The 57,671-nt window shown below is 40.2% G+C and carries 52 protein-coding genes and 2 pseudogenes (1 of these 54 running past the window's edge); 27 read left to right on the top strand and 27 right to left on the bottom strand.

Annotated elements, in window-relative coordinates; translation table 11 throughout:
* The 3 genes from alaS to KSO91_RS04645 all read right to left on the bottom strand — a co-directional run.
* On the bottom strand, nucleotides 1-1,432 hold the 5' portion of the coding sequence (gene alaS, locus KSO91_RS04655) for an alanine--tRNA ligase (RefSeq protein ID WP_238741785.1). Its footprint begins 1,178 nt before the window's first position; 1,432 of the gene's 2,610 nt are visible here — the first part of the coding sequence; it begins with the start codon at nucleotides 1,430-1,432; its stop codon lies off the left edge, out of view.
* Nucleotides 1,433-1,764: 332 nt separating this feature from the next.
* The gene (recA, locus tag KSO91_RS04650) at nucleotides 1,765-2,823 is read right to left on the bottom strand and encodes a recombinase RecA (protein WP_238741783.1); all 1,059 of its coding nucleotides are present in this window, start codon (nucleotides 2,821-2,823) and stop codon (nucleotides 1,765-1,767) included.
* An 83-nt stretch (nucleotides 2,824-2,906) separates the two neighbouring features.
* Nucleotides 2,907-3,395 (bottom strand): CinA family protein, encoded by a 489-nt coding sequence (locus tag KSO91_RS04645; protein WP_238741781.1) that lies wholly within the window; start codon nucleotides 3,393-3,395, stop codon nucleotides 2,907-2,909.
* Nucleotides 3,396-3,434: 39 nt separating this feature from the next.
* Between KSO91_RS04645 and mutS the strand changes: the two genes are divergently transcribed.
* Nucleotides 3,435-6,011 carry a DNA mismatch repair protein MutS gene (gene mutS, locus KSO91_RS04640; protein WP_238741779.1) on the top strand — a complete coding sequence of 859 codons (2,577 nt, stop codon included), beginning with the start codon at nucleotides 3,435-3,437 and terminating at the stop codon, nucleotides 6,009-6,011.
* A gap of 191 nt (nucleotides 6,012-6,202) precedes the next feature.
* Nucleotides 6,203-7,663 carry a hypothetical protein gene (locus KSO91_RS04635; protein ID WP_238741777.1) on the top strand — a complete coding sequence of 487 codons (1,461 nt, stop codon included), beginning with the start codon at nucleotides 6,203-6,205 and terminating at the stop codon, nucleotides 7,661-7,663.
* Nucleotides 7,664-7,677: 14 nt separating this feature from the next.
* Here KSO91_RS04635 and KSO91_RS04630 read toward each other — a convergent pair whose 3' ends face one another.
* Nucleotides 7,678-8,520: a 23S rRNA (adenine(2030)-N(6))-methyltransferase RlmJ gene (locus tag KSO91_RS04630; RefSeq protein ID WP_238741775.1), complete on the bottom strand. Its 843-nt coding sequence runs from the start codon at nucleotides 8,518-8,520 to the stop codon at nucleotides 7,678-7,680.
* Nucleotides 8,521-8,579: 59 nt separating this feature from the next.
* Here KSO91_RS04630 and KSO91_RS04625 point away from each other — a divergent pair, with 59 nt between their 5' ends.
* The 12 genes from KSO91_RS04625 (at nucleotide 8,580) to KSO91_RS04570 (ending at nucleotide 22,654) form a co-directional block, all read left to right on the top strand.
* A complete protein-coding gene (locus KSO91_RS04625) occupies nucleotides 8,580-8,738 on the top strand; it encodes a hypothetical protein (protein ID WP_238741773.1) in 159 nt (52 codons plus the stop codon).
* A 281-nt stretch (nucleotides 8,739-9,019) separates the two neighbouring features.
* Nucleotides 9,020-9,616: a single-stranded DNA-binding protein gene (gene ssb, locus KSO91_RS04620; protein WP_238741772.1), complete on the top strand. Its 597-nt coding sequence runs from the start codon at nucleotides 9,020-9,022 to the stop codon at nucleotides 9,614-9,616.
* Between the two features lie 141 nt (nucleotides 9,617-9,757).
* The gene (locus tag KSO91_RS04615; RefSeq protein WP_238741770.1) at nucleotides 9,758-11,053 is read left to right on the top strand and encodes a site-specific integrase; all 1,296 of its coding nucleotides are present in this window, start codon (nucleotides 9,758-9,760) and stop codon (nucleotides 11,051-11,053) included.
* A 1-nt stretch (nucleotide 11,054) separates the two neighbouring features.
* Nucleotides 11,055-12,593 (top strand): site-specific integrase, encoded by a 1,539-nt coding sequence (locus tag KSO91_RS04610; protein WP_238741768.1) that lies wholly within the window; start codon nucleotides 11,055-11,057, stop codon nucleotides 12,591-12,593.
* The gene (locus KSO91_RS04605) at nucleotides 12,586-14,676 is read left to right on the top strand and encodes a hypothetical protein (protein ID WP_238741766.1); all 2,091 of its coding nucleotides are present in this window, start codon (nucleotides 12,586-12,588) and stop codon (nucleotides 14,674-14,676) included. Before KSO91_RS04610 ends, KSO91_RS04605 begins: the two co-directional genes overlap by 8 nt.
* The gene (locus KSO91_RS04600) at nucleotides 14,669-15,085 is read left to right on the top strand and encodes a hypothetical protein (protein ID WP_238741764.1); all 417 of its coding nucleotides are present in this window, start codon (nucleotides 14,669-14,671) and stop codon (nucleotides 15,083-15,085) included. The genes KSO91_RS04605 and KSO91_RS04600 overlap by 8 nt, the downstream gene beginning before the upstream one ends.
* Entirely contained in the window at nucleotides 15,082-15,510 is a 429-nt protein-coding gene (locus tag KSO91_RS04595) for a hypothetical protein (protein ID WP_238741763.1), read from the top strand. Before KSO91_RS04600 ends, KSO91_RS04595 begins: the two co-directional genes overlap by 4 nt.
* Complete coding sequence (locus tag KSO91_RS04590; protein ID WP_238741762.1) at nucleotides 15,507-17,744, top strand: AAA family ATPase; 2,238 nt, start codon at nucleotides 15,507-15,509, stop codon at nucleotides 17,742-17,744. The genes KSO91_RS04595 and KSO91_RS04590 overlap by 4 nt, the downstream gene beginning before the upstream one ends.
* 143 nt (nucleotides 17,745-17,887) lie before the next feature.
* Nucleotides 17,888-19,441, top strand: a complete 1,554-nt coding sequence (locus KSO91_RS17740) for a S1C family serine protease (protein WP_238741761.1) — start codon at nucleotides 17,888-17,890, stop codon at nucleotides 19,439-19,441.
* A gap of 13 nt (nucleotides 19,442-19,454) precedes the next feature.
* Nucleotides 19,455-20,366, top strand: coding sequence for a hypothetical protein (locus tag KSO91_RS04580; RefSeq protein WP_238741760.1), 912 nt, complete (start codon nucleotides 19,455-19,457; stop codon nucleotides 20,364-20,366).
* Nucleotides 20,367-20,825: 459 nt separating this feature from the next.
* Entirely contained in the window at nucleotides 20,826-22,052 is a 1,227-nt protein-coding gene (locus KSO91_RS04575) for a sugar ABC transporter substrate-binding protein (RefSeq protein ID WP_238741759.1), read from the top strand.
* A 257-nt stretch (nucleotides 22,053-22,309) separates the two neighbouring features.
* The gene (locus KSO91_RS04570; RefSeq protein ID WP_238741758.1) at nucleotides 22,310-22,654 is read left to right on the top strand and encodes a hypothetical protein; all 345 of its coding nucleotides are present in this window, start codon (nucleotides 22,310-22,312) and stop codon (nucleotides 22,652-22,654) included.
* A 34-nt stretch (nucleotides 22,655-22,688) separates the two neighbouring features.
* Here KSO91_RS04570 and KSO91_RS04565 read toward each other — a convergent pair whose 3' ends face one another.
* Entirely contained in the window at nucleotides 22,689-23,105 is a 417-nt protein-coding gene (locus tag KSO91_RS04565) for a GNAT family N-acetyltransferase (RefSeq protein WP_238741757.1), read from the bottom strand.
* A gap of 151 nt (nucleotides 23,106-23,256) precedes the next feature.
* Nucleotides 23,257-24,495: an RNA-guided endonuclease InsQ/TnpB family protein gene (locus KSO91_RS04560; protein WP_238741756.1), complete on the bottom strand. Its 1,239-nt coding sequence runs from the start codon at nucleotides 24,493-24,495 to the stop codon at nucleotides 23,257-23,259.
* Nucleotides 24,496-24,528: 33 nt separating this feature from the next.
* Between KSO91_RS04560 and tnpA the strand changes: the two are divergent.
* Nucleotides 24,529-24,962 (top strand): annotated as a pseudogene (gene tnpA / locus KSO91_RS04555) (IS200/IS605 family transposase).
* A 54-nt stretch (nucleotides 24,963-25,016) separates the two neighbouring features.
* Here the strand turns inward: tnpA and KSO91_RS04550 are convergent.
* Both KSO91_RS04550 and KSO91_RS04545 read right to left on the bottom strand, forming a co-directional pair.
* On the bottom strand, nucleotides 25,017-25,160 hold the full coding sequence (locus tag KSO91_RS04550; protein WP_238741754.1) for a hypothetical protein: 144 nt from the start codon (nucleotides 25,158-25,160) through the stop codon (nucleotides 25,017-25,019).
* A gap of 10 nt (nucleotides 25,161-25,170) precedes the next feature.
* Nucleotides 25,171-25,941 (bottom strand): hypothetical protein, encoded by a 771-nt coding sequence (locus KSO91_RS04545; protein ID WP_238741752.1) that lies wholly within the window; start codon nucleotides 25,939-25,941, stop codon nucleotides 25,171-25,173.
* A 119-nt stretch (nucleotides 25,942-26,060) separates the two neighbouring features.
* Here KSO91_RS04545 and KSO91_RS04540 point away from each other — a divergent pair, with 119 nt between their 5' ends.
* Complete coding sequence (locus KSO91_RS04540; RefSeq protein ID WP_238741751.1) at nucleotides 26,061-26,912, top strand: AraC family transcriptional regulator; 852 nt, start codon at nucleotides 26,061-26,063, stop codon at nucleotides 26,910-26,912.
* A gap of 80 nt (nucleotides 26,913-26,992) precedes the next feature.
* Here the strand turns inward: KSO91_RS04540 and ansA are convergent, their stop codons facing one another.
* From ansA to KSO91_RS04525, 3 genes are all read right to left on the bottom strand, one after another.
* Complete coding sequence (ansA, locus tag KSO91_RS04535) at nucleotides 26,993-28,003, bottom strand: asparaginase (RefSeq protein WP_238741749.1); 1,011 nt, start codon at nucleotides 28,001-28,003, stop codon at nucleotides 26,993-26,995.
* A 155-nt stretch (nucleotides 28,004-28,158) separates the two neighbouring features.
* Complete coding sequence (locus tag KSO91_RS04530) at nucleotides 28,159-28,734, bottom strand: TetR/AcrR family transcriptional regulator (protein WP_238741747.1); 576 nt, start codon at nucleotides 28,732-28,734, stop codon at nucleotides 28,159-28,161.
* Between the two features lie 265 nt (nucleotides 28,735-28,999).
* The gene (locus tag KSO91_RS04525) at nucleotides 29,000-30,916 is read right to left on the bottom strand and encodes a RecQ family ATP-dependent DNA helicase (protein WP_238741745.1); all 1,917 of its coding nucleotides are present in this window, start codon (nucleotides 30,914-30,916) and stop codon (nucleotides 29,000-29,002) included.
* A 281-nt stretch (nucleotides 30,917-31,197) separates the two neighbouring features.
* On the opposite strand from KSO91_RS04525, the gene KSO91_RS04520 reads away from it, so the two are divergent.
* The 3 genes from KSO91_RS04520 (at nucleotide 31,198) to KSO91_RS04510 (ending at nucleotide 33,044) form a co-directional block, all read left to right on the top strand.
* The gene (locus KSO91_RS04520) at nucleotides 31,198-31,920 is read left to right on the top strand and encodes a tRNA-uridine aminocarboxypropyltransferase (protein WP_238741743.1); all 723 of its coding nucleotides are present in this window, start codon (nucleotides 31,198-31,200) and stop codon (nucleotides 31,918-31,920) included.
* Between the two features lie 92 nt (nucleotides 31,921-32,012).
* Nucleotides 32,013-32,240: a hypothetical protein gene (locus KSO91_RS04515; protein WP_238741742.1), complete on the top strand. Its 228-nt coding sequence runs from the start codon at nucleotides 32,013-32,015 to the stop codon at nucleotides 32,238-32,240.
* A gap of 156 nt (nucleotides 32,241-32,396) precedes the next feature.
* Complete coding sequence (locus KSO91_RS04510) at nucleotides 32,397-33,044, top strand: LysE family translocator (RefSeq protein WP_238741740.1); 648 nt, start codon at nucleotides 32,397-32,399, stop codon at nucleotides 33,042-33,044.
* 52 nt (nucleotides 33,045-33,096) lie between these two features.
* Here the strand turns inward: KSO91_RS04510 and KSO91_RS04505 are convergent, their stop codons facing one another.
* Complete coding sequence (locus tag KSO91_RS04505) at nucleotides 33,097-34,005, bottom strand: aldo/keto reductase (protein WP_238741738.1); 909 nt, start codon at nucleotides 34,003-34,005, stop codon at nucleotides 33,097-33,099.
* 485 nt (nucleotides 34,006-34,490) lie between these two features.
* Between KSO91_RS04505 and KSO91_RS04500 the strand changes: the two genes are divergently transcribed.
* Nucleotides 34,491-35,426 (top strand): porin, encoded by a 936-nt coding sequence (locus tag KSO91_RS04500; protein ID WP_238741737.1) that lies wholly within the window; start codon nucleotides 34,491-34,493, stop codon nucleotides 35,424-35,426.
* Nucleotides 35,427-35,579: 153 nt separating this feature from the next.
* Here the strand turns inward: KSO91_RS04500 and KSO91_RS04495 are convergent, their stop codons facing one another.
* The 7 genes from KSO91_RS04495 to KSO91_RS04465 all read right to left on the bottom strand — a co-directional run bounded on the left by KSO91_RS04495 (nucleotide 35,580) and on the right by KSO91_RS04465 (nucleotide 40,482).
* On the bottom strand, nucleotides 35,580-35,861 hold the full coding sequence (locus KSO91_RS04495; RefSeq protein ID WP_238741736.1) for a hypothetical protein: 282 nt from the start codon (nucleotides 35,859-35,861) through the stop codon (nucleotides 35,580-35,582).
* Nucleotides 35,862-35,989: 128 nt separating this feature from the next.
* Nucleotides 35,990-36,868, bottom strand: coding sequence for an aldo/keto reductase (locus tag KSO91_RS04490; RefSeq protein WP_238741734.1), 879 nt, complete (start codon nucleotides 36,866-36,868; stop codon nucleotides 35,990-35,992).
* 266 nt (nucleotides 36,869-37,134) lie between these two features.
* On the bottom strand, nucleotides 37,135-37,473 hold the full coding sequence (locus KSO91_RS04485; RefSeq protein ID WP_238741732.1) for a NifB/NifX family molybdenum-iron cluster-binding protein: 339 nt from the start codon (nucleotides 37,471-37,473) through the stop codon (nucleotides 37,135-37,137).
* A 12-nt stretch (nucleotides 37,474-37,485) separates the two neighbouring features.
* Nucleotides 37,486-38,391, bottom strand: coding sequence for a damage-control phosphatase ARMT1 family protein (locus KSO91_RS04480; protein WP_238741731.1), 906 nt, complete (start codon nucleotides 38,389-38,391; stop codon nucleotides 37,486-37,488).
* 2 nt (nucleotides 38,392-38,393) lie between these two features.
* A complete protein-coding gene (locus KSO91_RS04475) occupies nucleotides 38,394-39,275 on the bottom strand; it encodes an ATP-binding protein (protein ID WP_238741729.1) in 882 nt (293 codons plus the stop codon).
* Nucleotides 39,272-40,126: a nucleotide-binding protein gene (locus tag KSO91_RS04470; protein WP_238741727.1), complete on the bottom strand. Its 855-nt coding sequence runs from the start codon at nucleotides 40,124-40,126 to the stop codon at nucleotides 39,272-39,274. The genes KSO91_RS04475 and KSO91_RS04470 overlap by 4 nt, the downstream gene beginning before the upstream one ends.
* A complete protein-coding gene (locus KSO91_RS04465) occupies nucleotides 40,126-40,482 on the bottom strand; it encodes a NifB/NifX family molybdenum-iron cluster-binding protein (protein WP_238741725.1) in 357 nt (118 codons plus the stop codon). Before KSO91_RS04465 ends, KSO91_RS04470 begins: the two co-directional genes overlap by 1 nt.
* A 373-nt stretch (nucleotides 40,483-40,855) precedes the next feature.
* Between KSO91_RS04465 and KSO91_RS04460 the strand changes: the two genes are divergently transcribed.
* The 5 genes from KSO91_RS04460 to KSO91_RS04440 are packed head-to-tail and all read left to right on the top strand — an operon-like array spanning nucleotide 40,856 to nucleotide 46,340.
* The gene (locus KSO91_RS04460; protein WP_238741724.1) at nucleotides 40,856-41,605 is read left to right on the top strand and encodes a sugar nucleotide-binding protein; all 750 of its coding nucleotides are present in this window, start codon (nucleotides 40,856-40,858) and stop codon (nucleotides 41,603-41,605) included.
* A gap of 43 nt (nucleotides 41,606-41,648) precedes the next feature.
* Nucleotides 41,649-43,058, top strand: coding sequence for a TolC family protein (locus KSO91_RS04455; RefSeq protein ID WP_238741722.1), 1,410 nt, complete (start codon nucleotides 41,649-41,651; stop codon nucleotides 43,056-43,058).
* On the top strand, nucleotides 43,058-44,032 hold the full coding sequence (locus KSO91_RS04450; RefSeq protein WP_238741800.1) for an HlyD family secretion protein: 975 nt from the start codon (nucleotides 43,058-43,060) through the stop codon (nucleotides 44,030-44,032). Before KSO91_RS04455 ends, KSO91_RS04450 begins: the two co-directional genes overlap by 1 nt.
* A 3-nt stretch (nucleotides 44,033-44,035) precedes the next feature.
* The gene (locus tag KSO91_RS04445) at nucleotides 44,036-45,193 is read left to right on the top strand and encodes an ABC transporter permease (protein ID WP_238741721.1); all 1,158 of its coding nucleotides are present in this window, start codon (nucleotides 44,036-44,038) and stop codon (nucleotides 45,191-45,193) included.
* Nucleotides 45,180-46,340, top strand: a complete 1,161-nt coding sequence (locus tag KSO91_RS04440) for an ABC transporter permease (RefSeq protein WP_238741719.1) — start codon at nucleotides 45,180-45,182, stop codon at nucleotides 46,338-46,340. Before KSO91_RS04445 ends, KSO91_RS04440 begins: the two co-directional genes overlap by 14 nt.
* A gap of 6 nt (nucleotides 46,341-46,346) precedes the next feature.
* Here KSO91_RS04440 and KSO91_RS04435 read toward each other — a convergent pair whose 3' ends face one another.
* Nucleotides 46,347-49,337, bottom strand: a complete 2,991-nt coding sequence (locus tag KSO91_RS04435; protein WP_238741716.1) for a PocR ligand-binding domain-containing protein — start codon at nucleotides 49,335-49,337, stop codon at nucleotides 46,347-46,349.
* Nucleotides 49,338-49,742: 405 nt separating this feature from the next.
* Here KSO91_RS04435 and KSO91_RS04430 point away from each other — a divergent pair, with 405 nt between their 5' ends.
* Complete coding sequence (locus KSO91_RS04430) at nucleotides 49,743-50,720, top strand: hypothetical protein (RefSeq protein ID WP_238741714.1); 978 nt, start codon at nucleotides 49,743-49,745, stop codon at nucleotides 50,718-50,720.
* Between the two features lie 246 nt (nucleotides 50,721-50,966).
* Here the strand turns inward: KSO91_RS04430 and KSO91_RS04425 are convergent, their stop codons facing one another.
* From KSO91_RS04425 to KSO91_RS04400, 6 genes and pseudogenes are all read right to left on the bottom strand, one after another.
* Entirely contained in the window at nucleotides 50,967-51,110 is a 144-nt protein-coding gene (locus KSO91_RS04425; protein ID WP_238741712.1) for a hypothetical protein, read from the bottom strand.
* 132 nt (nucleotides 51,111-51,242) lie between these two features.
* Nucleotides 51,243-52,429 (bottom strand): annotated as a pseudogene (locus KSO91_RS04420) (glycerophosphodiester phosphodiesterase family protein).
* A gap of 117 nt (nucleotides 52,430-52,546) precedes the next feature.
* Nucleotides 52,547-54,142 carry an alkaline phosphatase gene (locus tag KSO91_RS04415; protein WP_238741710.1) on the bottom strand — a complete coding sequence of 532 codons (1,596 nt, stop codon included), beginning with the start codon at nucleotides 54,140-54,142 and terminating at the stop codon, nucleotides 52,547-52,549.
* A 305-nt stretch (nucleotides 54,143-54,447) separates the two neighbouring features.
* Nucleotides 54,448-55,290 (bottom strand): REP-associated tyrosine transposase, encoded by an 843-nt coding sequence (locus tag KSO91_RS04410; protein WP_238741709.1) that lies wholly within the window; start codon nucleotides 55,288-55,290, stop codon nucleotides 54,448-54,450.
* A 223-nt stretch (nucleotides 55,291-55,513) separates the two neighbouring features.
* Nucleotides 55,514-56,044 (bottom strand): ankyrin repeat domain-containing protein, encoded by a 531-nt coding sequence (locus tag KSO91_RS04405; RefSeq protein ID WP_238741707.1) that lies wholly within the window; start codon nucleotides 56,042-56,044, stop codon nucleotides 55,514-55,516.
* Between the two features lie 2 nt (nucleotides 56,045-56,046).
* On the bottom strand, nucleotides 56,047-56,547 hold the full coding sequence (locus KSO91_RS04400) for a hypothetical protein (protein ID WP_238741705.1): 501 nt from the start codon (nucleotides 56,545-56,547) through the stop codon (nucleotides 56,047-56,049).
* Between the two features lie 460 nt (nucleotides 56,548-57,007).
* Here KSO91_RS04400 and KSO91_RS04395 point away from each other — a divergent pair, with 460 nt between their 5' ends.
* A complete protein-coding gene (locus tag KSO91_RS04395) occupies nucleotides 57,008-57,367 on the top strand; it encodes a hypothetical protein (protein ID WP_238741702.1) in 360 nt (119 codons plus the stop codon).
* A gap of 7 nt (nucleotides 57,368-57,374) precedes the next feature.
* On the opposite strand, the gene KSO91_RS04390 is transcribed toward KSO91_RS04395, so the two are convergent.
* A partial coding sequence (locus KSO91_RS04390; protein WP_238741701.1) for a transposase occupies nucleotides 57,375-57,671 on the bottom strand: 297 nt, incomplete at its 5' end.

Here is a 57,671-nt window from a genome sequence, read left to right as displayed (position 1 = left end):
CATTTAAGGAATCAACAAAAGCGCCATCAAGTACTAAGTGAGTAACTGTTGCAGGGCTTTGTAATGTTTCATAACCGATAAATTCAGTTTTTTGCTCGATAACGAGGGTGTTATTATAATCAGTAGTAAAGTTATTTGCTTGTTGCGCACGACTGCGTTGCTCAGCCATCGCGTTATCAAAACCAGCCTCATCTATAGTTAACTCCCGCTCACGCGCTATATCAGCGGTCAAATCAGCAGGGAAGCCATAAGTATCGTAGAGTTTAAAAACCACATCACCTGGAACAACTTTACCTTTAAGATTATCCAATTCACCATCTAAAATCTGTAAACCGCGTTCTAGGGTTTTTGCAAACTGTTCTTCTTCCAAGCGTAATATTTTTTCCACAAATGCGCGTTGCTTTGATAGTTCTGGGTAAGCTTCCCCCATTTGATTAATGAGCTCATCATATATTTTAAAGAAGAAAACATCTTTGGCGCCCAATTTATGTCCGTGGCGCACCGCGCGACGAATAATACGGCGTAATACATAACCGCGACCTTCATTAGAAGGCATAACACCATCGACAATTAAAAAGCCGCATGAACGGATATGATCGGCAACAACACGTAATGATTTATTATCAAGATCTGTTGCACCAGTTACTTCAGCTACTTTTTTAATTAAAGCTTGGAAAAGATCAATATCATAGTTTGAGTGACCATTTTGTATAATGGCAGAAATACGCTCAAGTCCCATTCCCGTATCAACAGAGGGTTTAGGTAAATTTTCCATCGTGCCATCGGCATGGCGATTGTATTGCATAAAGACGACATTCCAGATCTCAATGTAGCGATCGCCATCTTCCTCAGGCGTTCCCGGAGGCCCTCCCCAGATATGTTCACCGTGATCATAAAAAATTTCACTGCATGGACCACATGGGCCTGTATCACCCATTGACCAGAAGTTATCTTTTGCACCGATACGTGATAAACGTGCAGGATCAACACCAATTTCATCAATCCAGATTTTTTCAGCTTCTAGATCTTGATCAAATACAGTTATCCATAATTTATCGACAGGTAACTTCAATTCAACCGTTAAGTATTCCCATGCAAATGTAATTGCATCTCGCTTAAAATAATCACCAAAGCTAAAATTACCTAACATTTCAAAGAAGGTATGATGGCGTGCTGTATAACCGACGTTATCTAAGTCATTATGTTTACCACCTGCGCGTACACAGCGTTGGCTTGACGTCGCACGGGTATAAGCTCTTTTTTCGCTGCCAAGAAATGTATCCTTAAACTGATTCATACCCGCATTTGTAAATAACAGAGTAGGATCGTTATCTGGGACAAGTGAGCTACTGCTCACGGTTTGGTGACCTTTCTTAGCAAAGAAATCCAGAAATCCTTGGCGAATTTCTGAAGTCGACTTAATCGTTGTCATGATTTATTCCAAATAAATGTATCTATTTCGCTATTCTATAATTGCTGAATAAAAGAGCAAAGAGGTTAAAAATTAATGAGTAGGAATATAGCACGGAGCAAGATAGGGGGAAAGTGGGGATCTAATGCGGCTTGGCTTAATTTTATCTATTAGTTGACAATAGATAAAAAATTGTGGGTTATATGGAGTTAAGTGAATAGAAAAATATTAATCATCGCTTTCCATCTCAACAAGCTGATCATTACTTTTCCTGTTGGTTAATGCACTTATTGCTCAGGCTTAAGCCGCTATCGTAAAATGCGACTCAAACCTGAAAGCAATAAATTATCGTTTTACTCGCTAGCACTGACCTCTTCTTGCGCGACTTTTAGTGCTTTATCTACTTCTTCGTCTGTCGGCAATAATGATTCGCGGATTTTAGCTTCTAACTCTTTAGCCAATTCAGGGCGCTCTTTAAGGTACTGACTTGCATTGCTCTTACCTTGACCAATTTTTTCGCCATTATATGAATACCATGAACCTGCTTTCTCGACAAAATCCTGTTTTACACCGAGATCGATTAATTCACCGAAGTGATTAATCCCTTCACCATAAAGGATTTGAAATTCTGCTTGTTTAAAAGGAGGGGCAACTTTATTTTTAACGACTTTTACACGGGTTTCATTACCCACTATTTCATCACCATTTTTGATTGCACCAATACGACGAATATCTAAACGAACCGATGCGTAAAACTTAAGTGCATTACCGCCAGTGGTTGTTTCTGGGTTACCAAACATCACCCCTATTTTCATGCGAATTTGGTTAATAAAGATAACTAAACAGTTGGTTTGTTTAATATTACCAGTCAATTTACGCAACGCTTGTGACATGAGGCGAGCTTGCAGCCCCATATGAGAGTCACCCATCTCGCCTTCGATTTCAGCTTTTGGTGTTAATGCAGCAACCGAGTCAATCACCACAACATTGACAGCACCAGAGCGCACTAACATGTCACAAATTTCCAATGCCTGCTCCCCAGTATCTGGTTGTGAAACAAGCAAATCATCAGTATTAACACCCAGTCTTTTTGCATAAAGCGGATCAAGTGCATGCTCCGCATCAATAAACGCACAGGTTTTACCCTGTTTTTGTGCTTCAGCAATAACTTGCAATGTTAAGGTCGTTTTGCCCGAACTTTCTGGACCGTAAATTTCGACAACACGACCGTATGGCAAGCCACCTATGCCTAACGCAACATCCAAACTCAATGAGCCAGTAGAGACAGAATCAATTTCCAACATGGAAGCTGAAGCATCGCCTAAACGCATAATTGAGCCTTTGCCAAATTGTTTTTCAATTTGTCCGAGCGCTGCCGACAATGCTTTATCTTTGTTTTTATCCTGACTCATGTTCTCTCCAAATAAGTGACTTGCTGTATAGAAAAACAGTATACTGTTGATTCGTACAGTATCAAGGTTTTTTTATCTTTATTTTAAATAATTTCAATTAGGCCAAGTAGCGCTAACCGTATTGCTTGGGTACGTACATCGGAGCGATCCCCAACAAAGAGATAACTCGCCGTTTTACTATGGGAATGCGCGTTATACCAAGAAATACAAACGGTGCCCACTGGTTTATCAATGGTACCACCCTCTGGTCCCGCAATGCCGCTTATTGCGACGGCAATATCAGCATCTGAATTTTTAACCGCGCCAATTGCCATCTGCTCTGCCACTTGCTCAGAAACAGCACCAAACTCTTTAATGATCGATGCAGCTACATCGATCATCTCTATTTTGGCAGCATTACTATAGGTAACAAAACTGCGATCAAACCACAGCGAACTTCCAGAAATTTCAGTAATAGCGTATGCTACACCTCCACCTGTACAAGATTCTGCAGTCGCTACAACTAGCTCTGCCTGTGTAAGTTTTTCACCTAGAACTTGCGCTAATTCTTGAACGGTTTTTTCAGTGAACATAATTTTTTCCACCTTTTATATTGATTAAGTGTATTCGTTATGAAGCCAACAGCGCAAGAGTTAAAACAACATACGCCAATGATGCAGCAATTTTTAAGCATCAAAAGCGAAGTCCCCGACACCCTACTTTTTTATCGTATGGGTGATTTTTATGAGCTGTTTTTTGATGATGCGCGTAAGGCTTCACAGCTACTTGGGATCTCCCTGACACAACGGGGTAAAACCGGTGGCAATGCGATTCCAATGGCGGGAGTGCCATACCATAGTGTAGAAGGTTATTTAGCAAAATTGATTGCGATGGGTGAATCAATTGCAATTTGTGAACAAATTGGCGATCCGGCCACTTCAAAAGGGCCTGTTGAACGTAAAATTGTGCGCATTATCACCCCGGGTACAATAACAGATGAAGCGTTGCTCGATGATCGCCATGATAATTTACTGTGTGCAGTTTACCAATTGCAAAACAGTTTTGGCATTGCCTCCTTAGATATCGGTAGTGGCCGTTTTGTGATCAACCAATTTGAGCATAGTGAAACGCTGCAAGCCGAGTTACAGCGTCTTAATCCGGCAGAGCTGCTTTACCCAGACAACTTTGAACGGCTTGATTTGATTGAGCATCTTCCTACTATCCGTCGTCGTCCCGAGTGGGAGTTTGAATTATTCACCAGCAAAAAAACCTTAAACCAACAATTTGGTACCAATGATCTAATCGGTTTCGGGGTTGAGCAAGCAGAATTTGCCCTTTGTGCTGCCGGTGCTTTACTGCAATATATAAAAGATACACAACGCACCAGCTTGCCTCACTTACAATCTATTCAGTTAGAGCTAAACAGCGACACGGTCATTTTAGATGCTGCCACGCGCAAAAATTTAGAATTAACACAAAATCTAAGCGGCGGATTTGATAATACTTTAGCAGCCGTCTTAGATTTTACCGTTACGCCCATGGGCAGCCGTTTATTAAAACGTTGGATCCACCAACCGATTCGTAATTTTACTATTTTAAATTACCGTCAAACGATGATCCAAACCCTCATTGATTTTGATCTGATAAGTCCATTAGCAACGCCTTTAAAACAAATAGGTGATATTGAACGTGTTATTGCACGTTTAGCGCTTCGCTCTGCACGCCCAAGAGATTTAACCCGCTTGCGTAGTGCCTTTTCATTGTTGCCTGAGTTGCAAAATCTCATTGCCGATTTGCCCACTCAACTGGTTGGCAAACTGAGCAAGGAAATGGGGGCTTACCCTGCACTTCTTGAGCTCTTAGAAAAAGCCGTGATTGATAACCCGCCAGTAATTATTCGCGATGGCGGTGTTATTGCAGAGGGTTATAACGAAGAGCTGGATCACTGGCGTAACCTTGCCAAAGGTGCCACAGATTATTTGCATCAACTGGAACTACGCGAACGCCAAGCCACTGGCATTGCAACACTAAAAGTCGGTTATAACCGTGTGCATGGTTATTATATCGAAACTAGCCGCAACCAGTCAGTTCAAGTGCCCGCTCATTATCTGCGCCGTCAAACACTGAAAAATACTGAACGTTATATTATTCCGGAACTTAAAGAACATGAGGATGCGGTTCTTTCCAGCCAAGGTAAAGCATTAGCACTAGAGAAAAAACTCTACGAGCAGTTAATTGATCAATTATTGCCACACCTTAAAAACCTGCAATTTAGCGCACACGCTCTGGCAGAATTAGATGTACTCAATAACCTCGCTGAACGCGCATTAACCCTTAACTATATCCGTCCAAGTTTGCAAACAGAAAGCGGGATAGAGATTGAAGAAGGTCGCCATCCCGTTGTTGAACAAGTAAGCAAAACACCTTTTATTGCGAATCCTATCTCGCTTAATAATCAACGCCGTATGCTCATTATTACCGGCCCCAATATGGGCGGTAAATCAACTTACATGCGTCAAGTTGCGTTGATGGTGCTGATGGCACATATCGGCAGTTTTATTCCTGCGCAAAGTGCTAAAATTGGTACGGTAGATCGCATATTCACCCGTATTGGCGCATCGGATGATCTTGCCAGCGGGCGTTCTACCTTTATGGTGGAGATGACCGAAACGGCTAATATTCTCCATAATGCCACCAAAAACAGCTTAGTATTAATGGATGAGATTGGCCGCGGCACGAGCACTTTTGATGGTTTATCTCTCGCCTGGGCATGCGCAGAACAACTCGCGAAAAAAATTCAAGCCTACACGCTTTTTGCTACCCACTACTTTGAATTAACCACGCTACCTGAAGAGATCCCTGAGTTGGTCAATGTTCACTTAGATGCGATTGAACATGGTGATACGATCGCTTTTTTACATGCGGTACAAGAGGGAGCGGCAAACAAAAGTTACGGGCTACAAGTTGCTGCCTTAGCAGGGGTGCCTAAAGAGGTCGTCGCAAATGCTAAACGTAAATTACAACAATTAGAGCTAAGTTCAAAGCAGGGCTTACATACAGCACTACCTACGCAAATAGCATCAAGTGTTACGGAGGCAGAAATACCGCCTGCAATCACTTTATTACAAAGCATAGATCCGGATCAGTTAACACCGAAGAAAGCCTTAGATTTGATCTACCAGCTGAACCAGATGAGCAGACTCAAATGATCTCTGCCATTGGCAGGGATACTTAAGCAACAGCAATCTATCAGACTAAAATAGCTGCTTAAGCCAGCAGCTATACCCATAAAATGTCAGGTTAAAAGAACTGCTTTTTAATTTATTTTAAGACGATATATTATCAATGTTTCCTTGCTGAATTATGTATATACTTAGTATCTAACTAAGGGGAGGACTAATTGTACAAATTTAGACTGAAAAAACATGAAAAACTAGCCATTAAATTTGTTCATCAGATAAAGAAAGGTGAACATCGCAGAGTGGATATCTATTTCTCGCTGCCAAGAGAAATGGGCATCAATAAAGATACCTTATCCGAAAACGAATACTTTAACGCCGGTATTAAAGGCCGGCGCGCGTATTTTACCGAAGGCTTACATTTACCGCTATTACATACGCGCTTTGCCAGTCGCATGAAACGCTCGACAGAAGAATACAAAAGTAATCTTAACCAATTTGCTTACCAATATATCGTCGCTCTCGATACCGATGCTCACGAAGCATTAATGATTAAGGACAGCGAAAGCCTGCACGATTTCTATCATGCAGCAATTGACATTACCGACCAATGTTTGACTATCTTAAAGAAACACCGCAGCCATATCCCCACAGATGTAAAACTGTTATCTATTTTTGAAAGTGTCGACAATTACCTTTCTTGGTACACAGAACAATCAATACTGCATATGTTGGCCAAAAAACCACGTAATGCCGAGTTTTCCGAAGCCCGCTTGGCACTGCTTAATATCTGCGCAGAAGAAAATGCTTATCGTAAAGAAAAATCTTACAATGCAGCGACAACACTTAATGATCCGAACCGGATTGCCAATAAAATGCGTTTGCTGCGCCGTTTAATTGAATTTGGCGTTATTTTTAAAAGTGAAACTCACGAGCTGGGTAAGATCACACGCAAAATTGCGACCGGAGTGGCGACCTCATTGATTATGATTGTCGTGCTCTTTTTAATTATCAAAACACAAGGCGCCTTTAACAAACTAAGTTTGCTAATGATTCTCGTATTGGCAGTGATTTATGGGGTGAGGGAAGTATTTAAGGATGACTTTAAGCATATTTTGTGGCGTTGGGTTAGAAAAGGCAAACCTAAATGGGCGCGCACGTTAAAAGATGCGATGAGCCAAACGGAAATCGCCAGACAAAAAGTGTGGTTAGATTATCTGCACTCCAAAAATCTACCACAACAAAGCCAAGAGTTACTGGCGCAACGTCATAGTCAAAATAGGCAAAGTGCAGAGTTCCTACACTATCGTCTTGAAACCAAAGTCAACAAGCAAGGATTTCAGGCGGGTTACGATACGCTCGAAGAAACGATTATATTTAGTCTGCGGCCATTTGCCCGCTTTTTAGAGCGAGGTACGGGTAAAATCTATGAACAAAATGACCCCTCAGCAAATAAAGAAAAGATTCAGAGCACTTCGATTGAGCGGCGCTACCAGATCAACCTCGTTGTTGCACTTAACCAAGGTGAGTATGATCAACAATTTGAACGTTACAAAATCACCCTTAATCGCTCAGGTATTATCGAACTGAGAAAAGCAGGTGCCTCTTTAAGCAATGATCAATGCAAACAAGATCGCTATTCAAGACTTAAATCAATACTGCACTTCAAGAAAAATAACTAACATAATCGCTGCTGTTATTCGGCGACTAAAGTCTCTATACGATAAAACCCCTGTCCGTCTTGGCCTAATGTTTGCGCCAAGAATGGCAGGGATGCTTGCATCTCTTGGTGCAGCATCCACGGTGGATTAATGACTATCATACCGCTTGACGTCATACCCATTTCTGCTGAATCGGCACGAATTCCAAGCTCAAACAACTGTATATTTTTAATGCCGGAATGCGCCAGTTTTCTTTCCATCTGCTTGATAGTCGTACGTTTAACAACGGGGTACCAAAGCGCATAAGTACCCGTTGCAAAACGTTTGTGAGCTTGAATTAAGGTATCAACGACTTGCTGGTACTCGGTTTTAATCTCATAAGAGGGATCAATTAAAATAAAAGCGCGACGCTCTTTGGGTGGCATATTAGCAATTAGCCCTGTTAAACCATCGCTTTTAGCCATTTTGATTTGCCTATTGCCCGTAAAATTCTCGCGCATCGCAGTGAATTCATTGGAATGTAATTCAAATAAAAATAGACGGTCTATATCGCGTAACATCTGCAGGGCAATGCTCGGCGAACCTGGATAATGTGCTAACTGAGTTTGCGCATTAAATTCAATAACCTGTTCCATATAACGAGCAACCGGCGCCGGCAAATCATTGCGCCCCCACAAGGGGAAAATGCCGTTATTAAATTCTTTGGTTTTTTGCGCTTCATTAGACTGAAATGAATAAGCACCGCAACCAGCATGAGTATCGAGATAACAGAACGGTTTATCTTTGTTAAGCATGTAATTAATAATCGAGGTGACAACCGTGTGTTTTAAAACATCGGCAAAGTTACCTGCATGAAAAGAGTGGCGATAGCTCAGCACAAAATACTCCAAAGACAAAAGCGATAAAATTTTCATAGTATAATGAAAATCAACAATAATTGCGCGAAAGAATAGGGGCATTAACCAGCATTGCAATGGAGATCTATAACACACATCAATTTCTTGTTGCATTTTGTGGTGGTATTTGGGGGCGGTTATCCTATAAACTACTTGCCAGTAGTGGCTGGTTTTTATGCTTGGCGGGATTAATGTTATGATGGTTATCTATTTCATGGGGCATGCATAATCGAAGTAGAATTCGTCCCTATACTTATATGGCTGATAGTCGATATGAAAATGATGCCGCCCAATCAAGCCGATAGTTACTGACCTTGGATGGCGTACAAGAAGTGCTCATTATCATCAACGAGCAAAGTGTTTATAGCAGAGTATATAACCACCCCTTTGTTCAGAAAGAAAGAAACAAAATAAATTTTAGCAGATAGTTAACAGTCACTTTTAGTTAATCATTAACATAAGCATCAAGCGGAGCAAAAACATGTTTAACCGTAGCATAAATAAAGTCATATTAATTGGTAACCTAGGTAAAGATCCTGAGATGCGCTACATGCCAAATGGCAATGCAGTAGCAAACTTGGCTATCGCGACCACAGAAAGTTGGAAAGATAAGCAAACAGGTGAACGTAAAGATAAAACAGAATGGCACCGTTTAACTGTATTTAACCGCCTCGGTGAGATGTGTGGTGAATACTTGAAAAAAGGCGCTAAAATTTATGTGGAAGGTAAATTACAAACACGTAAATGGCAAGGACAAGACGGTCAAGACCGTTTTACGACTGAGGTTGTAGTTGATGAAATCCAGATGATGGATTCGCGTAACCCTGCGCAAGGCCAAGGCCAGTTCCAAGCAAATTCAGCAGCGCAAAATAGCGCGCCACAACAAAGCTGGGGTAATGCACCACAAAATTCAGCTCCGGCTCAGCAAGCGGCACCACAAATGGCGCCAGCTTATCAACAAGCACCAGCACGCCAAGCACCTGCGCCACAACAGCAAGCAAAACCCGTGCAGCCACAAAAAGCGCCAGCACAATATAATGAACCATCAATGGATTTTGATGATGATATTCCGTTCTGAGGAATACATAAATAAAAAATGTAGATTAAAATCATCAAGGGCTTGTTTTTACAAGCCCTTTTTTATTTTATTTTAAAAAGGTGTTGACAATAACTACACTAGGAACTATACATAAGTAAAGTGTAGATAAAGAGGTGTTCAATGTCACAAATTCGAGATTTAATTTTTGGAAATGGTGAACGATATCCAATCTTAATGGAGGAAGATGGATTACCCAATGATTGGGTGACGTTATACGTTACTGAAAAGCTAAGAACATCACACACTCAATCTGCAATATCCAATTCACTTGGTCATCTGATTCATCTAAAGCTATGGGAAAACATAAATGGTCGGGATCTTATTTCTGAGTTTGAACAAGGTGACTTGTTGACTGACGAAGATGTTTATTCAATCCGTGATCATTGCACATTAGATACAAGAAGTTTGAAGAAATGGCTAAAAACATCAGAGAAGAATGTAGTTAAATTTGCCTCAGCATCGACAGCTAGCGTTGCACCGATACAAAAGGTGTCTAATGATCATGCTGCAAATCGGATGGCTCAGATCGCTTCCTACTTAGAATTTTTGGCAAGAACAATTCTTAAAGCAAAGCTAATCGAAGAAGCGGTTTCAAATAATATTAAAGCCATGAAAAAGTTATTGTTATCGAATAAACCCAAAGGTAGTAGTGGTAAAGGACTTACTGCTGATCCAAACACTAAAGCTCCACCGCCTAAAGCATTTGACCGAATTTTAAGTATTTTAAAAGAAACCTCTCCAGATAACCCATTTAAGGGGGAGGAAGTTAAATATCGAAACGCTGTGATATTTGAGGTGATGGACGCAACAGGGATGCGTGCAGGAGAGATACTGGCCTTACAGATCCAAGATATTGATTTTCAAAAAGGAACAGTGTCTGTTGTTCGTAGACATGATGCTATAGAAGATCCCCGTAAAAAGCAGCCTGTGGCGAAAACCAATGAACGTACAATTCCTGTTGATAAAGCCATTACAAACAGGCTGCGTGAATACATCATGGACAGAAGAGCCAAAATACCTACTGCTAGAAAGCATCCATATGTTTTTGTAACGCATAAGCATGGTAAGTATCACGGTAAGCCAATATCGAATAGTACCTTTGTCAATCGGATACTTAAGCCTGCGGTTGCAATCCATCCAGAAATGCTTGAAGAAATTACCCGTCACGGCTTCCGCCACAATTTCAACTATAAGCTTTCAAAGAAGATTGACGCAGTTAATAAAGCCGCCAAGGAAAATTCCAAAATTAAGCCAATTAATGAAAAGAAAGAAATTCAGATCCGTAAAGAGCTGAATGGATGGAGTTCAGATAAAACTGCCGAGACATATAACTTGAGACACATCCGAGAAGAAGCTGATCGAGTGATGCGAGAGGACATGGATCACTGGACTAACCGAGCTAAGAAGGACAGGTAGTATGCAATTAAAGAAAAATAAGGCTCTAGTCAGCCAGCACACAACGAAAAGCGGTTATCCGTTTTATTTTTCGGATATTGAGTGGAGGCTAGATGGTTCAACCGTAATTAATTTCCAGCGTTTGACCACTCTTGAACAAGAAACAGAAGAAGGTTTTAGAAAAGCTTTGTGCCGCTACGCTGAAGAACTCTCGGCTATGCATACTTTCAATATGTTTAATCGCTTCAATGCTTACATGAAGGCTACAAAAGAAGGCAAGCTGTCATTACAAGGGTTAACAAATTATCGAGCGTCATTTGATTCAGATAGCGAGTATAAGCTAGGAGCACTCAAGGGATTCTTATTGGCTTGGCATGAGTGGGGATTCAATGGTGTCAGCAAGGAAATTACAGATTACTTAGAAGAGTTAACTTTAAAAGGAAATCCAAAAGGTAATGCCGTAAAAGGCGCTTGCCCATATTCAGGCCCTTTAACGCATAACGAGCTGGGAGCCTTGATTGACTGGGCATCAAATGCATTTACGAAAGAAATCCTTAATTTAAAAGAATATGTTGGCTTTATGGCGTTAGTCTTAACTGGTCGCAGATATGTTCAAATTCGCTCCTTACGCTCAGTTGATTTAGTTGTTAGAGAAGACTCAAATGGTAATGACTATGTTATCAATTGCCCTAGAGCAAAACAGCGTGGTGTAGGCTTTAGAGAACAATTTACCCCACTACCAATAAATGAAGATTTATACCTTCTACTTCATAATCAGCGTAACCAATCAATTCAATATGTTGAATCTTGCTTGGGAGTAAAGTTGTCGGCTTCTCAACGTGAGCAAATCCCCATTTTTATAGAAGAAACAAGAATCAACAAGTTATCAAGTGTCGAGGACTTAGAAACAAGGCTTTCAAATACTCCAGATTATTTACATATGGCTGCCGATTCGGCATCTGAATTATTACGAGGTGTGTCTGTTAAAAACACTGCCTGTTCAGAGCGAACAGGTGATTACATTAACTTTACTGCTTCTCGCTTTAGATATACCAAAGGCACAAATTTAGCTCGAAGAGGAATAAGTGGTGTTGCATTAGCTGCTGCACTAGATCATACAGACACGCAAAACATTGGTGTGTATACCGAAAATACAGAAGAGACTGCCAAGCAAATTGATGAAGTGATGGCACCCTTGCTGGCACCACTTGCTCAAGCCTTCTCAGGGAAACTTATTGCTTCAGAGCGTGATGCTGTTAGAGCAAATGATCCTAATAGTCGAGTTAAAAATGGCAAGTCTGGTAATGTTGGTAACTGCGGAACTTACGCTTTTTGTGCCTCTGGTTATAGAGCTTGCTATACATGTTCAAGTTTTGAACCTTGGATTGAAGGGCCTCATGAAGAAGTTCTCAATGAAATATTGGCTGAAAGAGAAAAGCAAAAAGAGATAGGAATCTCAATTAATGTCATCCAGTCTACAGATCGACTTTTATTAGCGGTTCAACAAGTAATTGTTATGTGTAAACAAGAGCAATCTACAAAGGAGTGCGCAAATGGCTGATATTATTCATTTCCAACCAAAGCATGAGATAAGCGCTAAGCAAAATTTAGATAGCTTTATTGAGCATTGTAAAAACCAATTAACACTCTATGATGATCAAGGTGGGTGGCAAAGTAACAACTGGCAGCATAAGCAGAAAAACCGTTCAATAGCGATGACTTTTTCTAAGTACAGAGCAAAGTCAAACCCTGCGAATTTTGATCCTTTGGATGAACCGTTTTTGTCTTTTTCAAAAGCTTATATCCGTTATAACCAAAGTATCAAAGCAGTATCCAGTGTAACAAATAAAATGGTCGCATTGCGTATGTTACATGATGCTTTAGTTGAAGTGCATGGTGTTGCAGACGTTTTGAAAACTGATGGCTTAGTGATTGGCGAACTAGAAACAATCACTAAGCAGAGAGTTACTAATAAAGATCGAAGAAATAAGATCGGCTATCAAATAGAAAATTTGCTTGAGTTTATTCGGAACAAACGATTCGCACCTGCTCTTCAATCGTGGACAAACCCGTGGCCTAAAGTGGGAGCTAAAGCTGAGCGAACAGATGAAGAGTCACGAAAATGGCAAGACACTCGTTGCCCTAGTATGCACCAGATGCTTGCCTTAGCTGATTGCTTTGCTAAGGCAGAAACCTTGGAAGATAAATATTGGTCAAGTGTCATTACATTATTGATGTTTGCTCCTGGTAGAGCAGGAGAGCTGGTAGAACTAACTGTTGATTGTTTGCATCGTGGTGAAAATGGTGCGCTTGGTGTGAGGTGGTATGCAGAAAAAGGTTTTGGTCACACGATAAAATGGGTTCCAGAAGCACTAGAGCAAACAGTAATAGAAGCACATAGCAGATTAATGGAGATAGGAAAACCTGCAAGAGAAGCAGCAAAGCATGCTTTCGATAACCCCAGCATGTTCATGCGCCATGCTGAGTGTTGTACATCTGATGACTTTGCAGAAAATAAACCATTAAATGCCTATCAATTTGCCCATGCAATGAGTTTCACGCATTACTCTATTACTAGAATGAAAGATAAAACGAGTCAATTCAGTAGTACAACTGCATGGAATATGGTTGGTGGTAAAAACACAAAGTGGATTCAAAAATTAATAGCCTCAGGTGAGCCTACTTATGAAGAGTTAGCGAGTTTTGTTGCTTCGGAGTATCAAACTCAAAACTGGCCTAATCTACCTTCTATCCAACGTCCTGTTTGGGAATCCTTAGTATTGGTAAGAGATCGTGAGTTTCACAGCGACTTTAAGGTTAGGGCATTTTCATGGCGATTACCAAGCGTAAATGAATTGAATGCCCAACTTGCCTTGCGAGATAAGCTTAAAAATCCACCTAAAACCTTATTCCAGCGCATGGGCTATGTAGATGAAGATGGTACTGATATTCGTCTAACATCACACCAAATACGAGTATGGCTATCAACTAATGCTGAGCGTGGTGGTATGGATGCGTGGCAGCTTGCAAGATGGGCTGGCCGTACTCGAATAAATGACAATCGCCATTATGATTTACGCACACAAGATGAGCGTGAGCAGCAAGCCAGAAGCATCCTTGAATATAATGAAAGGCCAACAGCGTTAGAAGCAATTAAACTGAATTTACCTGTTAGTTATAAAGATTTAGGTGTAAATCGAATTGGTATAGCAGATGTTACCGAATATGGTATGTGTGTTCATGATTATGCAATGTCACCTTGCACAAAAGGTGGGGAATGCATGACATGTAAAGAACATGTGTGCATTAAAGGTATGCCTGAAACACTAGAGCGTATAATTCGACTTGAGAAACAGGTTGAATCTCAATTCAACAAGGCTACTGAAGATGAAGTTGACAGTGTTTTTGGCGCTGATAGATGGGTTTCTCATTTAGGCTGGAAACTGGCTCATATTCGCACACAACGTGGGCGGCTCGAATCCGAAGATACACCAGAAGGTGCGATCTTATGGATTCCACCAGAACATGATCCTAGCCCTGTAAAAAGAGCACTTGAACAAAATGATTTAGATATAACCGCAAGTAATCAGGATCTTGTTGAAGAATCTGAAGTCGCAATGTTATTGGGGATCGAAAATGCCTAAAAAAATTATTACTGAGAAAACACTTCCGCTAGCACTTCACGAACTTGATAAATGGTCAGGAAAGTTAACATGGAATAGTTTTTCTGAGCAGCTTGCAAAGGTGCTTGGAGAAGAAAAGATTAGTAGGCATACCCTGCTTTCCTACCCTGCTTTAGTAGAAGCATTCAACGATAGAAAAGGCAGCCTTAAAGAGTCAGTAAAAGATGAAGAAAAAGACATAACGCTTGATTTTGCTAAACAGCAAATAGCAACGCTTGAAGCTAAAGTTGAACGTTTAGAAAAGCAAAACGAAAAATTGCTAGAGCAGTTTGTCCGTTGGCAACATAACGCTTATATGATGCCTAATGTTGATATGAAGCTTTTAAATAAACAGCTTGATAAGCCTTTACCTGAGGTTGATAGGAGATGATCAAAGGGAAAAACGGGCAACAGATTGCTCAAGAAAATATTAAGCTAGTACAAGCTTGGGTTGATGAGCGCAACGCAGCTAGGGATTGGCATGAGTACGAATATAGCGGCAAAATAAACCGTAGAGTATTAGCTGAAGAACTTGGCTTCGCTAAGTCAGTGTGTACACAAAACAAGGCTGTAAGATCGCTTATTGAAGAAGCAGATAGTTATTGGTTTCGTAAAATTGATGAGGATAAAAAATCTCATGAATCTGCAAGAGAAAGAGCTGAAAAGCAATCTGGTATGGTGTCAGTGAGCAACAATGCACTGACACAACGGATTGCAGAATTAGAAGCTGAAAATAGGCAGCTTCAACGTGAACTGACCAAGTTTAAAAAGCAGCAAATGTTAATTCAATCTGGTGCAGCAGGATTCAAATTATGAATGAAGTTGTCCATCTACGCCAAATTATTCAAGTTAAAAAGCAACGAGCAAACTCTTACACAACAGTTGATCTTATCAATACTGATGGTTCGATCAAAAAGCGAGATAAAACAACAGTTGTTAAGTTTCCAGAGCACGCCAAAGATACGGCTACAGCAGGTAGCTTATGGGAAGTCTCAGGTAAAGAACGTCTTAATCATTTTACCATAAATGACTTTTCATTAAGTGAATACACCATTGATGCGGCAAACATTAAATTTTTAAGGCCATCAGGCAGAATTTTATCTCGCTGGATAAGCAACAACATCAAAGGTATCGGCAGTGTTATTGCAAACCGACTTGTTCGACTTAAAAAACTAGCGCACCTTATTGAAACACAGGACTCAGAAGCACTACTAAACATCGCTGGTATGACAGAAAACCGTGTTAAAGACCTACTCGACAGTTGGCCTAGCGAGGCGCTTTTTAATACGATTAACTGGCTTGAAGAACAGAACTTACCACTAGGTTTTGGCGAAAAACTAGTAACAATATTCGGTGAAGAGGCCATAGATAAAGTTAAAGAGCACCCATTTCTGTTAGTGGCAATGGGTGCGTCATTCGAACAGGTATCACAATTGGCGTTAAAGCTAGGTTTTACCTTGGAAGATGAAGTCGTTGTTGCTGGTATAGCTCAATATGCAGCTATTAACCATTCAAACAAAACAGGCTCAACGGTAATCTCAAATGATGAACTTCACAGTGAATATGCCAAGCTCATGAAGTCGAATGCGCCAGAAAATGTTGGTGATATAGCTTGTGAACAAGGACTGCTAGTTCAGGTAGATGATGGCTATCAAGTTTATGGAAAGGCACTGATGGAGGCATCTGTTGCTCAATTTCTTGTCGATGCGCATCAAAGAGAAATTGGTGATGGTTGCTTACTAGCTAGCTGGGAAATAGGCTTATCGAAGGGCTTAGTGCAAGCCGCATTAACTGATTATGAAAGCACATTGGAGTTTAACCTAACTGATGATCAGCGAGACGCTATTATTGGTGCAGTGCTATCTCCTGTGTGCGGTATATCAGGTGGTGCAGGTACTGGTAAAACAACCATACTTAAAGCCGTTTTAGGTGTCTATGATCGAGTTTCAGAGGGGATACAATGTTATCAAGTGGCTCTAGCAGGCCGTGCTGCACAACGTATGGCGGAAAGTACACAAAAGCCAGCCCATACCATTGCAAAGTTTATTGGTGAGCACCTAGGTGATAATAAGCCCAAGTTACCTGAACAAATATTATTAGTCATTGATGAATCATCAATGGTGGACCTCTTGTCGATGTATAGGTTAATCGGCTTACTTCCTGATGCTTCAAGAGTGATCTTTGTAGGTGATACAGCTCAGTTACCGCCAGTAGGTAATGGATTAGTATTCCACGCTTTGACAGATACACAAATACCATTTTTTAACTTAACTCAGGTTAAGCGGCAGAGCGAAGGAAGTGACATACACAGGTTCTCGACCGCTATTAGAAACAGATTGCTTCAGTTCCCGCAGAATACTAAAAACACCTTGAAAGAAAGTAGTGATTGCTCGATTGAAACAAGCCCAACCATCAGCAGACTAATAACACTCTGGCGTGAATCTGGAGGTGTTGAACAAAGCATAGTTTTATCACCAGTAAGGAAAGGCCAGTTTGGAGTTGATAACCTAAATACAGAGCTTCAAGCATCAGTTGGCAATGAAAGAACATCAATCTACTTCCAAGACTCGTCAAGAGGCTGGATTCCTTGGATTACATCAACAGGTTCACGTTTATTAAAAGGTGATCCTGTATTAGTCATCGCAAATAACTACGATGACGATGCAGATCTTAGAAATGGTGACTTAGGGCTTATTGTTGAAGTGTTTGACCAACCTGATGAAGATGGTGCTGTTGCCGTTATTGAAGTAAACAATATTTTGATTAATGTCACTACTGAGCTATTGGAAAAGTTGCACCTTGGGTATGCAATTACGATCCATAAATCACAAGGCTCTCAATGGCCTAACTGTTTTGTTATGCTGCCTAACGAGGCTGAGCAAATGATTGATCAGACTTTGCTTTATACTGCATCTACTCGACCTAGTGAAAGGCTAGTATTAATGGGCAATGAAAGGATTATTGAAAAAGCAATTATTGCTGGCTCTAAGGCATTAAGTAGAAAGACCCTTCTTAAAGAAAGGATCTGTTCAGCCTGTGAATTAAAGTAACCTTCATTGGCAAAAATAGCTTACTGTAATTAAATTGTATGAATTTCAAGTTAGACGTGCGGGATCAATGACACACTATTGCTAATTCGTTATATTGGTATCCAAATAAAAGTTATGTCTAAAAATTATAAAAGGGAACTGAAGTGAAAAAGATTTTACCATTAGCCATAGGGATCATCATTCTATTAACTGGCTGTAACTCCACGCCAAATTATCGGAAAGTCTCTGAATCAGAAATTACAAACTATCAGAGCCAGATCACAGATTTTCAAGCTGGAAATTATTCCCCGCAATGGATTCAGCCTTCAAATAAATCTGAAAAATGCGAAATGCTTATGGAAGGCTATACCGAGCAACCCCATCAAGGCACAGTAGAATGGGATGGGAACTGTAAAGACGGCAAAGCTGAGGGACTTGGTAAAATTAGTGTTACAAATGGTAGTGTTAGAGGTTTTGAGATCACTTACCACAACAAAGGAGTTACTGATCAACTCTATTATCAATGGGTTGAAGGAACAAATAATGTCGAGTTTGGCACGTATATTCGTGAAAATGACAAAATGACTAAAACATTACAAAACCATGCGTCATTAAAACCAAATGGTGATATTGATCTCATCTACTCTCAAGGGGAGCAAAGTCTTACAACAGGAATATTCACTGGAGTTGCAAGAAAGAACTACGCTGATGGTTTTGCTAAGCTATCAGGACAACTCGGTAATTTGCGTTTCTTTGGAGCCAGAGAGTCATTTGATAAAAACAACCAGTCAACTTATACAGTTTGGGGCTTCTACGATATGAACGCTGATAAGCCTGACAAGTATATTGTAGTGAAAAATAAACATGGCGTATTTCATCAGAAATGGCAATTTGGTACTCAAAAAGAAAATGTAACCTTACCGGAAAGTTATACAGATGAGACTTTAAAAGTCTCAATTAAAGCCTCTACATTGGCAAATAGAGCCAATAGTGCAGGAAAGCTTGCACTAGCTATGAAGCAAAGATATGACTCTCAGAATATTAATTCCTCACCTGTAACGATAAAGCCTGAAAATAAAAAGCCAGAGTCGTCTAAAGGTATTTCTACAGGCACTGGTTTCTTTATTTCTAATGATGGTTTCGTACTTACCAATAGCCATGTCATTGAAGGCTCAACAAGTATTTCAATTATTCTTAATGGTAAATCTGTATCGGCCACCCTAATTGATCATGACCCTAGCAATGATATCGCTTTGCTGAAAGTAGATGAAGCGGTTGAAGGTTTACCCATTGAGCTTAAGAAAAAAACGAAACAAGGGACTGAAATTGCTGTATTAGGCTATCCAAATATAGGCTTACAAGGTAACGAACAAAAAGCGACATTTGGGTATATTAATGCCAACTCTGGCATCCAAGGTGATACTCGGTATTTTCAAATAGATTCCCCTATCCAGCCCGGAAATTCAGGCAGCCCAATGGTAAATGATCAAGGTGTAGTCATTGGCATTGCTTCAGCATCGTTAAATCAATCAGCAGCTATCAAAGCTACAGGAACATTGGCACAAAATGTAAATTATGCCGTTAAAATAGCTTATGCATTGCCAATGCTGATAAATCACGGTGTAGACTATATTGAACCAGTCAAGCAAAAAGCCTTAGAAAAAACAGAGCTGATTGAGAGTATTTCAAATAGCGTTGTTCTTGTTTTAGCAGAGTGATGAAGGGTATGTAATGGTATTAGCCCCTGAATTAATTAAGTTAATTGATCATAAAGCATCGGTAGAGTGTGGGCACACTAATTTACTTCACTCTTCTGTTTATATTAGTCAATTAAATGGGCACATAAACGGTACGTGTGAATTAACGAAGCATGAAATCGAGTCTAAAGTAGATTACTTAGCTGGTTGCGTGACAATTACACTCGATCACCCAATAAATGAACTTGAATTTCTAAGAGTGCGCCTTTGTGAAGGTAAAAACTTTACTAATGTTGATGAATTATCTTACATAAAGAAAACCTCTTGCACGTTTCCAAAGGCGGGTAGGTTAAATCTTACAGGGCAAGCGCTGTTTTATGCTTCTACAGCCGTTAAACAAGATGATACAGCATTAAGAGTTGTGTTATCTGAGGCTCAAGCGAAACAGCTTGATCACCTTAATGTACTGCGATCTCATCAAGTAAGTGGAACTGATATATATCTAAGAATCATAGGTATATGGGATCAAGTTAGGCGAAATGAAAAACCATATTACTTAAACCAAGATACCTTTGACTATTACACTGAGACAAGAAAATATATGGCTAAGAAGTTTAGCCGAGAGTTGCTTTTTGCTTATGAGTTAACAGATCGCTTCTTTGCCGATATATTATCTCGTGAAGGAAATGAACGCTTATATCAAGTAACTTCAGTCCTGAGTAATGTATTTTTGACTGAGAAGTGCGATGGTGTTCTCTATTCTTCGGTAAAAGCGAAAGGTGAGCCTGTAGTTGCTCTAAAACCCCAAGTGGTTGATGATAAATTAGAGCATCAGTTTGCCACCGAGGTCTTAATTGATAAATCATTTGGCTATGAGTATTATCAGTATAGAACGCAGACTAAAACGTCTAGTATTGGTAGGAAATCAGGTAAATTAGAGTGGTAATAAGCTTAACCACTACTTCCTTATGGTTAAGCTTAAAATGTAGATTAAACGTAGTTTTAAGCCCTAAAGATACTGTTAATCTACAAATTTTGGATGAAGTGTATAAAATAATGTTTAAACTATCTCTTTAGGCTTTATTTTAAAAAGAATTTGTATTCACTCACTCACCCTTATTGTGATTTATGTGTTTATTACCGTTCTAGGTCGGAAAATTTTTAGTTCTTCAATACGGGGGCGCTTAGGGTTACCTACCCCCCTATTTTTAAAAATAGTACGAATAAGTAAGCAAAAAACAAGTGCAGTCCTACGATCTTGAAAAACAGTTCAAAAATACTACAAAACAGATTAGATAATTAATTTTTTTTCTTGCAAGCTGTCAAGGCAATATGGGTTTACCGGTTCAGACATTCCCAACGTCAAGAATGCAAATACACGAGTTAACTAAAAAGAGAACCAAGGATGGTTATAAAAAAGTTTTTTTGCAAAATAATCTTCTATCAAATATTGTTGTTATGCAGCTTGGCTGCTCACGCGACAGTAAAAATAGCAACTCAAGATGACCCAGATAGGATCAGTCTGCTCTATTACCAAGAAAATGCTGAGCCCTTGCTTAAAGAAGCGTTGGTATTCTTTGAGCAGCAATCAGGTTACAAAATCAATCTGGTTTTTGTCAATATCAATGATTTAAAGCAGATGTTAATAGAAGGTGCAGTGAACAATTTACTGCCCGATGCAATATTGGTCCCCTCTGATTTTGCAGCACTTGCCCCCACCATTAAACTTTCTAAACTGCCCGTCTCACTGCTCAGTCAAGATCTCGTGCCAAAAGCCCTTAATTCGATGAACTATAAAGGTGATTATTATGGCGCGCCAGTGATGAGTGGTAATCACCTGATGCTTTTTTATAATAAAAAATATGTTCAACATCCAGCTAAAAACTGGCAAGAGTTAAAAGCGCAAGCGATCGAATTAAGAGCAAAAGGAATAGAGCCTATCGGTTGGAACTATTCTGAAATGTACTGGTTTACTAGTTTCGCGATCACTTTAGGCGGCTCCCCGCTTACCGATGGTAAAGCATCCCTTAATTCTCAAGCCTATGCTGATGCTCTCATTTTTTATAAAGAATTAGCAGATTCTGGCTTAATTAAGCGAACTTGCGGCTATGATTGTGCGCAAAAAGATTTTCAAGAACAACTCTTTGCTTATGCCATAAATGGCGAATGGGCTTTGTCTGATTTTGAGCGCTATCTTGGAGATAATCTTGGTATTTCGGTGATCCCGGCGATCGGCGATAAACCCTTTCGTCCTTTGTTTTCGACAATAGGATTGATGTTTCCGGGTAACTCATTACAAGGTAAAAAAGCAAAACCATTAGCCGCATTGGCGGTATTTTTCCAAAGTCGACATTTTCAGGATATACTTTTTGATAAACAACGTTTTTTACCTGTCAATCAGCGCTCTTTTAATCAAGTTGAAGCGACAGCCAATAACAATATTAAGATGCTCTTAAAACAGTTAGCGCAGTCCATGCCAATGCCATCTGATCCTATTATGGCCAATGCCTGGATAGGAATGAAAAAAGGCTTTGAACGGTATATGGGTGGACTATCCTCGGCAAAAGAAGCCGTAGAATATATGCAAAAATACACCGAGCAAGATTATCATAGGTTACACCACCGTCAATAACCAGAAGCTAGCGTTTAGGTTAATACCATCAGTAATATATATCGAAGCAAAGAAAATAAGACCACCAAAAAAGAGAGCATTTGTGCTTGATCGCTGTGCTAAAATAGCGAGTATTGCTGATCATTAGAGAAAATTTTCAAATTAGCGTTCATTTAAGAAATTGAAATTCCACAATACTTAGTTAGTATGTGTGTGAACAAACATGAATTAGTAGATTTTCCATAAGTAAGCATGATTTTTTATACAAAGGAGACACCATGAACAAGGCAATCAAAGCGGCACTATTATCTGCTTTTATCTTTCCAGGTGTGGGTCATTTACTATTAAAGTGTTATCGTTCAGCTACAATATTGGCAGCAACAGCATTGTTGGCAAGTTATATATTGATCTCTACAACCATTGAAAATGCGATGCTAATAGTGGATAAAATCCAAAGTGGTGAAGTTGCTCCTGATATTGTTGCAATCACAGAGCAAATATCACAACAGACAAGCGGTAGTGGCCTACTAAACAGCGATTTTATGTCACTACTACTTATGGTGACTTGGTTAGTGGCTATTATTGACAGTTACAGAGTCGGTCAATCGCAACAAGTAAGCTAATCTGCCCTCTCTCGCCGCGCTATCAATAATTCGTTTAACTAAACAGCAGGCGCATATCTATATTATATATTTCAGTTTGATAGCCACCATGTTCTTTAAAAGCGAACTTTTTATAAAAGTCTCTAGCTGCAAGGTTTGTTTCTTGCGTCCCCCCCATTAGTACAAAACTTCTCACCTTACCTTTATAGTCATTAATCAGTCGATCCATCACTAAACTTGCAAAACCTTGATGCTGATATTTGTCCGCTATACAGGGAGCAAATAACAAATCATTCCCGGTTTTTAGCACTATTCCACACTGCGCATAACGCGAGGCTTCATGTTCTGATATTTGTGATTGTAAAATAAAGTAACCGATAATCTTTTCATCAATCTCGAGTATAAAACGCTGCGCGCTATCGGTTAATAAATTAACGCAGAGCTGAGCAGCAAATTCAGGTGTGATTGACATCCTCCCCCAGTTCCGCGCTACGCGGCTACACAGGGGGATTCCCTTTACAGGTGTAAACCACAATTACTTAGTTTACTGGTTTCTGCTGCTGGCGGCATTACTGCACCACTCACTTCACAGACGCTACGGGCATGACCTACCCTGATAAAATTTAAGAGGTTTTGGCTAGTGTAGCCAACCCTCTATTTAACACATTAATCGCTCCAACTATATCTGCATTTTCGGTAAAGCCACATTCAACACAAACGAAGCTTGCCTGTATCGTCCTGTTGGCTTTGTCTTTATGCAAACAAGCAGGGCATGTTTGGCTTGTGTGGTGCGGAGACACTGCTAGAAAGATACCGCCTTGCCATTCCATCTTATATTTAAGCTGGCGGCGAAGCTCGCCCCAGCCCTGATTTAATATAGCGCGATTCAACCCACTTTTCTGTTTGACGTTCTTGCCATGTTGCTCGGACGACCCTTTGGCTGACTTTGACATATTGGCGACTTTTAAATCCTCAACGACTATCATTGCGTGGTTATTGCTGATTATTGTTGTAGATTTCTGTTGGTAGTCGCGTCTTATGTTAGCGGCTTTCTGGTGTAATCTGGCGATTTTTAGTTTTTGCTTTTCCCAGTTCGCAGATCCTTTAACCATACGAGCAAACTTGCGTTGCTCTTTGGCTAAATTATCCATGATTCTTTTAAAGCTATGAACACCGCTAAAAACCAGACCGTTACTAAGCGTCATGTTTTTAGCAATACCCATGTCTATGCCAACGGCGGTTGTTGCCGTTGATTGTGGATTGCTTGACTCGATTTCGCACATGATGGATATATGCCATTCACCACAAGCATTGAGGCTTACGGTTGCATGTTTCGGCTTGCCGCTGATCGGTTGGCTATTTCTATATTTAACCAATCCAAGTTTATTTGGTAGTTTGATGTGCCGATTTTCAATGCCGCAATACTTAGTGAAGTTAACAAAGCGCATTGTTGAGTGATGCGCGAGTTTACGTTGACGGAAAACGGGGAACCCCCGTTTTCCCTTACACCACTCGCTTGCACTACCCGACAAGTCCTTTTGCCTTTGTTGTAAGTTGTCGGTATAAGCCTCACCTAACCAAGTCCGATCTTCTTTTTTCTTCCATTGAGTAAGGTGTTTGTTAAGAGAAAAGGCTGTCGGTAGTTTTTTTATTAAAGCGATGCGATCTTTAGGCGGTAAGTCGTTAAGATGATTATAGAGTTCTTTTTTGTCACTAATACCCGTTTCGTTTTTTAGAATATTTAGCATGAATTCAAGGCTGTCATTAAATACTACGCGCCCACAACCAGCCATACGATAGAGCAATACTATCTGGCTACTTGTCGGTTCAAGTTTGTATTTAAACGCTTTTAATATCTTCATATTCCGTTAAGTGCGTAGTAATATTTTCGTGACATTACACCGACAAACAAGGGTTATCAAGTGAAAAGTGAGTTACGTGTGCACAAGTCTCGCCACGCGGCACATCTCCTGCACGTCCATATAGTGTTTGTGACAAAATATAGGAAAAAGGTGTTTGGGGATTTGCATTTGCAGTTCTTTAAAAGAGTAGCGGCTGTAGTTTGTCATGACTTAGAAGCTGAATTGATGGAATGCGACGGTGGGGATGATCATGTTCACATGATGATTACTTACCCCCCTAAGTTATCCATATCAAAGTTGGTTAATACGCTAAAAGCCTCAACATCTAAACGGTTAAGAAATGAATTTATAGATCTGAGGCGCACTATGATAAGCCTGTGCTCTGGTCGAGATCTTACTTTGCGAGTTCTTGCGGAGGTGCCCTCTTAGATATTGTGAAAAAATACATTCAAAATCAAAGGGCTTAACAGCCCCCCTCCCACCTTCGCGCTTCGCGTCTATGGAGGGAGCCCCCTATAAAATTAGAGTGGATGGGGCGAAAATCGTCGACGGGTAAGCCCAGAAAGTGAGTCAAAAAAATCCCCAAGCGCCCATTGATCATTTTCTGCAAGCAACCTGAAAGTACATTTTGTCCCCACTTTAGCCGTTAACGTAATACCCGCCATATAGTGCTCCTTATAGATAACATAAACGTTCAATATCCTGTTTAATCGCTTGATTTACTTCAAAATGTGATACCAAAAACTGCAGTTGTGCCAAAGCCGATTGCGGGCTGCCATTATACCCCTGCATAAAATCCGGTAGGCGTTGAGCAAACTTCGGATATCTTATTTCAATGCGTCGATCAGCAACAAAGGGATCAACGAGGCTAGGCTCTGCAAGCTCGGTCAGATTCACTAAGTCAACTAGCTTATCAAGCGCAAATTGCTGCACAAAACGCATTGCTGATAGCTTTTCCCCTCGTTGGTAACGACACATACCGACGTGCAGATTGGTCAGTGCTTCGCCAACTAACCACTGAGTATCTTTTGAAGTAGCCTCTGCCCCGCTAATACGCGGCTGGCAACAATCACTATTAAAGTCAGGGTGTTGCCATACAACTCTTCCAGGGGAAAAGGGAATATTATTTAGTTCCTGAGGCTCAAATATGGCAAATTCACAAAAAACACCATCTTCAAACAGTAATTTATAACCGTCAACTGTATTACGAAAACAGTAGCTAATCGCCTTAATATTACTCAGCCAATCCAAGTTGTCGATAAAGCGTATTTTTGCCCCCGGTTGTACAATAGCAAAAAAATCAAGATCCGAATAATCATCCAACCGTTGCGTTTCAATACCCGCAGAGCCTAAACCCAACAAGGCTAAAGCTTGCCCTGAATGGTCGAGTGATAAGCCAATCTGCTGTAAACGTTCAAGTAATAGTGCTCTTTTTTGCAGTTGCATATTTAATTCCTTGTCGATAACGATTGTTGCTTCTGATCTTATTAATCATAAGCAAATTTTTTTAAAATTTACATTTCAGTTACAATCAATTGCATGTGAAAAACAATCATTGGTACGTTATGAACAATAGAAACAGATGGGCAAATAAACTGATTTTAGATCCAGCCTGCGAAGAAATTTTTATTGATAATCACTTGCAGGCAGGTTTGATGGAGTTTGATATTCAACTAGGCGGTGTATCGAATCTAAGCAAAGACTATTTTGTACGTAGGCATCAGTGTAAATATCACACGCTTATCTATACACGCGAAGGCCAAGGCCTACTTAGTACAGAATCTGGAGAGCAACAGATCGGCGCGAATTCTTTATTACTCTTACCCGCCGGCAGTTCGTTTTCATATCAGCTAGGAAAGGCACATAATAACTGGAAAATTATTTGGTATCTAATAGATGATAGCTGCGATTGGCAGTGGTTAAAGAACAAAGGGATCTGTTTAACGACAAACAGTCATGTTGATAATATCTACTACCTCTCGCTGTCCTTGTATAAAGAAACGCTGGCTAGCACACCATCAAGCGCTCTACTCAATTTAAATGCACAGCTAGTTGTTGCTTATATCAACCGCGATTTACAGCTGCCTGAAAACATCAATACAAAAAAAACGGCAATGATAATGTTTTTTCAGCAACTAGAATCGAGGCTGCAACAGCCGTGGACACAGCCATTATTAGCTAAATTAGCAGGTTACTCCCCGGCACAATTTAATCGTCTTTGCCTGCAACAATTAGCAACTACACCGATCAAAAAGTTGCGACAGTTAAGAATGCAGCGTGCTAAAGCACTGCTAAAAAGCAGCGAACTGAATCTCACCGATATTGCCAACGCGGTGGGTTATAATGATGTATTTAATTTTTCTTCTGCTTTTAAACGTGAAGTGGGCATCGCGCCCAATCAATATCGCCATACCTAATAGCACCCTGTTGCCAACATTTTGGCTATTATAAAAGGTTTTTCCTACTGTCTCTTTTTCAAAAAAAAACTGTATTTAAGTTAGCTCAACTCGCCTCTTAAATCTGTGCCTAATAATTCTCGGATCACCTTGTTAGGTAGATCTTGGCTAAGTAAATAATAGAGCTTGGCGATCACCGTTTCAGTGGTCATATCTAAACCACTGATAACCCCAGCGTCGAGCAGAGCATGGCCTGTTGCATAACCTTGCATATTGACCTGCCCTTTTAAGCATTGAGTGCAATTAACAATCAAGATGCCGCGCTCACTAGCACTTTTTAATGTTGCTAATAGTTGTTCATCCTGTTGCGCATTACCGACGCCGTAAGTTAATAAAACCAAGGCTTTTAATGGGCTTTTTAATAAGTTGTCTAACACTAACCAATCCAGCCCCGGAAAGAGATGCAGAATAGCGATCGACTGCCCTTCGATTTCGCTCACACGTAAACGAGTATTAACTGACTTTTGCTTCTGTCCTGCAATATTTTTTATCTCAATACCCGCTTCCAATAACACCGGATAATTGGGGGAAACAAAAGCATCAAATCCATCTGCATACTGTTTTGTGGTGCGATTGCCGCGAAATAGCTGGTTATTAAAAAATAGACACACTTCATTAATGGGGTGATAAGCAGCAATATACAAAGCATTTAATAAATTAATACGGGCATCGGAACGTAGTTGTGAAAGGGGAATTTGCGAGCCAGTAATAATCACTGGTTTGGATAAATTTTCAAATATAAAAGAGAGTGCAGAGGCGCTGTAAGACATCGTATCAGTGCCGTGGAGAATAATAAAACCATCAAAATCGTGATAACGTTTTTGAATATCTAGCGCCAACGTTTGCCATATTTTTGGGGAGACATTGGCGGAATCGATCAAGGGATTATATTCATGAATCTCAAACTCAGGCATCTCTTCATGATAAAACTCGGGCATATTGGCGATAGTCTTTGAAAGGTATCCGACTGCAGGGACAAAGCCATCTTTTGAGGGTTTCATGCCAATCGTCCCGCCCGTGTAGGCAATATAGATACGTTTTTTATGGTTCATTGAATTTATCTCTTGATTCTATTGAAAAGTTTAACTTGAATATACGCATAACTATACCCATGTTAGTTGTAGATGCAAAATCAGCATCTGCAACTAACATGGGTATAAATAAAAAACAAACTATGCACGTAGTTTAAATTATGGGTTAATTTTATTTATTCTGGTTGGTATAAAATTCTTTTTAGAACAATACTAAGCTGATCAACCAATTGTAATATTGAAATCGGTAGGGTTGCTCGTGTAATACTATATCCCTCAACAAAGGGTAATAAAGTAGAAGCTGAGAACTGTATTTTTTGCTCTGCGCAGCCAACAGGAGCGATACTTCTTAAGTGTTTAACAATAACGGTATGCAACTCACGATAATATTGATCTAACGCCAAGCGACCGCTTTTATGATGGTTAGAGAAGACCCAAAACTCTTTAAATAACTGTGCACAAAGAGTGCTTTCACGATATTTAAGCATATGCAATAACAGCGAGCCTAAAGCCTGCTCGGGCACCTTACTTGTGAAGGCTTGGTAGTTTTGCAAATGTACAAAATAAGCATCAATAAAATCACCGAATATAACGTCTAACAAAACGCTTTTATTTTTAAAATATAAGAAGACAGTACTTTGTGGTAGGTCTGCACTGTCAGCAACTTTCTCCATTGAGAAACCTTCACAACCAAAGTCTTTTAATAATTGCAACCCAGCAGATAAAATACGCTCAGTTTGTTGATCCACCATTTATGCTCCTATCGCTATCAGGTAAGACGGTTATTTTTACATGACTATGCACTTAACTCAGATAAATACAAAAAAGTAAATATTTACCACACAAATTTCATGCAACTGTAAAACTATATTTTAGTTTACATTCAATTACAGAGTTAAAAGGAGAAAAACACTTATATTTGGGTTTTCTCGGTGTAACGCGCAGCGTCTTCGTGTTCTCTGTGGTAATTTTCTAAACTTTTACAACAACCCGAGTTATCTACAGAAGCATGTATTTTTATTTAACATAGAGATGCTCTTCGACCCATGCTTTGACTTCAGAGAAACGATACTTCTCTAGCTCAGCAAAGCCAATTAAAGTGCGCACTTTCAAACGGGTAAACAGAGGCGTGGTTAATCCGCAAAAGAAACGCGCTAATAATACGGGGGTTTTCTGCTCTGTCAATTTAGCACTGATCTGCGCACTTAATTGTGCGAAATTATATTCACTTAAAGGTCTTAGTACTGGCGGTTGTGGCATCACTGCTATAGCCCCCATGCACACAGAGCAATGACCACAATGCTGTTGCAAGTTAGTATCAGAAAAATAATGGGCAAGTTGCAGATTCAAACATTGATCACTGGCAAAAAAGTCTAATAAGAAATGGATTCGAGCGACTTCACTGGCCTCTTTTTCCTTAAACCGCAATACCAATTGAGCACGTAAATCAGCGCTTAATGATTCTTTAAAAACCTTATAAACCTGTGTCATCTGTTTTGTTTGTAACTCAATCAGCCCCTGCTGATCAAGGTAATCAATGGCCGTTATCACCCGACTACGTTCACTCGGATAGAAAGAGTGTAGCGTTTCAAAATTGATAGTCGCCCAAGTGCGGGCCTTATCTGAGCTTTGTAAAATAGCTTGCACAAAGTAGTAACGCTCGTCTTTAAAACGGTCGAGCAACTCGTTTTCAGACACCAATAATTTGTATTTATATTCCGCATAATAACTATAAGCAGGTTGCAATACCCCCGCTAACTCGAGATAAACTAACAAAGTTTTCAATGTTAACAAACGGATATTAGATAAACTTGAAAGACTATTCAGTAATACCTCCCATTGCCCCTGTGTTTGCGAGATAGTATTTAAAATATAATCAACTGCAGTCGCCTCTGGACTGTCGCCATAAACGAAATTTTCCAAAATATTAAGATTATTTTTATTGGCCAGCACTAAACAATCTGCCGGTAAGCCATCACGCCCTGCGCGCCCTATCTCTTGCGCATAGTTTTCTATGGATTTGGGTAAGTCATAATGCACCACAAAGCGGATATCACTTTTATCAATGCCCATACCAAAGGCAATGGTGGCGACTATTAACGGTAGCTCACCAGACATAAAACGCTCCTGAATAGCCACGCGCCGTTCATTGGCTAGGCCCGCATGATAAGGCGTTGCACGGATCCCCTGCTGGGTTAACAAATGAGCAAGATCTTCTGCACTTTTCTGTAAGGTCACATAGATAATACCCGATGCTGGCATGCGCGATTTTAACCAAGGTATTAAGAGATTAAGTTTATTTTCATCAGTCACCCCTTGTGCCGCGATATTCAAATTGCCACGATAAGAGCCCGTTAAAGTGATATTTTGCGCTTCAATAGCAAACTTTTCCGCCATATCTTGAACAACCTTAGCGGTGGCAGTAGCGGTGAGCAAGAGTGCTTGGGGAATATTAAAATCACGGCGGTATTGTGCCAACTTAAGGTAATCGGGACGGAAATTATGACCCCACTCGGAAATGCAGTGCGCCTCATCAACCACGAGTAGAGAGATCGGCAATTTCTTTAAAAACAAACGGAAGCGTTCGCTATTGAGACGCTCTACGGAGATAAAAAGAATTTTAACCTGACCATCGGCAAGCGCACTATAAACAGAAGATGATTCCGCAGGGGTTTGCATGGAATGGATACTCGCTGCACTAATGCCTTTGTTTTGCAGGAACTGTAATTGATCTTGGATGAGCGCAAGCAGTGGAGAAACCACCAGTGTGAGGTGCGGTAAATGCAGCGCTGGCAGTTGGTAACATAGACTTTTACCTGAGCCTGTCGGGAAAATAGCAGCTGCACTTTGGCCATTCAGTAAGGCTTCAATAACGGGCTCTTGACCCGCTCTAAAAGTTGAAAACCCAAAATACTGTTTAAGTGACTGTTTCATTCATATCCCCGGCAAGAATTAACTGAGCTGTATTTATAACATATACCCATGATACCTCAAGGTGCTTTATCAGGACTCAGTTCGGAGACCAGAACAAGGCCCAGCAGGAGGGCCTTGCGAATGGATTCACCGTTGGCCAAGGCAAATCACACGCTTCTGCGTCGTTATAAAATAGCAATGAAGAACAGCTATCCTCTCTGCAAAATTTTATTTGTTGATTTTGCACCTTAAAGCAGCATCAGTATATAATCGCAGCCCTCACTGAGCCAAACAAAGAATTTATGCGAATCCATGTACTTCATCGACTATACCAGCAGCGTCTTAGCCAATGCACGCGTCCTTTCTTAGCACGCGGAGGACGGGTCGAACGCTGCACTCATTGCATGTTACTCCCCTACCTATGTATCTGTGCTATCAAAAAGACGCTTCCGACCAACAGTGCATTTTTACTTTTAATGTATGACGATGAAATATTGAAGCCGAGTAATAGCGGGCGTTTAATTGCCGATCTGATCCCTGATACCTATGCATTTATCTGGTCACGAACGCAGCCTCACGCGCAACTACTGGATTTATTAAAGGATCCAAAATGGCAACCGATTGTTGTCTTCCCCGAAGAATACGCAGTAGCCGAGCGTATAATACATAACCAGCCGACACCCCCAAATAATAAAAGAACGCTGTTTATTTTACTGGATGGCAGCTGGGCACAAGCCAAAAAGATGTTTCGCAAAAGTCCCTATTTAGACAGTCTGCCAGTGTTATCCTTTACACCTGAAACGCTTTCCCGTTACTTACTGCGCAAGGCGACTAAAGATAACCAACTAGCCACCGCCGAGGTCGCAGGGCGGGTTTTAGAATTTATCGGTGAGCCGGCCAACGCAACCATGATGGATCTGCTCTTTGAAACTTTTAAAGAAAATTATTTGCTTGGCAAAGCGCATCAACAATTGCCGGATCATGCCGCCCAATTTCGCCTTGAACGTTTATTAAAAGCGCTTTGACTCACCTTTTTTAGAAAAGACGCTATTTTATTAAAGGCCCATCTTTTATTATAGAGGCGCATAAGCAGCTGTTATCTCTATCAACAGCCAGTTTGTCTAAGCAAAAAAACAATAAGGTCGTCATTATTAAATTGTTTTCTGGCATTTTAAATAAAGCAGCACAGGTTTATGGTATTGGCTTGCTTGTCTTGCTCGCAATTGTCGTGCTACTCGTAAAATTAGCACTACTAACTGTTGCCTTACAATGTGGCACTTATGAACAGTATGTCTATACATTGCATGGCCGCTTACTGGTCTTTCTGCTCAGCGCTTTACCCTAGCCCACTTTTTAATAATCAAAATATTTGTCGATTGATTGGGAAAAGGTTAATTGATTACGTCATAAATTGATCGCTATAAAAATGTTTCCTTCGTAACCAGCAGCGTAATTCTTTATACTATTTGAGATAAACGTTTTAGTGTTTTTTGGAAACCCCATGATCGCACCCTACATTGATGAATTTTTAATACTCACCCTGATCCATTTTCTAGCGGTTATTTCACCAGGACCCGATTTCGCCATAGTGATCCGCCAAAGTATCAGTTTTGGGCGCAAAACCGCCATTATCACCAGTTTAGGTATTGGTGCAGGCATCTCAGTACATGTGACATATACCCTATTAGGGATCGGTATTATTATCACCCAATCAGAAACTGCCTTTATGTTCGCCAAAATAGTGGGGGCTGCTTACCTAACTTATCTGGGAATAAAACTGCTAGGGAGCAAAGCGGCAACAGGGGCGGACGAGCAGATAAAAGTAGATACGAATAAAAATCATCATCGACGCGCCTTCATGCTCGGTTTTATGACCAATCTACTCAACCCTAAGGCAACCTTATTCTTTTTAGCAATATTCACCTCAATTGTCAGTATAGATACACCATTAGGCGTGCAAAGTTTTTATGGTTTTTGGATAACGGTGACCACCGCATTATGGTTTTCACTGGTTGCCATTCTCTTTTCTCAGCCAAAAGTACGCACAAAATGTGTTGATCATGGCTATCTATTTGAACGAGTAATGGGGATTGTGTTGCTGATTTTTGCAGTAAAATTAGGCGTCGATTTGATTTGGCAAGATCTTTAAAATAAAAAAACACTCCCCAAATCTAATCAGGGAGTAGATAGCCTAGCCCATACTATGGCACAGCAAAGCCCTTTGAAGCGACCCAAACACGATACCACTGCTCAGTGGTCATCTGCACCGTTAAGGCACCCACGCTTTCTTGAACACGGGCTATATTACCTGAGCCAATGAGCGCGACAGGATTAGACGGGTGTTTTAATACCCAAGCAAAAACCACTTGCTCAATTGAGTTAGCACCAAGCTCATCGGCTAGTTCAGTTAAAGTTCCGCGCAAACGCCTTGCTTGATCAGTTTGTTCACTGAAAATCCCTCCTCCCGCTAAACAAGACCAAGCCATTGGGCGCACTCGATATTGTTGTAGTTGATCACAAGTTCCGTCTTCCAGCACGGTCAAATTGATCGGGTTGATTTCAACTTGGTTGGTCATTAAAGGCAGATCTAAACGCGACTGTAATAAATCAAATTGTGATGCCGTAAAGTTAGAAACACCAAAATGTTTTACTTTACCACTCGCTTTTAACTCAGCAAAGGCCTCGGCCACTTGATCGGCATCCATCAGAAAATCAGGACGATGCACCAATAAGGCATCTAACTGCTCAACACCTAAACGTTTCAGTGAATTTTCCGTGGACGTTAAAATGCTTTGTTTGCTGCTATCGTAATGTGATACGCGTTTTTCACCCACTGCTTGTGGCACACCGTTAATACCAAATTTAGAGACAATCTCTATTTGCTCACGCATCGCAGGATCAAGTTTTAATGCTTCTCCAAAAAGCACTTCACTGTCGCCATAAATTGCGGCGTTATCAACGGTACTGATGCCCAGTTCGACATGCTGTTTAAGGAAAGAGAGACGCGCTTGGGGGGTCATATTCCATTCCCCTAATCGCCAATAACCTTGTACTAATTGGGAAAACTCTGGACCATTAGGCGCCATTAATACTTTTTGCACATGAATCATTAAAAACCTCGACTAAGAATGCACTACACCAATTAAGGATAAGTGACCAAGATAACATTTTTATTGTTTTATAACTTTGAACTCTCTCAAAGCTTCGGTTTACAAAAAAGGATACAATATTTGAAGTAATTAGTCGTGATATTTGTATGCACCATTATGGTGATACTGTTGTGGGAAATGGATCAATTTGATCCCAATTACAATTATTGGCACTTCTTTTGACCATTACATAAATGCTTCCAATAAATTACTTTTAAATTACATGTAATATTTAACAACAGGTTAGACAAAAAAATGTCATAATAAAGAGCTTGTTATATTAATTGGCGCGAATATTGCCTTTTAACTTACTTAAAGGCGTCCTATATTAACCAAGGCGCTCTTTTTAACCGAGTAGCGCAAACACTAAAATACGCGGTTGGCAAAGGGTTTTGTCTAACAGTGTTTAATTATTAAAAATATAAAAGAAGCAAAGGAAAAAAACTATGACTATGACTATGAAAAAAGCAATCTTACCTGCAATGATTACAGCACTACTTGCAACATCAGTACAAGCAGCTACGGTATATGATGCTGATGGAACAAGTGCTGACGTTTATGGCCGTATGCAATTTGATATTAAAGATGATGGCGCTGATACTAATGGTGTTGGTACTGCACGTCTGGGCTTTAAAGGAACATCTGTCATTAACGCTGACGTTTCAGCTATCGCAAAGGGTGAATGGCAAGTTGAAGCTGAAAATTCAGGCGACAATGATGAAGAATTTAAAGTGCGTCATTTATATGCTGGTTTTGAAACAGCTGAAATGGGTACACTGATTTTTGGTCAGACAGATACTGCATTTTATCAAGCGGTTGCGGCAACAGATTTATATAACTCATACGGTTACGGGGCTTTCGGTGGTGTTGAAGATGGCCGTCAAGAAGGTCAAATCATCTATTCTGGTGAATTTTCAGGTGTTTATGTAGGCGCTTCTTACCAGTTCCAAGATGAAACCCAATCACTTGATGATTCTTACGCATTAACATTAGGTTATAGCATTGCAGACGTTAGTGTTTACGGAGGTTATCACCTTCAGGAGTTCACTAACGCAGAAGATAAAAAGAACTACGCACTTTCAGCTTCTTACACCTTAGATGATCTTTACTTAGCCGCAGTTTATGCAGGATCTGATCAAGATGGCGTAGCAACTTATAAAGGCTATGATTTATTTGCATCTTACGCAATAGATGCAGCTAAAGTTTACGGTGGTTACACATTCCAAGAAGATACTGAAGCAGATGCAGATACTTTTGATGCGATTACGCTAGGTGCTCAATACGCACTTAACAGCAACATGCTTGCTTGGATTGAATATCAAGCAGATATGTTAAAAGGTAATGATGATATTTGGACAGTTGCGATTCAATACAACTTCTAAATAATTTCGCAGGCCTTGTAGGTTAATATTTTAATAACAACCTACAAAATTGCTAAAGAAACTAAATCCGATGGCTTATGCACATCGGATTTTTTTTAGCTATTATAGCAATCCTCATAAATATAAAATATTAAGATCAAAGCGCCAGCGAAGCTACTTCTGCTTTGGCTTCTTGCGTCTGAGTACTTCTGAAAGATATTTTTTCTCCGATAAATGCCACATTACGCCCCCAAAAATCATGCCACCAACAGTCCAAATCGCAGCATGAATAGCGATTGATGCGGGTAATATAACGCCGTTTTCACCGACATTGAAGAGTAAAATCACAATCAAAAACATCGGCAGTCCCCAGCCCAGAATCCCTCGGACAAATATAAATCGCAGGCGGCCTTTCTCTCTTAATTTTTTCCAAGACTCGAAGTGCTTATCTTTCATCTGTTTTCCTTTGGCTAATTATAGCAATCTGTTTAATGTTTAAACTGCACTTACAGAAACAAAGACAGAGCGGTTACTTGAATATAATAAATTTGATTTCTAGGACATTGCTAGCAATATAAGAGAAATCATATTTGACCTATCCAGTGATCATCACATTCTCTAAAACGAGCATGTATATATTGCACCAGTTCATTAGGCAGAGGGCCGGCTTTAATCATCTCAATATTTTTTTGTAAATGCGCCACATTAACACTGCCAACAATAGCGGTATCTACTCCGTAAGTGAATACCGTAAAGCGCAAGGCCAGCTCTAATTCAGACATGCCAAACTCCAAAGCCATTTTTCTGCGGCGCAGCCAATATGCTTCTGCATAGTCACCATGGGGTTGAGTATCAAAGCGCCAAGGCGCATTGGCAATTGGCCGTTTGGCAATCATACCCAGCCCCTGCTGTTTCGCCTCTACTAGTTGATTATGAATAATACGTTGATCACAAAAATTTAAAGAGGCCATAATGCTGTCGAAACGGTTACTGGATAGAGCACATTTTAAATCTTCATTTTCTCCAGAGTAGGCGATGGCTTTAACTTTCCCTTTTCTTTTCGCTTCATCAAGCGCATCGATGACTTGGCCATCTTGCAATACAGAAGCGGGGCAGGAATGTAGATGCACGACATCAATAACATCCGTCTTCATGGTTGTAAGCGCTTGGTCGATACCCGCTATAATACAGTCATAGGTCCAGTCTTGTTTACCTTCAATGCCATAACCTACTTTGGTTGATAATTTAAATTCATCACGTCGATGGCTGATATATTGGCCAATTCGTTGTTCAGATAAACCATATCCTTTAGCTGTATCGATGAAATTGATGCCCATATCCAACACCTGATTGAGAATTCTCTCTGCTTGCTTTTCTGCTAGTCGGCCATCACCCACCGTGCCTGCGCCATAACCAATCGCAGAGACATCAAAACCTGTAATACCAAAATTTCTTTGCTGCATATTGTTTCTCTTTTTACACAAATAATGCTAAAGATTGTAACAGGTTCCTCGATTATGTTAAGCGCACACCTGCTTTAGCGGATCACAACTTATAACATCAACGTGGCTGCAAAAAGGATCAGTAAATACCAATAAGCACGGAATGAGGAGACGTCACGATCATTGAGTCAGCACAGCGGGAAATAATTACAAATATATATTATACAATCTGTCTTTAGTCATAAAATATAACAGCCTCTGTTGTAGAGGCTGTTTCATAAATGCGGCTAATGGCTACAAGCATTTTGCCCTGAGTCAAGCTTGTCTGCATAATAGTCGGCAACTAACTCGCAAGCAGACTTAACAGCACAACCAATAATAACGTCGATCCCTAACTCCTTGAATAACGTCAACGCACCACCACCAATACCCGCGGCAAGCACGACATCTATATGCTGCTCTTTACTAAGCCAATCGGGTATAACGCCCGGCTTATGCTCCGGTGGCGTTAGTTCGTCTTCTTTAATGACCACGCCATTATTATCGGTTTCGACAAGCGCAAAAAAATCACTATGTCCAAAGTGAGTGGTTAACTTTCCATCAATTATTGGTATTGCAAAGCGCATATTACTGCTTCCTTATATGGTTGGTTTTATGGTTTCTTTGGGGTTCTGCATTAAAACTAAATTACCAGGCTCGACACCCGATAGCATGGCCATCGTTGCGCATTTTATGCGTAATAAGAAAAATAATTTTTCTTCCGCAATTGACAATAATGTTTCAAAATTCCCCTGCCCTTTGGCAAGGACCAAATCGGCATCTGCATAAAGTTGCTGAAATTGCGCGCTTGTTTCAGGCAAAATAGTACCTGGATACACAGAGCCACTGGATATCACCTTAACTATTTGTGTTAAACCTGAATCAACTGCATCTACTAACGTCGCATCATTAATAATAGGTTTATGCCTGACTGCCGCGATGATTAGTAAATTTGGATATTTACTTTGCAGACATTTAATTAACAGCTTATCAAAGACAATCTCTCCCGCATTATCACAGATAAACAGCATATTTTTAGCTACCGCGAGCTTAGCTCTCAACGCCTCTATATCGTAACGATGAAATTTAACCTCTTGCAGCTGCTGCATCTCTTTTTCGAGGTCGAGATCTCCATGGCTTTTAGCCCCAAAATCAATAATATTGCCTGCTGCAGATATCTGAATGGCCGTGTCTAATGGCGACGAGCTTATATTTATCTGCTGCTGTAAATCTGCAGCGTAAGCTCGCGCAACTTTATTTGAAAGTTGTTTTACCGATTGGTAAATATCAAAATCAGCATTTTTCAGCTCAATAATTGCATCAGCAACACTGCGAATAATATGCTGTACAACTATCCCAGTTTGCGCAGAGTTATCCAATGCCACTTGTACCTGATTTAAAAGCTCAGTCGTTTCAGAAGCTGAGATCTGCGCATATTTAGCCGCCGTCTTTGTTTGATTAAGTACACAGGCATAACAGGCTTGAGCGATTCCTTTTCTACTCACTTTTATTCTCCCCCGCCTGTAATACTTTCTATTTTTTGCCATATTGCAGTCAGCTCAATTGCCTCTTGACTATTAGGTGCATATTTTACTACTGGTAATCCCGCTATTTGCGCCAAATTAAATAAAGGCGAATAAATTAATTTACCAATAATCTCCGCCGAATAAACAGCAGCTAGTGCTTCTATCTCTGCGCTTAATTTAATATTAAGATCCCATTTATTAATAACAATCAAAGCGGGTATCGAAAAATGTTTACTTAACTGTAAAACACGCTCTAAATCATGCTTACCAGAAAGCGTAGGCTCGGTCACAATCAATGCCAGATCAACCCCTGTAATCGCAGAAATAACTGGGCAGCCAATACCCGGCGGACCGTCAATAATAACCCAACTTGCATTCATTTCGTTGCCACACTGGCGCGCTTCATTACGCACCTGCGTAACCAATTTTCCGGAATTTTCTGCTCCTGCTTTTAATCGTGCATGTATCATGGGCCCATATTCAGTTGTTGAATGATAGCAATCACCACTATGAGAACTTGGAAAATCAATCGCTGATTGTGGGCAAACTTCAACACAAACCTTACAACCTTCACAGCCTATGTGTTTCACGGCATAACTATCTTGCAATTGTTCGATTGCATCAAAGCGACAGAAATCCGCGCAAAGACCACAAGAATCACAAAGGTCGGCATTGATAACCGCCTCATGTCCACTCATAAATTTATGCTGTTCAAGTAAAACAGGATCTAAAATTAAGTGTAAGTCTGCGGCATCGACATCACAATCAGCCATGACTTTATTGCTCGCTAGTACAGCGAAAGAACCAGTAACGGAAGTTTTACCGGTACCACCTTTACCACTAATAATTACAATCTCTTTCATATTTTTGAGCCTATCATTGCTTGGATCTGTTTGAGCATTGCCAATAGATCTAATTTCATTTCAGGCATTACGTCTAATAAAGATCCGCCCCTAGAATAACTTTCAGCAATTTTACGACTCGCAGGGATCTGTAATAGAACAGGAATATTTTCTTGTTGACAGTAATCAGTGACCATATTTTCCGCTTGCTCAGAACGATTAATAACGACTCCAAAATGTCTTTTCATTTCACGTAAAGTCGCCACCGCCAACGAGAGATCATGCAAACCAAATTTTGTCGGCTCAGTCACTAAAATAGTAAAATCTGATTCCGACACTGTCGCGACAAATGGACACGCAGTACCCGGTGGCGCATCAATAATCGTAATCTGATTATCACTTTGCTCTCTATTAACGGCTCGAATAACCGTTGGCGCCAAAGAATATCCGATATTTAATCGGCCTGAGATCAAGGTTTTATCTTGTGCAATCGTTCTTTTCTCTATGCACCCTATTACACATTCTTCTTCACTAATGGCGCCCGTTTCACACACCAAAGCACACCCACCACAAGAATGACAAAGTGCGGGAAAAACCATTGCAGGATCGATATCCATACAAATAATCGCATTAAACTGGCACATTTCAGCGCATTTACCACAGCTATTACAAAGATCTTCATCTACAACGGGAATAAGCACAGTTACAGGTAGTGTTTCATCTAGCTCAACGGGGAAAAAAAGATGACAATTAGGCTCTTCAACATCACAATCAAGCAAAGTTACTTTTCCGGAAATCGCTTGTGTTAATGCGATAGAAAGTGTCGTTTTACCCGTTCCACCTTTGCCAGAAGCGACCGCTATTTTCATCATCAATGTCCCGCAACATCATGTGTCGTAATTTGCTCTAATAATCCATTTTGTAAATTAGCAATAGCCGTACCAATTACATTTTTTTCGGTCACATAAACCGCTATATTTTTAGCATTCAGTACTTGCATCGCTTTAGGTCCACAATGGCCACTGATCAACACATCGGCGCCCGCCGTAACAATATTCTGTGCCGTTTTAATACCTGCACCTTGCATCGCATTAACTTGCTCACTATTATCTAACATTGAAAAGTTTCTTGTGTCCGTATCAAAAAGAAGAAAAGAACTAGCCCGTCCAAAACGTAGTTCAACTTGTGCATCTAAATTATTACCTGCGGTTGAAATTGCTATTTTCATTATGTATGCCTTCAAGTTACAAATTAATTACCTCTAAATAGAGCAACAAGCATGCCAAGGATAATAGTCATAAAATTCAATTAGTTAAAAAACAAGTGGTTGCACAGTCGCTACTCAACACTAAATTTGAATGCATTTCCGCTACCAAATATTGCAACTCGAAACGCTTCAGTATAAAAATAAAACTTGCTCATACCCTTTATAGGAAGTTTACTCAGGGGCCTTTTAAGGTGGCTAAGTGTTATAAACCATCAGCTTATCACTGACAATAAGAACTCTTTTTTACTTATTTCTAATTCATAGGTTTCAAAGTAAGTGATTAAGTAGTTTAATAATCAACAGTTATAAGAACAAAAACACCTAAGGATTCACCATGAAAAGATTATTAATTACTGGCTTAAATGGCACCGTTGCCCCCGTCGTCGCCAATCTATTTAAAAATAAAGGATGGGATATTATTGCTTGGGATAGATCTCTCGCAGATCCAGAAAACACGACACAAAGCGCAGCCTTTTTTGATCAATATTCTCCTGATGCCGTATGCCATCTAGCGATGGGGAGCGAATCATGGGCAGGTTGGTTGGCTGAAAAAACAAAACAGAAAAGTATCCCTTATTTGTTTACCAGTACCGCCATGGTTTTTGCCAATAAACCTAATGGTCCCTTTACAATCGACAGGGACAGGACTGCGAATGAGCAGTACGGACAATATAAAATCCGTTGTGAAGATAGAATATGGCAACATAATCCCGATGCAATGATTGCTCGCTTAGGTTGGCAAATTGGTGAAACAGCGGGTGGAAATAATATGTTAGAACACTGCCATCAGCAAATGCAGCAAAATAATGCTATTGAGGCGAGCACTCGATGGTTTCCGGCTTGCTCTTTGATTCGTGTCACAGCACAAATCATTTATCAGTTAATTGAACGTAATGAGCCTGGTTTGTACCATATTGACAGTAATACGGAAGAAAAATTAAGCTTCTATGAGCTACTTCAAAAATTAAATCAACACCACAATGCACAATGGTTAATCAATAGCAGCGAAGCTTTTGAGTACGATCAGAGGCTGTTAGATAATCGCATAAAGGTCCCCTCTATCAGTGCAAGTCTGGAATGTTAACGGAGGTCTTGAATAAAATTAACCAATAATTGAGTTGTCTGTAATGTTTAATAAACAAAGATATAAACTGCTGGTTGCTACTATCTCTTTAATAATAGTATTTCCGGTGAATGCACAACAGATAAGCTTTACCGACTCATGGACGCTGCTGCAAAAAAAGAACAATTCGATCGCAGCCGAACGGGCAAATGTTGAACGCTATCAGCAATTACAAAAAGCCAGTGAGTCTTTAAACTATCCTTCCGTGACTCTGGGTGCAAATTACACTCGCTTAGATGATGATATCACCCTCTCTGGCGATCAATTAAGTGAGCATTTAGATACATCAGGCTTATCCGTTGAAGGCGGGGAAACGTTAATGGGATTACTGCCTGTCAGGTCGACAATGGCAGAAAAAGATATGTTTAATTCTTCTATCCGAGCAATATGGCCTATTTATACTGGCGGAAGAATTAGCGCGGCACAATCCTATGCATCTGGCAAAGCAGATGAGGCCATTGCGCGGCTAAAAATGGAAACGCAAGTGCGTTATCAAGATCTCAGCAAATATTACTTTAGTGTGGTGCTGGCGAAACAGGTACTAAGGACTCGTCAATCCGTTGAAAAAGGACTGACCCAGCATCGCGATTTTGCCCTAAAGTTAGAGCAGCAAGGGCAGATAGCTAAAGTGGAACGTCTGCAAGCCCAAGCATCACTGGCGAAAGCCGTCGTTGATAGAAAAAAATCGCAAAGAGATGTCGATATCGCCACTTCCGCATTAACAGAAATTCTCAACCAAAAAGATAAAGTCATTCCACAAAGCACTCTCTTTATTAATCGTTCCCTTCCCTCACTTGCAGCCTTTACCGAACAAACATTGGCGACTTATCCCGGTCTCGATATTTTAAATGCAAAAGATAAGCAGGCGGAAAGTTCAGTAAAAGCAGAAAAAGGAAAGTATTATCCTGAAGTATATCTTTATGGCGATTACGTACTTTATGAAGATGATTCATTAACAAGCGAAGTCACACCGGATTGGTTTATTGGGGTTGGTATCAGCGTGCCTCTTTTTGAAAATACCGGCCGTTCTCATACCATTCAGGCGGCGCATAGCGCTGTTCTGCAAGTACGTCATTTACGTCAACAGGCGAAACAAGATCTTACCGTGCTAGTTGAAAAAATATATTTTGGTGCACAACAGGCAATTGAAGAAGTTCAAGGCCTCGATTCAAGCCTAGCGTTAGCCGTGGAAAACTTAAAATTACGTAAAAAAGCCTTTAATCAGGGGCTGTCAACCTCTCTGGATGTAATAGATGCGGAGCTTTATTTAGCAAGCATTAAAACGCAACAACAAGTAGCCAGTTTTAATTATATTATTGCGTTAACTAAATTACTTGCCCTAAGCAGTGACATGTCTGCATTTACTCAATATGAGTCAAGCTCCTTTCAACCCGGTAAGTCTGAGGATAAATGATGAAACACCTTAAAGCTCTACTCTTTATTTTAATTGCAGCCGCGCTGGTTGGCTGGGTTGGTTACAGCTTTTATCAGGCTTACCAACCAAAACCGATGCGTCTGCAAGGACAAATTGAAGCACAGCAGTACAGCATTTCTTCTAAAGTCGCGGGCAGAATTGAACAGGTAATGGTCGAAAAAGGCGATATTGTTCAAAAAGGCGATCCCATTTTCACTCTCTATAGCCCAGAAATTGACGCCAAACTTGAACAAGCGATTGCGAACAAAGAAGCTGCAGGTGCAATGAATAGGCAGGCTAAAAATGGTGCGCGAACACAACAAATTAACGCGGCGAAAGACCAATGGAACAAAGCAAAAGCAGCCGCAAATTTAATGGAAAAAACTTATCAACGAGTCAATAACCTATACCAAGATGGTGTTGTATCGGAACAAAAACGCGACGAAGCACAGACCCAGTGGCAAGCGGCTAAATATACACAAAGCGCAGCTTTTCAAATGTACACAATGGCCAAAGAAGGCGCTCGCACTGAAACCAAGCGTGCAGCGGCAGAAAAAGTGCGCATGGCTGAAGGCGCGGTTGCTGAGGTCAAGGCCTATGCAAAAGATACTAAAATAACAAGCGGGTTTAATGGTGAAGTTTCTCAGGTGCTGTTACATGACGGTGAACTTGCACCGCAAGGCTTTCCGGTTGTGACAGTGATTGATATGCAGGATGCCTGGGCTATTTTTAATGTAAGAGAAGATCTGCTTGAGCATTTTCCCAAAGGCAAAAAGTTTAGCGCCTATCTGCCCGCCCTTGATAAACAGATTGAGTTTGAAGTTACTTACATATCAGTGATGGGGAATTTTGCTACCTGGCGCTCGACGGATGCCTCGAAAGGGTTCGATCTAAGAACATTTGAAGTAGAAGCCAGACCGGTAAACCTCTCCGATAAGTTACGAGTCGGTATGAGCGTGGCAATTGAGCTATAACTGATGACTGACTTTAAAATTTCTCAGTGGCATCTGCTCAACAATGACAAATGGCTATTGTCGAGTCTTACCTGGATCCCGATATTGCTCGCACTGTCGATCTGGTGGATTTTTTCACAAGCAATAGTCCGAGACTTGCCAGTTGGTGTGGTCGATCTGCAGCGCAGTGTTTTATCAAGGCAGTTGGTTCGAGAATTTGATGCAACCTCTGCGTTGAAGGTTGATCATACTTTCAGTGATATTTCAGCTGCAAAAAATGCCTTTATCGGTAATAAGATATATGCCTATATGATCATTCCTAAAAACTTTGACCGAGACATCTATATTGGCAAGCCACCCAAGGTAAGCGTTTTTTATAACAGCCAGTTTATTCTGGTGGGTAAACTGATCAACAGTGCGGCGCAACAGGCTCACGGCGCTTTCAATGCTCAGGTTGGTGCAATCAAACAGCTGACAAAAGGTAACAGCACGGCATTAAACGCATTCGCAAAAACAGTGCCTATTCGCAGTCAGATAATACCGCTGTTTAATAAAAATTCCAACTATGCCCAGTTTCTCGTTTCCGCAATCGTACCAGCCCTGTGGCAAATCGTGATTGTGGTCTCTACCATACTGTTTTTAGCTGCCAATTATCGTGTTTACGGCCTGAAAAAAATGGTGGGAGAAAAACCGCTAAAGAATTTACTGGTAATGGGGGGATTCTACCTACCCATTTTCCTCACTCAGGGTGTTGCTTTTCTAATCTTCTTTTATACCTGCCTTGGCTGGCCGATGGAAGGAAGCTTGTTGCCACTGATTTTTGCCCAGTTAGTGACGGTAATTGCCTGTATGATTATAGGCAATTTCTTTTTCTTTTTAACACTCGATCCCGCCAGAGCCATGAGTTTTGCCGCCGGATTTACCGCTCCCAGCTTTGCTTTTATGGGGGTCACCTTCCCGGTTATCAATATGAACAGACTTGCTGAAATGTGGCGCGGATTACTGCCGATAAGCCATTATATCGAAGCGCAAATCAGTCAGGTCAGTTATGGCGCGACAGCGTGGGTGACAATTTACCGCTTTACGCCGCCTATGTTGGGATACTTAATTCCTTTGCTTTTAATCTTATTACTCATTAAAAAGCACCTTAAAAAATTGGAAGTGAATCATGAAAGCATTTGAGTTAGTAAAAAAAGAACTTAAAGCTATCTTTACAAATCCGGTTATCACCTTGACCATATTTGGCGGCGTGATCTTCTATTCATTTTTATACCCTTTGCCTTACGCTGAGCAGATTCCCAGAGAGCAGGAGATAACCGTTGTCAATCTGGACGGCAGTCTGACCAGCCATCAACTTGAACGTATGGTTGATGCGACGCCGCAAGTAAAAATAGTCAAACGGGCGCATTCTATCCGTGAAGCAAAAGCGCAGTTTCTGCAAGGAGATGTGCGTGGAATTTTACTGATACCTAAGCACTTCTATCGCGATCTGTTGTTAGATAAAAGCCCGACACTTTCCTATTCCGGAGATGCATCTTATTTTCTGGTTTACGGCACGATCGCTGAAGGTCTGGCCAAGGCCAGTGGCACATTAGCCGCGAAAGTAAAAGTCACCAAGCTGCTGATGGACGGTATACCGCTAGATTTAGCAAAAGAGCAATATTCTCAAGTTAAGCTGAATATGAAACCCACTTTTAACCCCACGCTCGGTTATGTTAGCTATGTGGTGCCTGCGGTCTTCGTGCTTATCCTGCAGCAGACGCTTATTATGGGCGCAGGTCTATTAGGTTGTACGGAAAAATTAATTGATGGCTATTGGAACAAGCATTCCGCATTAACGATAATAACGATCAGAAGTTTAGTTTTTGTCGCGATTTATTACCTGATGGCAAGCTACTACTTTGGCTTTAGTTTCGATTTTTATGGTATTAACAAGCTTGCTTCACCGCTAATTATATTGGCTTTACTCGCCCCCTTGCTGCTTTGTAGTACTTTTATCGGTATTTTTCTAGGGGCGCTACTACCAAGAAGAGAGCTAGTTACCTTTGTTGTTCTAATCAGCTCGATGCCGCTTATCTTTAGCGCCGGTTTTATCTGGCCGCTTGAAAGTCTACCACTACCGATGATCTGGCTGAGCAATCTGTTTCCTTGCACGCCTGCGATTCAAGGTTTTTTAGCCGTCAATCAAATGGGCGCTGATTTTTCACAAATAATGCCTCAATGGCAACTGCTTTGGCTGCAGGTGTTTGTCTGGGGTACGTTGGCTTATGTTACTTATAGACGAGCTCAACGGATCCCGATAAGGTTTCAAGAAACACATACAAACTGATTCGATTTAACCATTTAAAACCAGTTTAACTGCTTCAGATACCTTAATACATGCATCAACGACTGTTGCGTCAAAGCCCGTTCCACGCTTAGATTTAATTTCATCCATAGCGACTTGTAGGCCTAAAGCGGCACGATATGGACGGTGAGAGCCTATCGCTTCAACAACATCGGCCACGGCAACAATACGAGCTTCAATGCATATCTCACTACCTTTTAAACCTTGAGGGTATCCTGAACCATCCACACGCTCGTGATGTTGATGCGCAATATCGGCAATCGGCCAAGGGAAATCAACCGTTTTCATAATATTGTAGCCTACTTGAGCGTGCTCTTTGATAAGTTCATATTCAAGTTCTGTTAGCTTGGTTGGCTTACTCAAAATTTCAGCCGGTATATTAATTTTCCCAATATCATGAATCATTGCCCCCCAACGAATGCCATCAATTTGCATTGGTTGTAAACCCATTTCAGTCGCGATAAGCACTGCTATATTGGCGACACGGACTTGGTGCCCAGCGGTGTAAGGATCGCGAGCTTCTACCACCATTGCGATAGATTGAATCGCCCCCTCAAAACTTTTTTTGAGAATTTTTTCTTCACGTTCGCGCTCACTAAGCAACCTTGATTGTTTAATCGCACTGAGACTCGACACTGAAATAATATCGGTAAGTTTGGTATAGAAATGCATTCCATTAGCTACCTCATCGCGGGTAAATCGAGGTACCCTATCGAGTGCGGCAAGATACGCTTGTTCATCAAAGCCATAAGTCTTTGCTTGCTTTCGAAATAGCTCAACATCCGGGACTTTATCTTTATAAAAGAACTGGCCAATGAAAACATTACCGATATGCTTGCCTCCTATAACGATAGGTGTGACCATTTCCCACATGTTGTTTTTGCAGTTGTATTCCTTAAATGCCCCATGCGCCACACCATGTGTAAGAAGCGTATCACTTTCAATACATTTTTTTCGCGTCTCCGGATGACAACGATGAAATTGAGTACAAATATCTTGCCACCCCACCGCGACTAAAATATTGCCGTGGAGATCCAATATCGCACCTAACATGCCGGTAAGATTATAAAAATCATCCATCAGAGATTGAAGCGCTTGCGCATCTATGATGTCGGATAGCTCTAATGCATCGATTTTAGCATCGGGCTCTAATATCACTTTTAGCTTATTACGGATGGTAGCTTCACTTTGCCGTAAAGTCTGTTGTGCATTTTTTCGGTCCGTAATGTCTTGGATAAAACCAGATATTTTTTGCGCTTTGCCATCGCTATCAGCTATCACTTTTCCTCGACACTCTATCCAACGTTCTTCACCATCACTGGGTCGAGTGATTCGATATTCGACATGGTGCTCATGGCCACTAGAAAAGCATGCTTTAACTGATGCCGAAAAAGTTGGAAAATCCCCCTTATTCATCACCTCACATAATGTTTCTGGGCCCGCTTTAGATTCTTGAACGAGTCCAAACAAAGCATACATTTGCTCCGACCAGATCCCTGTTTTCTGATCAGCTAGCAGCTCCCAATAACCTATTTTCGCATAAATTTGTGCCTCTTTTAGCCTCGACTCACTTTCTTTAAGTTGCGCCAAAGATTCTTTATAACTGGTAACATCTCTGGCAATACCTAATATGCCGATTAAGTTGCCCTTATTATCAGTCATCGGTGTTTTGATCGTTTCGACCAACTCGATGTGGCCGTCATCAGCAAAAGTAAGTAATTCTTCATTCACAGTCGCTTCACCCGCGATTAATGCTTTTTTATCATTTTCTTGGAAAAAATCAGCAAGCTCTTTGTCTATAAAATCATGATCCGTCTTACCCACAATCTCATTTTCTTGAGCGCCATACATTCGTTCGAATTTAGAGTTGCAGGTAAGATAAACACCTTTTACATCTTTTAACCAAATCATATCGGGCACGGTATTTAACAATGTTTTTATCAATGCCTGACTTGATTGTAACTCTGTGAGTAACGTGTATTCTTCGCTGACATCGCGGAAGACCAACACAACACCACTGATCTCACCAGCAGGATTACGAATAGGCGAACCGGAGTCTGCTATTTGGTATTCAGAGCCATCTCTAGCAATAAGCATAGTGTGATTGGCAAGCCCGACGATTAAGCCTGTTTCGAGTACTTTTTTTACCTGATTATTGACCGGTTCGAGTGTATGAGCATGAACAATATTAAAAACCTTAGCTAAAGGTGCTCCTATCGCTTGCACAGATGTCCAGCCAGTCAGTTTTATAGCCACTGGGTTTATGTAAGTAACGACACCCTCTGTATCTGTCACAATGACGGCATCACCGATAGAATTTAGGGTGATCCGCAGGTTTTCTTCTTGTTTATGTAAGGCCCGTATATTTTTGTTTATGTTAGCGTTATAGCGAAGCAATAAACCTGCAATGACGATGCCTAACATAAGGATAAAGCCCATTAGCAATTGTTCCATGAAGTTAAACGTTTGCAGATCGTTAATGATGACTTTCTGTAAGGTGGTTTCAACGTCATCCGCAGCAAGGATAAACTCTAAAAATGCTTGGTCAAATCGCTGATCGAGTGCAGAACCAATGCCTGATGTTGATTGCGCATTCCATCGTTGTTGAGCAATTTGGCGGAAGTAATGCAGACCACGTATCGTTTCTTCAATTTTGAGCCGTAAATGGGGAGAGTTTAGGGCTAAAAAAGTGCCTTCCTGATTCTCACCTCCATCAAGCATCGCATGAGCATACCATTCTGACTGATCAAGATGAGCCCATATTTCCTCGATATCAAGTGTTCGATCACCACTAATAGCCTCTTCAAACCATAGATGTGCAGTAGTCGCTTCAAGCTTAACTTCCATAGCCGCGTCAACCAAAGGAGAGTAGCGTTTTGCTATCTCGCGTCCGGTGTGAAATGAATAGTAAACGATCGCCATTATAAGCAACGTTACAGGAATAGAAAAAAAGAGTATTTTACGAGAACCAACTTCCATTATGTGTACCCATACTTAATATAAAGAATCAAATTTTTTTGCTAGGGGAAGGGGCTTTTTTATATCAACCTGACAGCCACACTATTTATCATAGGTAGTAGCGTAAATTATACAAGTAGATTAGCGCTATGACCTATATCGCAGCTAAGTATAGATGCTAGACATAAAATCGAAGTCTAGTGATTTACATTGAGGCCTTATAACGACACAGATGAGTGCAATTTGGCTTCCCCTAATGGGAATATATTAGCTGCTAAGCATTGGCGGGAGGGACAAGTCATTATTTCTCAATTAAATTTTGCAAAATCAGATCCAATCGTCATTTATTGCCATTTTCTTACCCGTTTATGAACCTTATTGCCCCTGTCATCGTAGTACCTATAAAATCAAAATAAAGGTACTCCAATGGATAAAGAAGTCCTATTACGTTTGGGGGAGGGTATTATGCCTGAAGCCCCAACGGTGCAATTAAATAATGGTAAATATTGTATCCCGCAACATTACCTCACCTATCAACACACTTTGCAAAGTGTTGAAGCTCTTATTTGCGATATTGAATATGATCCGCGTTACGTCGTATTTGCCGCTCAAGGGGTAACAGGGCTTTATATACAAGTTGGTGTCGTTGGCCATGATAATTACCAAAAGCTGCCATTAGCAGGCGGATTGAAGCTATTATTCGGGCGTAAATGGCGCATTGAGCCAGAGTTGCCGACTTCAGAAATTATACAAAGTGTGTTTTTAGCTATTAAAAAATCGCGTGAGCATGAAATACGAGAGCTTTTCAAATTGACTCTCAGTAATAGCATCACCACCCCCTTTAATACTCACATTGATCTACCTTTAATGGCCGAACAATATGAAAAACAACAACATCAAAGAGTTCAGCCGGTGCACATCAAAGCAGAGATGCAAATTGCGAATGTGCTGGGTGCTATTTGTTATGATCACAGCACATTAACGCTACATCAAATTGAGCGGCGAAATAATGGATTATGGTTGCTTGATATTGAAGTACACAAAACAAAACGCAGCACATTACCTGAAACAACAGATCAAATTATTTACTTACAAGTTGATAATTTATCGCTAAATACATTAAGCCGAGCATTAATGGATAAACTTGTTGATCTTAGTAATTCCCATGTGGATAAGCATTTCAGTTATCGAGGATTTCATCGTTTTGATCCAGCGATTGATATCGCTGACATTGCCGATTTATCGCAACAGAGTCGTAAACATGAGTTAACTGAGCACTTTTCTTTTCAATTTATCAAAACAAATCAGGAAGTTGATCAGAAGCGTATTCCACCCGTTCGCCCAGGAAAGTTGGCTCAGAAACATCAATCGATCATTAAGCAATTTCAACTTATTGATCTCTAATGGTTTTAAGAATCCTTAGGAGTAACTTAAAGTAATACGCAGTATTGCTCACCTTGGTAATCTAAAAAATCCTGCATGCGGGGGATTCATTACTATTGGGCATATTCTCCCCCCATTCTTATGTAGGCAGATAAATTCTGTACGATTAAGCTCTTTTAATAAAAGGGGCCTAATGGCGGGGATTGAATCCGCCACAACCGTAATCACAATCCTGTTGGCGGAGTTAGTTTTAGTTGGATTTACAGGTTATAAACACTTCACTTCATTATATTCTTTATTCGCTAATGCTTGTTTTATTTTTTGAGATAATGCACTTCTATCATTTTTATTTAAAATACAAGCATCTGAGCAATAGACACTTTTATCTTCGAGTATGAGCCAACTTTCCATGACGAGGTCTAATTGATTCGACTACCCCAGTGAAGACATAATTAACCTCAATTCTGGATAAGCAAACTGATACTACCTCCTATTTTCGCGTATTTCTGTGTTAAATCATATCCCAATAATCAAGTTAGATAGCTACTCCATCCCCATGCAATTTGCATAATATGTTACCGTTGCAGGCCAATCACTGAAAACACCGATAACACCCACTTGTTTTGCGAGTACATCCAAAACCTTCATGGTATCACCATCACTTTTAATGGCATCAGTGACACTTTGATAATACCAACCACCACCTTGTGCCAAGGGCCCAGAACGTTCAAGTGACCAAGTTATGATATTTAACCCAGCCTGTTTCGCATACAAAGCATAAGCTGACGGAACTATTTCGCCTTTCTCATCTAACGTAAGTAATGCATAGATTGGTGGTGCAATAATGTTTACTCCTGCATCAGCAAGTGACTTCATATTTTTTAATGATGCGTTGAAATCGTTATCTTCATACATTCGCGCATCAAGAAAGACGGCTTGCTTTGCAAATTGAGGATTATTTTTGATCCAGTACTTTATATCTTCAAGATTAAAAGACTGTAAATAACTATCCGATGCACTAATCCCAGCCTCTTTTAATTCATCGATTAGTTTTTTTGCATACATTTCCTGAGTGAAACCATTATATGGCATCTCTACGGCAGCTGATTTTAGCTCTGGAGTCACTTTTATACCATGCGCTTTAAACAACGCCGCACTTTCAGCATGTGTCATCAAAGTACCACGAGTAGCATAAAGATCAGTTCTCCAACTGGTGTACCTCGCATATACTCATCTACCGTTGTTGCCATTGGATTTGAACCATCCATTTTTCCTTTTAATGTTTTAAATTCACTTAAAGTAAAATCAGACGTCCGACATTCAGCTTGTGCTTTTATACCATTAGCGGGATCTGCGGGGATAAAAGGGGTTGTGCATTTTGCGGCTAATTTAGGATGAGCTAACACATCTGTTGTGGTATGAAGATCACTTTGTGAGTGACGGCAAACTAACTGTTTGTCTTTGGTGAATGTGACATCACATTCAACAATACCTGCTCCACTCCTAATGGCTGCCAAATAAGATTCTTTAGTGTGTTCGGGAAATTGCATTGGCGCACCACGATGCGCAATAGAAAAATCACTTCTTTCAAATGTACCTTCACTACATTGTGATAATTTAGCCTTCAAAGGACCTTCATCCATTTCATCAACTAAAAACAACGGTCGAACACCAATAAATACTGGCTCACTAGCCCATGTAGAAAATGTACTTAACCCTAACGCTAACATAATAAATGACGTGGTTATTTTTTTCATTTAATCTTCCTTGTTTTAATTCTTTTTTGACACAAAAGTTCAAGTCACAATCTGCATAAGCAACCGCTTATGCAGATGTATTTAAATTAATTACTGACCTGATTTAACCGTTTTAATGAGCAACTGACCGATGTCAGTATGGTGAGAAAGTGACGAAAAGGGTGACGTCGCTTGATCGGGCCCATAAGCTATAACAGCAACAGGTGTCGCCGTATGTGTTCCTGTTCCCCAGACAACATTTTGCTCTTCACTCATTGCTCTTCCGATTAAGTCATTTCGAATCTCTTCACCGTAAACATAGAAAGCTTCAAAGTCATCAACTTTTGGGAATGTTTCTGCTTCCAGATACTTATTGTGAGCATCATGGAAAGTATTTGTTTCTCTTTCTAAAATCCTCTTCGCCTGAGCTAATGTAATTTTAAAATCACTATTTGCATTAACGATTTTTAGTAAAGACTCAGGCTTTAGGTCAGATTTATCATATGCCGCCATCATATTCCCTAAGCTCATTTTTTGATTGTAGAGTTTGTCTAAGATTACTAAGTCACCAAAGTTAAAGTTCGGTTTATAATCTCGATTTTTAAACGCAGTACCTGAACGTTTTTCCGCTTTTGGTGGATTTGCGCGAGAATAACTAAAGCCAAAACCACCTGTTTCATGATCGGCGGTGATAACCACTAACGTATCTTGACGATCTTTGACCCACTCATAGACATATTCTATTGTTTCATCAAATTTAAGCATTTCATGTAACATCGTCCCGGCATCATTACTATGACCCGCCCAATCAATCTGACCACCTTCAATCATTAAAAAGAAACCATCAGGATCTTTAGATAATGTATCAAGTGCCTTTATCGTCATCTCTTTCAAACTTGGCTGAGTACGTTGAGCAGAGTCTTTGCTATTGCTGTAGGTAATGCCGTCATTCATACCCGAATAGGCAAATAAGCCCAGAATTTTGTCACCTTTTGCATTAGCCAGCATTTTACGTGTATGAACGACGCTATAACCTGCATCTTTTGCTTCAGTTAGCAGGTTCTTTTCATCTTTACGTTTAGACTTGATCTTAATATCACCACCTGTTTGCTTAACAAGTTGTTGATATAGTTTCCCTTTTTTGTCATTTGCCGACATTGGGATAAAGTAACGTAACCCTCCCGAAAGCATGACATCTACACCAGTGGCTAACATTTCTTCAGCGATTTCATTTTCTAATGAACGATGTGGCTGATGAGAAGCAAATGCGGCGGGTGTTGCGTGAGTTAAGCGAGTATCAGAGACTAATCCCGTTGCTTTGCCGAGCCTTTTAGCTATTTCTAAAACACTTTCAACATAATTACCATCCATATCGATGCCAACGGATTCTGATGGTGCGTCTACTCCTGAAGCCAAGTGAGCCGCAGAACATGCAGAGTCAACAACCAACTTATCAGCAGGGTTATGCAATGACATGCCTAATACGCCATTATCAATGATTTTTTTCATTGCCGTCTCGCGACCATTATAAATAGAATGTGGTGCTTGACGGGCATACTGTTCCAATAACCCCATTTGTCCTGGGCCCATACCATCACCGATCATCAAAATAACATTTTTAACGTGCGAGTCTGCAAGAGTTGAATAACTTGCAAGTACTAAAGAAACTGCCAAAAATGTCTTAGTCGCTAGTTTAAAATTTCTCATAGGTTTTCCCTTCTTGGAATAGTGGTTAACAATTGAAGAGACTATAAAGAAAGTATATGACGTTTAGGTGACTGCTAGGCTAATTTCACGGACAGAGCCACTATCAATGGGTAAAAAATGGTTAAAAGAATCCCAAATCTTTTTCGCTATTTACTCTTGCAAAGGTTATCGCCGTAAAGCCCCGAATTATCATGTAGTTAAACACGATAAAATAGGCCTCCGGCACAGATCCGTACGTGCGCTACAGAAAAACAAGAGGGTCAGTAAAAACAAGAGGGTCAGGTCTTTCATTTTGCATTTCATGACTATGTTTTTTTATTAGCCGATATTATACGACTTACTAATGAATAATGTATTTCGAAATGAAAGCCGATTTCTTTCATTGTATATCCACCAGATTGGTAAGCTTTAATAATCACTTCATTACGCGTATTAGATTGCTCTTGATAAGTTTTTAATGGCAAGGGTGACAAAGAACGCTGTTTAAACGGGATTTCAGATACATCACCTTCGTGCAATTCTTTTAATAATTGATACTTTTCAACAAAGGTATCATCACCTAAATATATTTGATGCTGTAAATCATCCCAAATGGTTTTATTTACCCCCTCTTCGACAAAGTGGATGTATTCTGCAATCGCTACTGACCGTTTTTTACCAAAATAATTCAACAACGCATCTGTTGCTAACCAGTTCGGTGAAGACTGCTTTCCAACCATGCACTGCCAACTACTCCACAGCCATTCATCAGGGGTATTAACCATTTTCGCGCGCACTGGGTTTAAAATAATATAACGACAGAGTTCTAATAAATAAGCATCTTTATCAACTAAAATAGCTTTGTAGCGCCCTTGAAAAAGATGCCCTACTCGACTGTACTTTCTATTGATTGATTGCGTAAAAACACCGTTTAACTGACGCATACCTTTACTCAAATTGGCATCGGGAGTTTCAACAAGTAGGTGGTAGTGATTATCCATTAAACAATAAGCATGAATCACCCAGTTATAACGTGAACAAACAGTATTTAATAAATTCAAGAATATCTCGAAATCATTCTCTTCAAGGTAAATAGCTTTTCTTTCATTACCACGCGATGTGACATGATAAAGCGCACCTGAAAATTCGATACGTAAAGGACGACTCATAAATACACCTATAAATTAACAGTCAACATCACAAACATAGGTTAAATAACAAACAAATGCAAAATGAAAGACCTGCCCCCCCCCTTGTGACCCCCCTTGCTTGTTCCACTCTAAGTACAAAAAAACGCCCTAGGGAATTTAACTCTAGACAAAAAAGGCCACCATTTCAGGTAGCCTCAGTAGTTGTGCGTAAACGGGTGTTATGGTAAATACAAAAAACTCCTTAGATATGGTTTGTAAGCAACTTTAATATTGCGCTCCTATCTACTTCCGCATTACGACTTTTTTCCTTTTCAGACAGTAGATTAATAAAATCAACTGGAGACAATTCAAATTTATTATCTTTTTTACTAACATCAGCACCTTTGGCAAGCAAGTATTCCACTAAATTTTGGTCATTAATCATAACGGCCGCTAGAAGAGGGGAAAGACCATCAATATGATTAACAAAATCAATAGAAGCACCATTGTTAATAAATAAATCAAGATATTGGTATCGAAGGTTTTCATCTCGTAGATTAAACAAAAAAGCTATACCTATACCTTCTTCTAGACTACGAACATCTGACTTTGTTACGCGATAATTCACTAAATATAAGTTACAAAAACCTGTAGGTATTTTGTAAGCATCATCACTCGTGGCACAAATAATAACATCTTCAATATGACTTTTATCTAATACATATAAAACAGTACCAAAATACAAACACACACACACAACTATGGAAGTTATTACATAAGCAATTTTTTTCACTATTAGGCCCATACTTTTTTGTTATTTGAAAATGGGTGCAAAGCTAAAACCCCAAAATTATTATCATTCAGCTTTGCCACTCCATTTGCATGACTCTGTAATTTATGGACAAAGTTATATTCAATAGAATCACAAACTCTGTCATAGATTTGAATTTTGGTTAGGTCTTTTACTGTTGCGTGTTTAAACCAGTGTTTCATAGCTTTTTTGCCAAACTTAATTAATATCTTTTTTATACCTGCTCGAGGATTTGATAATAATGCGTTAAGTAACGAATCAACGAAACCAAGACCATACGATTGATCCACAGCAGTTAATAATAACCCTTGAGCAAATTCTCTAAGAGCATCGTTAACCGCAATACGATCTATTAATGAGTGATTTCTTTTAAAGATAAATTTAAGAATTAATACCGTTTCTTCCTCATTAAAAAGAAGTTCATCTAAATTAAATTTTTTCAATTGAACCCTTAATAGGGCTTTTTCTCTAGCGCTTTTAGTCACAATACACCCCTTTACTTAATAAAATAAAACAAATGGCATTTATATCACAATTAAGTAAATATAGCTATGTAAGCTTCAAACCTTATGCAGGAAATGCCTGTTATGTTAAGTAGTGATTTTTTCTTATGCAAATAACCACTTCATTATCAAATCAACACAAACCTCTTAAAAGCAATGCTCAATTATTCGATATCAACCTCGAAATAGCAGGTTAAAAAAGTTGTATTAAAGACGTTTTTGGGGACATAAAAAACGCTTTTCCCATTTAGCTACTTTTTCGAGCCCAAGCGGCTAAATATACCTGAATTACCCTCAAACATTTATGAGTCACTTTCTAGCTCGCCTGGGCCGTTTTCGAGTTAGCTTTCTAGGTCGTATAGGGGCACAAAGCCTTAGAAAATTTTATGCTGCTTATCTGTAACCTACTCTATTTCGGCTTAATAATGGCAAAAAGCGAGACTTGATCCCGTTGTTTGTTTCTCTAGTGCAAAGGATTGTTTATGGTAAAATAAATCTCTTACTAGGAGATTTTATAGCTGATCTAACCAAAAGAGATAAAAATATTTTAGAGAAGCACCTGCAAATGGAGGGTGGGCATCTGCTTAACTTTACACACAGAACGCTTGGTGACTTTTTTGAAGACTTTGATATTGATATCTATAACGAAGCTTATGTCCGGGGATTAAGCTCTGGCGCTAAAGCAAACAAAATGCGTGGCTTTTGGACTATAAGTGATAATGAAACAGTTGGCAGAGTGCTACTCGGTTTGATTGGGATATATGACGAAGACAGAGGGGAGGGTGTAAAACAAACTGTGTAAATGCCCGTTAGATATGGGGAGCTAGTTGCTCCTCAAATTCGATTATAAAGCGATTTAAGGCGGGTTTCCAATTCCTTATTGGCATAGTCCACTTTTTAGACGCGGCTTGAATGGCTAAATACACCACTTTGAACGCTGCGTCATCGCTCGGAAATACCTTTCTCGTTTTAACTGATTTTCTAATCACACTATTTAATGATTCAATCGCATTCGTCGTATAAATCACCTTACGGATATCTGCGGGGTAATCGAACAGCGTATTCAAGTTCTCCCAGTTAGCATGCCATGAACGACCGATTTGAGG

Source organism: Psychromonas antarctica (genome assembly GCF_022267535.1).
GTDB classification, from domain to species: Bacteria; Pseudomonadota; Gammaproteobacteria; order Enterobacterales; family Psychromonadaceae; genus Psychromonas; species Psychromonas antarctica.
Note: the sequence above shows the minus strand (reverse complement) of the source record. Positions and strands in the feature narration are given on the sequence as shown.

Bases quoted from the DNA above. Each gene is read 5' to 3' on its own strand.
- recA (WP_238741783.1), bottom strand. From the start codon at position 2,823: ATGAGTCAGGATAAAAACAAAGATAAAGCATTGTCGGCAGCGCTCGGA.
- KSO91_RS04645 (WP_238741781.1), bottom strand. From the start codon at position 3,395: ATGTTCACTGAAAAAACCGTTCAAGAATTAGCGCAAGTTCTAGGTGAA.
- mutS (WP_238741779.1), top strand. From the start codon at position 3,435: ATGAAGCCAACAGCGCAAGAGTTAAAACAACATACGCCAATGATGCAG.
- ssb (WP_238741772.1), top strand. From the start codon at position 9,020: ATGTTTAACCGTAGCATAAATAAAGTCATATTAATTGGTAACCTAGGT.
- KSO91_RS04615 (WP_238741770.1), top strand. From the start codon at position 9,758: ATGTCACAAATTCGAGATTTAATTTTTGGAAATGGTGAACGATATCCA.
- KSO91_RS04610 (WP_238741768.1), top strand. From the start codon at position 11,055: ATGCAATTAAAGAAAAATAAGGCTCTAGTCAGCCAGCACACAACGAAA.
- KSO91_RS04605 (WP_238741766.1), top strand. From the start codon at position 12,586: ATGGCTGATATTATTCATTTCCAACCAAAGCATGAGATAAGCGCTAAG.
- KSO91_RS04600 (WP_238741764.1), top strand. From the start codon at position 14,669: ATGCCTAAAAAAATTATTACTGAGAAAACACTTCCGCTAGCACTTCAC.
- KSO91_RS04595 (WP_238741763.1), top strand. From the start codon at position 15,082: ATGATCAAAGGGAAAAACGGGCAACAGATTGCTCAAGAAAATATTAAG.
- KSO91_RS04590 (WP_238741762.1), top strand. From the start codon at position 15,507: ATGAATGAAGTTGTCCATCTACGCCAAATTATTCAAGTTAAAAAGCAA.
- KSO91_RS04580 (WP_238741760.1), top strand. From the start codon at position 19,455: ATGGTATTAGCCCCTGAATTAATTAAGTTAATTGATCATAAAGCATCG.
- KSO91_RS04575 (WP_238741759.1), top strand. From the start codon at position 20,826: ATGGTTATAAAAAAGTTTTTTTGCAAAATAATCTTCTATCAAATATTG.
- KSO91_RS04570 (WP_238741758.1), top strand. From the start codon at position 22,310: ATGAACAAGGCAATCAAAGCGGCACTATTATCTGCTTTTATCTTTCCA.
- KSO91_RS04565 (WP_238741757.1), bottom strand. From the start codon at position 23,105: ATGTCAATCACACCTGAATTTGCTGCTCAGCTCTGCGTTAATTTATTA.
- KSO91_RS04560 (WP_238741756.1), bottom strand. From the start codon at position 24,495: ATGAAGATATTAAAAGCGTTTAAATACAAACTTGAACCGACAAGTAGC.
- KSO91_RS04550 (WP_238741754.1), bottom strand. From the start codon at position 25,160: ATGGCGGGTATTACGTTAACGGCTAAAGTGGGGACAAAATGTACTTTC.
- KSO91_RS04545 (WP_238741752.1), bottom strand. From the start codon at position 25,941: ATGCAACTGCAAAAAAGAGCACTATTACTTGAACGTTTACAGCAGATT.
- KSO91_RS04540 (WP_238741751.1), top strand. From the start codon at position 26,061: ATGAACAATAGAAACAGATGGGCAAATAAACTGATTTTAGATCCAGCC.
- ansA (WP_238741749.1), bottom strand. From the start codon at position 28,003: ATGAACCATAAAAAACGTATCTATATTGCCTACACGGGCGGGACGATT.
- KSO91_RS04530 (WP_238741747.1), bottom strand. From the start codon at position 28,734: ATGGTGGATCAACAAACTGAGCGTATTTTATCTGCTGGGTTGCAATTA.
- KSO91_RS04525 (WP_238741745.1), bottom strand. From the start codon at position 30,916: ATGAAACAGTCACTTAAACAGTATTTTGGGTTTTCAACTTTTAGAGCG.
- KSO91_RS04520 (WP_238741743.1), top strand. From the start codon at position 31,198: ATGCGAATCCATGTACTTCATCGACTATACCAGCAGCGTCTTAGCCAA.
- KSO91_RS04510 (WP_238741740.1), top strand. From the start codon at position 32,397: ATGATCGCACCCTACATTGATGAATTTTTAATACTCACCCTGATCCAT.
- KSO91_RS04505 (WP_238741738.1), bottom strand. From the start codon at position 34,005: ATGATTCATGTGCAAAAAGTATTAATGGCGCCTAATGGTCCAGAGTTT.
- KSO91_RS04500 (WP_238741737.1), top strand. From the start codon at position 34,491: ATGACTATGACTATGAAAAAAGCAATCTTACCTGCAATGATTACAGCA.
- KSO91_RS04495 (WP_238741736.1), bottom strand. From the start codon at position 35,861: ATGAAAGATAAGCACTTCGAGTCTTGGAAAAAATTAAGAGAGAAAGGC.
- KSO91_RS04490 (WP_238741734.1), bottom strand. From the start codon at position 36,868: ATGCAGCAAAGAAATTTTGGTATTACAGGTTTTGATGTCTCTGCGATT.
- KSO91_RS04485 (WP_238741732.1), bottom strand. From the start codon at position 37,473: ATGCGCTTTGCAATACCAATAATTGATGGAAAGTTAACCACTCACTTT.
- KSO91_RS04475 (WP_238741729.1), bottom strand. From the start codon at position 39,275: ATGAAAGAGATTGTAATTATTAGTGGTAAAGGTGGTACCGGTAAAACT.
- KSO91_RS04470 (WP_238741727.1), bottom strand. From the start codon at position 40,126: ATGATGAAAATAGCGGTCGCTTCTGGCAAAGGTGGAACGGGTAAAACG.
- KSO91_RS04465 (WP_238741725.1), bottom strand. From the start codon at position 40,482: ATGAAAATAGCAATTTCAACCGCAGGTAATAATTTAGATGCACAAGTT.
- KSO91_RS04460 (WP_238741724.1), top strand. From the start codon at position 40,856: ATGAAAAGATTATTAATTACTGGCTTAAATGGCACCGTTGCCCCCGTC.
- KSO91_RS04455 (WP_238741722.1), top strand. From the start codon at position 41,649: ATGTTTAATAAACAAAGATATAAACTGCTGGTTGCTACTATCTCTTTA.
- KSO91_RS04450 (WP_238741800.1), top strand. From the start codon at position 43,058: ATGAAACACCTTAAAGCTCTACTCTTTATTTTAATTGCAGCCGCGCTG.
- KSO91_RS04445 (WP_238741721.1), top strand. From the start codon at position 44,036: ATGACTGACTTTAAAATTTCTCAGTGGCATCTGCTCAACAATGACAAA.
- KSO91_RS04440 (WP_238741719.1), top strand. From the start codon at position 45,180: ATGAAAGCATTTGAGTTAGTAAAAAAAGAACTTAAAGCTATCTTTACA.
- KSO91_RS04435 (WP_238741716.1), bottom strand. From the start codon at position 49,337: ATGGAAGTTGGTTCTCGTAAAATACTCTTTTTTTCTATTCCTGTAACG.
- KSO91_RS04430 (WP_238741714.1), top strand. From the start codon at position 49,743: ATGGATAAAGAAGTCCTATTACGTTTGGGGGAGGGTATTATGCCTGAA.
- KSO91_RS04425 (WP_238741712.1), bottom strand. From the start codon at position 51,110: ATGGAAAGTTGGCTCATACTCGAAGATAAAAGTGTCTATTGCTCAGAT.
- KSO91_RS04415 (WP_238741710.1), bottom strand. From the start codon at position 54,142: ATGAGAAATTTTAAACTAGCGACTAAGACATTTTTGGCAGTTTCTTTA.
- KSO91_RS04410 (WP_238741709.1), bottom strand. From the start codon at position 55,290: ATGAGTCGTCCTTTACGTATCGAATTTTCAGGTGCGCTTTATCATGTC.